This window comes from Paenibacillus sp. FSL K6-1330, assembly GCF_037976825.1.
In the GTDB taxonomy this organism is placed as follows: domain Bacteria; phylum Bacillota; class Bacilli; order Paenibacillales; family Paenibacillaceae; genus Paenibacillus_AQ.
On record NZ_CP150269.1, the window covers coordinates 2,689,558 to 2,747,228 of the forward strand.

The following is a 57,671-nucleotide window of genomic DNA, read 5'->3' on the forward strand; positions in this document are numbered from 1 at the left end:
AGCAGCATATGAGCCTTCTGGATACGTACGGAGATAAGGTCATAGGGCCTGTCAAGCGGAAATATCAAGAATTGTACGGGGAATTCAGCAAAGTGGAGCGAGAGCTCAAGGACCTGCAGGAGACCAGCCAGAAGGCGTATCAAATGCTCGATATGTATCGGTTCCAGCTGGAGGAGATTGCAGCGGCGGAGCTAAAATCCGGTGAGGACGAGGAATTGTCCGAGGAAAGAACCAAGCTGTCCCACAGCGAGAAGATGATGGATTCCGTTGCCGGAGCATACGACCTATTGTACGGATCCTCGGGATTGGAATCCGTCAGCCGTGCCCTATCCAAATTGGAGGATGTGTCAGGTTACGATGAGAAGGGTTTAAAGCCGCTTGTTGAGCAGCTGCAATCCGCTTATTATCAGTTGGAGGATGCCGTTTTCCAGCTAAGGGATTACCGCGACAGCATTGAATTTAATCCGGAACGTCTGAACGACATTGAGCTTCGTTTAGATATGATCTCCGGATTGCGCCGAAAATATGGGGATAATGTTGAACAAATTTTGGAATACTACGTGAGAATTCAGCAGGAAACCGATATGCTGGAGAATAAGGACGAATTTATCCAAGCATTGGAACAGCGTCGTGACGAGTTGTTAAGCGTGCTGTTGGTTAGTGCTAAAGAGCTTAGTATTGCCCGCAAGCAGTGTGCGCAAGATTTAGCACGGCAAGTGGAGGGAGAACTGAAGGATCTGCAAATGGAGCGCACCTCCCTTGAGGTTCGTATGGAGCTACAGCTGGATCCTAACGGTTACGAATATGAAGGACATAAAGTAAGGTTGACCAGACAGGGGATGGATACGGCAGAATTCCTCATATCCGCCAATCCGGGTGAGCCTCTGCGTCCCCTTGCCAAAATTGCTTCGGGTGGAGAAATGTCCAGAATTATGCTGGCGATGAAGAGTATATTTGCCCGTCATGATCAAATACCGGTCTTAATCTTTGATGAAGTCGACACAGGTGTCAGTGGAAGGGCTGCCCAATCGATTGCGGAGAAGCTGTTTTTGCTGGCCAAAACCTGTCAGGTGTTCTCCATTACGCATTTGCCGCAGGTTGCATGCATGGCAGATCATCAGTATTTAATCGAGAAGAAGCTGGAAGCCTCCAGAACGATGACGCAAGTAGAAAACCTGAATGAAGAGGGGCGTGTAAAAGAGCTTGCACGGATGCTTGGCGGAGTCGAGATCACCGAAAAAACACTTCATCATGCCCAAGAAATGCTCAATCTGGCGGCAGCGCAAAAGGCTTCCAGAAAGGCTCTGGGTCAATGATTGACAGTAATAAATCCATAAGGGCAGGGTAACTTAAAGGTACGCAATTGGCGACCACCTTTTCGTCAAGCGAAAGAAGAAAAAGGGAGCGTGACAGCCATTGAAGCCCAACCTCAGGAGAAAACTGCTCGGTTTCGTTCTTGCTTTCCTTCTTTGTTTCATTGGAACTGCTGATCCTGTCCAGTCTTTTGCTTCATTGCCTAATGAGCTGAGATTGATTTCCGGTCAGCAGTCCCGTCTTGATGTTGCCATGCCTGTTCAAGCCCTCGCTTCAGTTGATCGTCCGGATGTCCTGCAGCTCAACGGCTCCCGCGAGTCAAAACTTCAAGTATCGCTAAAGTATCCACTTCAGCTGAATCCCCAGCAAAGCGGAAATGCCGAAGTTACCCTGAAATTATTTGGTAAAATTCCTCTGAAGACAGTTCATGTGAAGGTGATCCCCGAGCTCAAGGTGATTCCTGGAGGTCAGACCATCGGCGTCAAAGTGAAATCCTCTGGTATACTGGTCGTTGGACATCATCTGGTACGCGTTCAAAACGGTGCTAAAGTATCCCCTGGAGAAGCGGCCGGTCTGAAGGTTGGCGATCTGCTGACCACGATGGAAGGAAAGCCGCTTAATGATGTAACAAAGGTTGCTGATATCGTCGAGAAGGCCGGTAAAGCCAATAAGCCATTGGATATCTCCTTCAAGCGGGGCGGCAAAGAAATGACAACCAAGCTGAGCCCGGCATATGATGAAGAAGATCAAAGCTGGCGCCTTGGTCTGTATATCCGTGATTCTGCAGCAGGTGTAGGCACTTTAACTTTCTACGCACCTCACCAGAAAGTCTACGGGGCTTTGGGCCATGTCATTACCGATATGAATACTCAAACACCCATTGATGTTGGAAGCGGCCAGATTGTTCAGTCCAACGTTACATCCATTAGCCGAAGTGAAGAAGGCGAGCCGGGAGAAAAACGGGCAACCTTCACAAAAGACGGCAAGATTTTGGGCAATGTTGAGCGCAATACCCATTTTGGCATCTTCGGTAAAATGAATAATCTTCCTGAGCATGGTTTGTATCAGGAGCCAATTCCGATAGCCTTATCTCATGAGGTCAAGGAAGGACCGGCAGAGATTTTAACGGTCGTTGAAGGACAAGAGGTTGAACGATTTACAGTGGATATCGTTCATGTATCTAAACAGGATGCTCCCGCAACGAAAGGGCTTGTACTCCGTATTACCGATCCAAGACTGCTTAAGAAGACAGGCGGGATTGTACAAGGCATGAGCGGTAGTCCAATCGTTCAAGATGGCAAGCTGATTGGAGCGGTTACGCACGTTTTTGTAAATGATCCTAAATCGGGGTATGGATGCTTTATTGAATGGATGCTTCAGGACTCCGGCGTACTACAATCTACAGAATCAACTCCTCAAAATCTTAAGGCGGGTTAATGCCTTGAGATTTTTTGTCGTAAAATAACGAAATAGAGATTAATTTGAAACAAAATATTTAATTATAAATCAACTTCAAAAAAAAATAAAGAAAAATAATTTTCGACAGAAGGAATTTAAATCACTATGTCGAAAACTTTATACACAAGAAAAATATTCTAAAATAACAACTGATCTGATAAAGGAGGAGCACGAATTGCAAAAGATCGAAGTATTATTGGCAGACGACAACCGTGAGTTTACAAACCTGCTTGGTGAATATATTTCGGATCAACAAGATATGGTGGTATCCGGAATCGCTTATAATGGCGAAGAAGTACTGAGTATGATTGAGGAAACGGGAAAAGTACCGGATGTGCTGATCCTTGACATTATTATGCCTCATTTGGACGGCCTTGGCGTACTTGAACGATTACGCGATATGAATTTGTCTCCGCAGCCGAAAGTCATTATGCTTACGGCATTTGGTCAGGAAAATATTACGCAGCGAGCTGTACAATTAGGTGCTTCCTATTATATTTTGAAACCGTTTGATATGGAGGTGCTCGCCAGCCGCATTCGTCAACTTGTTGGCTCGTCCAGCAGCATTTCTTCAGGCGCGTCATTTACAAGTATGAAATCCAATGTGGTTCCTATGGGCAAAGGCAAAAATTTGGACGCGAATATCACTTCGATTATCCATGAAATAGGTGTTCCTGCTCATATCAAGGGCTACCAATATTTGCGTGAAGCCATTACCATGGTATACAACAATATCGAAATTCTTGGGGCGATCACCAAGACTTTGTATCCAGCGATCGCAGAGAAATTCAAAACAACGCCTTCTCGTGTGGAACGTGCAATCCGTCATGCTATCGAAGTAGCCTGGACTCGCGGAAACATCGATTCCATTAGCCATCTGTTCGGCTACACCATCAACATCAGCAAATCCAAGCCAACCAACAGCGAGTTTATCGCGATGGTCGCTGATAAGCTGAGAATTGAGCATAAGGTGTCTTGAAAGGGTAAGGATGAGGAAGGGATTTAGGGTAATGTAAGTGGTTGCCCTAAATGTCTACCTGCGCGGAACATTGAAATCACTCCTTTATTGGTTGCGATGTCGTAATCTGTGAAGGAGTGATTTTATTGTTTGGTCATGGACTTTCAACAACAAAAACAAACCAGCCGTTAATCCGGCTGGTTTGTTTTCATTGTGCGCCCGGCATGGGCGATAACTTGGCGGTGAAAGTCCGCTACAGGCTTGGCAGTAGGAACTGTTAGCCAAAGGCAAGGGTGTCGGTCGTGAGGCCGAATCTGAAGGAAGCCGGAGGCAAACCCTCGGTCTGACGAACAGAAATCACATAGAAGGCATGATGGGACGGACGAGCTTGCAATGCAAAGTAAAGTCCAATACTGCCCGAATTCCATCATGTAGATGTGGCAGATGGATGAGGGGAAGGTTATCGCTCTTACCCGGGGAGATCTCACAGACGTGGAGTAGGAAAAAAAAAAAAAAAAAAAAAAAAAAAAAAAAAAAATCCGAAAGACGGAGTAAAGCTCACTGTGAGAAGTCAGCAGAAGCCATACTACCGGGAAGTTTTTTTTTTCGGGAAGGGCTGAACAATCGTAAGTCTTGAGTACATACAGGAAGGAGAGCCGGTGCAATGAAAGCAGAATACCGAAAGGGCTGCCTGCAAAGGGATAGTGTGGAACACGAAGAGTATGCAGGAGCGCAGAGCATCGACACTCGGGAGAGTAGAGAAAGGGACGGTGCAATCGACTTGCTGGAAAGGATACTGAGCAGGGACAACCTGAACAAGGCCTACAAGCAGGTCAAGCGCAATCACGGAGCACCGGGAATCGACGGAATGACGGTCGAGGCGGCATTGCCGTGGCTGCGGGAAAACAGAGACGAACTCTTGCAAAGCATCCGGGAGGGTCGATATAAGCCGAGCCCGGTACGACGCAAGGAAATCCCCAAACCAGATGGAAGCGGAGTAAGAAAGCTCGGCATTCCCACGGTCGTGGATCGCATCATCCAGCAAGCCATCGCCCAGCAGTTGCAACCGCGGTTTGAGCCGCTTTTCTCGGATGGAAGCTACGGCTACCGCCCAGGGCGGAGCGCGCAGCAGGCGATCCGAAAAGTGAAAGCTTATGCGGAGCAGGGATGGGGCCACGCAGTAGAAATTGACCTCTCGAAGTACTTCGACACGCTGAACCATGAGCTGTTGATGAACCTCCTGCGCAAACAAATCGAGGACAAGCGCGTAACCAACCTGATTAAAAGGTACCTGAAAAGCGGAGTCATGGAAAACGGGGTGCGCCGCGAAACAGAAGAAGGCTCTCCTCAGGGTGGCCCTTTGTCGCCATTATTGGCGAACATCTATCTGAACGAATTCGATCAGGAGATGAAAAGCCGGGGCGTGAAGGTCATTCGCTATGCAGATGACATTGTGGTGCTGGCGAGAAGCAAGCGGGCAGCGACGCGGCTACTGGAATCCTGCCGGACGTATCTGGAGAACAAGCTGAGGCTCAAGATGAATACGCAGAAAAGCAAGGTAGTTAGCGTAGTGGCACAGAAGCATTTCAAATTCCTCGGTTTTGCTTTGGGGAAGAACGGAAGCGGCGTGTATATCCGCGTACATCGACAATCCCTGGCAAAGGCAAAGAGGAAGCTGAAAGAGCTAACGAGCCGGAGTCAAGGCAGGAATGCGAGGCAGGTGATGGAGAACGTAAAGGTCTACATTCGGGGATGGATCGGTTATTTCTATGTAGCCGACATGAAGCGAATCCTGCAAAGCTGGAATGAATGGCTGCGAAGGCGGATGCGCATGTATATCTGGAAGCAATGGAAGAGGCCAAGAACGAAGGTACAGAACCTGCGGAAGCTGGGGGTGCCGGAGTGGCAGGCCTACCCATGGGGAAACACCCGACTGGGTTACTGGCGCATTGCCGGAAGCGCGATACTGCAACGCTCTGTTACAAACGAAAAGCTCGCACAGGCAGGGTATTATGACTTCCCTGCTCAGTACGAGCGTCTACGTCAATTGCACTTAAACGGTTGAACCGCCGTATACCGAACGGTACGTACGGTGGTGTGAGAGGTCGGCTACTCAACTAATGGGTAGCCTCCTACTCGATTCGGTAACTTTACCCGGTAAACGTCCTTCGATGTTACGTACCTTCGATTGCCTCACAGATAATACATTTTGAACTGGATATCCTGCTCATGGTTTCCGAACTTCTTCCCGAATAAGGTGGCGCCTCCAACGTGTCTTGCATCTTCCTTCACTTCAATTCGGAAGGTCCAGCGATCACAGGTTGCATCCAAATCATCTACAGATACAGCAGAGAGCGGGTCTCCATCGATATACGTACCGTGGCTCGTAATTCGTATCGTCTTTAGCAGTCCATATTGGTTGATGTTGTGCGGCCACCATGCAGGCGTATATTTCCCCCGCGTATCTGCAAAATCCCCCGGGCTTGTCCAGGTGCCAAGTTCGACCCCGTTTAAGGAGAAGGTAATGTCGGAAGGCCAGACATCATTGGAAAAAGGAAATTCTGAGGAAATCTCTAAACTGATTTCGAACTGCTGCAGCTTTTCATCCTTTTGAAGGAAGTTAGCGATGTTGTATTGGATAAAGCCCTCGGTAAACCACAGGATTTCTGCATCCACTCGCTTGGGATCCATGAAGTATTTGGGTTCGTCTACCCGCCCGATAAATTCCTTCTCGGTCGCAAGGCCGCAGGTAGGCTTCAAGTCATAGTCCGTGTAATGTCCGATCGGCACGGAAGCCTCATATGAAGCAAAGGAATGAAAGATTTTTTTCGGGAAGTTGATTTCGATATGATCCACCTTCAGGATCGAAATTTTCTGTTGGCCCGATTTCCCCGGTACTTTTTCTGTGCGGATAATGCCTGCATCTTCGAGTTTTTTAATATGTTTTGTCACAATCGGACTGCTGATTTGAAGTTCTTGGGCCAAATCTTTGATATTCATTTTGTTTTTGGAGAGCAGCTGAATAATCTTGATTCGAACTTCGCTGGCCAAAGCCTCGTAAACCACAAGCGATGACTTGTCTATTTCCAATTGCATATGACCACTTCTTTCAACAAGTTTTTTCGTTCAAAATTCATTAACTAATATGCATCATACCACATGCTTTATTAACCTGCATATAAATCTCACCATTTAATGCAACAAAATTTCAATATCATGATTAACATATACGTTAATTAAATAAAATATTATCGATTAAGATTTATATTAATGTTATTGACACCGTTTTCAAAACGAGTGTATACTGAACCAAAGTTAATCGTTTACATCATCCAGGCAGGTGAATGATTAACCAAATGATTAGTAATAGGAGGAGAGTTTGTTGAAGAAAAAAATGGGGGTTTCACTGATACTTGTATTGTTAGCGGTAGCGGTATTAGGGGGATGTGGCAACGGGGATAAGAACACCATTACCTTTTGGACGCCTTTGACGGGTGATGACGGGGCTTACATGGATCAACTTGTGAAGGATTACAACGCCACCAATCCCGAGTACAAAGTGAAACATGTGATTACCTCGGATATGTATACAAAAATATCAACTGTTCTTAATTCAGGCAAAGGCGTTCCTGATTTGTCCATTATTCATGCGGATCGCGTTCCAAGCTTCGTGAAGCAAGGTGTGTTGGAGCCGATGACGGCAGTCATGCAAGCACAACCAGAATTGAAAGCGGATAACTATTTGCCGCAGGCCTGGGCAACCGGAAACGTAGAGGGCACCCAATATACAGTACCGCTTGATATTCACAGCAATGCAATGTATTACAATAAAAACTTGCTCAAAAAATACAATGTTGAAAGCTTCCTGGATGATGATGTCGTGACCATTGATGAAATTTTGTCGCTGCAAGGCAAGTTGGATGAAGGCGATTACGTGATCAATGACGCTCTCTTGGGCTGGGTTGTGTTAGCGCAAATCCAGAACCTTGGCGGCGACATTCAACAAAATGGCAAGCCGGCCGTGAACACAGAAGCCATGAAGCAAGCGTTTACGGAGATTAAGAAAATATCGGATGCGGGCTTGATGACCCCATTTGGTGAGGACGGCTATCTGATGTTCCAAGCTGGAAACGTTTTATTTTCCACAGACGGCACATGGAGCTCGACGGCACACGCAACAGTGGATGGATTGGACTTCGGCGTAACCAACATTTATTCGACGAGTGCAGACAAGTATACGAACCGAGCCTCTTCGCACTTATTCTCCATGCTGAAGAACGATAAGAGAACGGACGAAAAAGAGCAAGCCATTGGTCAGTTCCTGGAATTCATCCGCCAAAACTCGATTGAGTGGGCAAAAGCGGGACAGATCGTAGCGAGTAAACAAGTCATTGAGAGCCCGGAGTACAATAACTATATTCAGTCATTCTTTACCTCCAACGAAAAAGAAATTGAATCCTTGTACATTTACACCTACGAGTACTATCCATACGTAGCGGAGGCTGTAGATACATACGCAGCGGACATCGTACGGGGCAATGTTGACATCGACGAAACCCTGGCGATGATGCAGAAATTTGTAGAGGATAAAATCGCGGAAGGAAGCAGTGCCGCAAAGTAAATGACAGCAGAGCAGATTGAAAAAAAGAAAAATGTCCTTGCTTTCATGACACTTTTCTTTTCCAAAGGAGAAATGAAAGGATATGAATAAGAAGTCGTTGACGCCTTATTTCTTTGTAGGTCCCCATCTGATACTTTTTATCGTATTTATTCTATTGCCAACCCTATACGGGATCTATGCTTCCTTTACGCAGTGGAATCTGATCAATGACCCTGTGTGGGTTGGGTTGGCCAACTATAAAACGATTCTGTTTGACTCGGAGTCCACCTTCTACACCCAATTTATGAACGGATTAAAAAACACGCTGATCTTTGTTGTTCTAAGTGTACCTATATTAATCATCATTCCGTTAATGATTGCCGTATCGCTGGAACACAAAAAAGTGAAGATGAAAAATGTCATCCAGTCCATTCTCTATATTCCCGGACTCATTTCGATCTCCGCAGCGGCACTGATCTGGTCTTTAATCTTCAATAAGCAGCTTGGGATCACGAATAATATCTTCGGCTCTGAAACAGTCTGGGCAGCCAACCAGCCCTATGCCTGGCTGATCATTATTGTCATTACGGTGTGGGGCGGAGTCGGTGGGAACATGATTATCTACCGGGCTTCCATCAGCGGGGTATCCAAGGATTTGTATGAATCGGCCGAGATGGATGGAGCGGGGCCTGTCCGCAGATTTTCAAGCATTACGCTGCCTTCCATTCGTTTTCCGCTGATCTATACCTTTGTTATGACGACAGCCGGAGCCTTTAACGTATTCGGTCAGCCATTAATGATGACGGACGGAGGACCTAGACAGAGCACAACCGTGTTGATGATGTACATCCGGCAGTTAGCCTTCGGTCACGGGGAATCGATTGCCGGCATGGCTTCCGCGATGGCAGTTTTGCTCGGACTGGTCATTCTCGTCATTTCAGCCCTTCAGTATTATGTGATGAACCGAAACGCGTCCTAGCGGCACGTTCAGCTGCAAACAACGGAAACGATAAAAGGTAGGTGTACTGTGCAATGTCGAACCCGGTAGTACATGAAGTAAACACGGATTCCAAGCTTGGTCGCTCGGGTCCGAAGAAGGTTTCATCCAACATAAGCGTGTCCAAATATATAGCTTACGCATTTCTGATCCTCCTGTGTGTGATATGGGCAATTCCGGTCATATTTGGCATCACCACATCTTTTCGGTCCCAGGCGGAGGTGGTTTCCAGCGGTTTCCGACTGCTGCCCGATAACTGGATTTTCGATAATTATGTCACGATCCTGCAAAACACGTCGACCGCGCCCATCCTGCACTGGTTGATGAACTCCGTATTTATTGCAACGATGCATACGCTGCTCGTGATCGTTGTCATTTCCATTACCGGTTACGGATACTCGCGCATGAACTTTAAAGGAAGGGATACCTTATTCTTTACCTTGCTTGGGATTTCCTTCTTTCCCGGGGTAGTGAATCTGATTCCATCTTATAAAATCATTGATGCACTGGGATGGGTGAATACATCTTGGGCGATGATCATTCCAGGTTTGGCCGGGATGGGGAACATTTTTTTGGTCAGACAATTCATGATGGGCGTTCCCAAGGATCTGGATGAATCGGCGCGTGTTGATGGCGCGGGAGATTTTAGAATCTATTCCTCTATTATTTTGCCACTCATGAAACCTGTATTGATTGTATGCGGATTGTTTTCATTTACGGGTTCCTGGAATGATTTCCTCTGGCCCGTTATCGTGTATACCGATGTAGAGAAGATGCCCGTCACAGCAGGACTGCTGTTGTTACAGGACATTTACGGCAATTACCGCATGATCGGACAATTGATGGGTTCTGCGATTCTGGCCATTATTCCGACGCTGCTGTTGTTCCTGTTTGCCCAGAAATATTTTGTCCAGTCGATCAACTTAAACGCAGGCATCAAAGGATAGCAAGAAGATTGGATTCATAGAAACAAGTAAAAATAGAAAGCTAGCGGAAGTCAAACTATAAGGTATAGGAGTCGTCACCATGTCTGAATTAAATATAAAAAATCCCCTGATCGAACAGCGGGCAGATCCGTGGATCTATAAACATACCGATGGTTATTATTATTTTACCGGTTCCGTGCCGGAATACGATCGGATTGAGCTTAGACGCTCGCAAACGATACAAGGACTCGCGGATGCCCACGGAATTACGATCTGGCGCAAGCATGAGTCAGGCCTGATGAGTGCCAACATATGGGCACCCGAGATTCATTATATGGATGGAAAATGGTATGTATATTACGCAGCTGCCCATACTTCAGAAACGAGAGGCGGATTGTTCGATCATCGGATGTTTGTATTGGAGAACGTTTCGGCAAACCCGCTTGAAGGGGAATGGGTGGAGAAGGGGCAAGTGATCACGAAATGGGAATCTTTCGCCCTGGACGCAACAACGTTTGAGCATAAAGGCAAACGGTATTATGTATGGGCACAGAAAGATCCGGGCATTCCAGGCAATTCCAATCTGTACATCTCATTGATGGAGAATCCCTGGACCTTAACAGGGGAACAGGTATGCATATCGATTCCCGAGTACGACTGGGAGAAGATCGGGTATCTTGTAAATGAAGGGGCCGCCGTTCTTAAACGCAACGGGCGCATATTCATGACTTATTCCGCGAGCGCCACAGACCACAACTATGCGATGGGGCTGCTGACAGCCGATGAGGACAGTGATTTGCTGAATCCGAGCTCCTGGGTTAAATCGCCTGTACCCGTATTTAAGACATCTGAAGCCAATGGCCAATATGGGCCGGGGCACAACAGCTTCACAATTTCCGAGGACGGCTCGCAGGACATACTGGTGTACCATGCAAGAAGTTACAAGGAGATCGTGGGAGATCCACTATATGATCCGAACCGCCACACGCGCGTACAGGTCATCGGGTGGAACGAAGACGGAACACCGAATTTCGGGGTGCCGAGAGCGGATCATGAACCGGTCTCCAAGCCATGATGCCGACTTTGTAATTGGGGTTATAGACCGGATGGATTTGCAAACATCAGACCGACTGAGCTTAATAGCTTGGTCGGTTTTTTACATTTTAGGAGGTAAGGAGCATAATATAAAGTAGGAAAAAAGAAGGAGTCTTCGATATGGATGGAGAAAAAAGGACAGATCGATTTATGAGATGGTTAAGGATGTATTAAGCGTAGTTCTATTAACATATTCTTATTTCCTGGTAAGGAGGAATTATAAATGGCAAAGATATTAGTATTGGGCGGTACCCGCTTTTTCGGTAAAAGGCTGGTTAACCGGCTGCTGGCTAAAGGCGATGCCGTTACGATTTTGACGCGTGGACATCACCAGGATTCATTCGGAGGTGCTGTTGCGCGGCTTACCGTGGATCGGAAGGACCCGGAATGCTTAAAACAGGCAGTGGGAAGCCAGGACTTTGATATCGTATATGATAATATATGTTATACTCCGGAAGAAGCGGGACAAGCTGCAGACATCTTTGCCGGACGAATTGGACAATACGTGCTGACCTCCACGTTATCGGTATATGATTTTGCGGATCATCCGGTGAGGGAAGAGGAGTTTGATCCCTACAGATACCCTGTTATGACGAACGAAAGCAGGGACTACAGCTATAAGGAAGGCAAGCGCCAGGCAGAGGCAGTATTATTCGGTCGCCATAATCTGAATGTTACGGCTGTCCGGTTGCCGATTGTGCTGGGACCGGATGATTACACGCGAAGACTGCTTTTTCATATTGAGCATGCAGCGCAAGGAGAAGCGATTGGATTGCCTGATCCAGACGCACAAATCTCGTTTGTGCATGCCGAGGAAGCAGCGGAGTTTCTGGAATGGGCAGGTCAAGTGCAATTGGAAGGTCCGGTAAATGCTTGCTCCAGCGGAACGATTTCGGTCCGGGAAATGATGAACTTGATTCAGCAGGAAATTGGTAGCTCGGCACCCCTGCAGTCTTCAGCAGCACCTGATCACATGTCTCCGTTTGGAATTCCGGGAGATTGGACGATGGATCATGGCAAAGCGGCAGCTGCCGGGTTTAAATTCTGGGATTTGCACGACTGGATGCCGAAATTGATTGCGGAATTGTCCGCCGATTTAAAGGTTCGCTAGCGAAAGTGGCAGGATTGTTATCATTTGAAGAAAGATAAGAGGGAAGTGCCCTGAAAGGAAGATCAGCATGAGCGACAAGATGGAAGCATGGAAAGAGCGTATTCGAGAGGTAGAATCCAAGGGAGACTTATCACCGGAAGCCCTAACGTTAATCCATGCGATGTATGAAGAGCTGGAAGCTTTGACGAAGCAAAATTTCAATCTGCGGAAAACCGCACTGAAAGCGACGTCCAGAGAAACAAGAATGTCGAGTAAACTGAAGGACGCACTGATGGAATAAACGGCGGAGTCCAGAACATATGATAAACACCGGGGAGGGCTCCCCGGTGTTTTTTTGGAAGATATCATAAAGTGTAAACATACGAAGCATGGGCTTCCTGATATCGCAAGAAAAATGACAGCTAACGGCAGTCTGTCTTCTTTGAAGTACGTCGATAGACATTTTTCTTATGAGTTAGTTTTTAGATGGTGTTCCTGACTTTGGCGCCTGGCGCTTCTTTTTGAATCTTGGTCCAACGTAATTTCGCTTGCGGTCCCGGAAAAGAATCCAGCCGCCCAAGAATCCGATACCGATGACAAACAGCGCCAACCCGCCTAGAAAAGGTAGCCAACCGAAAGTGGGGTTTGCCACACTGTCATCCCCATGAACGGAAATATATAGAAAAACCGCATCTTTCATCATTAAGAAACCCATCATTGCCATAAAACCCGGGATAACCAAAATCAAGATGGCAATAAAGCGGGAAATTAACATTTTCATAGAAGATTCCTTCCTGCGACTGATGTAATGAACTACCGTTTATCATACCTTTTTCATAGGGTAATGTCTATTTCGATTATGGGTGATGATTTTGTAATCCCAAAAAAAGAGAGTACAATGAAAGGGTATAATTGGACTTATTATGGAGGTGCCGTTTGTGGCGATAACATGTGATGTAGCAATTCTTGGCGGGGGAACCGGTGGATATGTTGCGGCCATCCGTGCAGCCCAGCTCGGTAAAAATGTGGTCATCATCGAGCAGGACAAACTGGGGGGAACCTGCTTGCACCGCGGCTGTATTCCGAGCAAATCATTGCTTCGGAGTGCCGAGCTGTATGCGGAAATGAAGGATAGCGAGAGCTATGGAATCGAGACGGACGGGGTCCGGCTATCGTTTGACAAAGTGCAGAAGCGCAAAGACGGTATCGTCGATAAGCTGCACCAGGGCGTTCAATATTTGATGCGCAAAAATAAAATTACCGTCGTGCAGGGCAAAGGGAGAGTTATCGGCCCGTCCATCTTCTCTCCACGCAGCGGGGCCGTAGCGGTTGAGCTTCCGGATGGCGAGATGGAAACGGTGGTTCCCACTCATCTGATCATCGCGACCGGCTCGCGTCCGCGTCACTTACCGGGGCTTGAGCCTGACGGCATACATATACTAACAAGCGATCATGCGCTTCAGTTGGATGAGCTTCCTACATCCATCATCATCGTAGGCGGTGGCGTAATCGGCGTGGAATGGGCTTCGATGCTGAATGATTTTGGCGTTCAGGTCACAATTGTAGAAGCTTCGTCCCATCTGCTGCCAGCAGAAGACGAGGAGATTGGACGTGAGCTGACAAAGATGCTCACCGCCAGAGGCGTAGAGGTGATCACCAACGTATCACTTCAAACCGACAACTGTGAGATTCGGAATCAAAGTGTGTCCATCACGATCGAGCAAAAGGACGATACAAGAACATTGTCAGCGGACAAACTGCTCCTCTCTGTCGGAAGAATTGGCAATACTGAAAATATCGGGCTTGAAAATACCGACGTTCGGGTTGCAAATGGCGTCATTGTGGTAAATGCCAATATGCAAACAACGGAGCCCCATATTTACGCAATCGGCGATTGCATCGGGGGTCTTCAGCTTGCTCATGCGGCAAGCCACGAAGGGATTGCAGCCGTGAACCATCTGGCAGGCGAGAAGACGGAAGCCTACCGCAGCGAATGGATTCCACGCTGTATCTATACCCGTCAGGAGGTAGCCAGCGTCGGACTGACGGAGAAGCAGGCCAAAGAACGCGGATATGAGATCAGAATCGGAAAATTCCCGTTCTCGGCGATTGGCAAATCGTTGATCCACGGAACGAAGGAGGGGTTCGTGAAGGTCATTGCCGATCAGAAGACGCAGGATATTCTGGGCGTGCATATGATTGGACCGCATGTAACCGAGCTGATCGGCGAAGCGGCACTGGCACAAGTACTGGATGCAACTCCATGGGAAGTGGGAGCGGCAGTACATGCCCATCCATCATTATCCGAAATCATCGGCGAAGCGATGCTTGCGGTGGATGGACGAGCCATCGGTTTGTAGGGATAAGAACATCCTTTTGTGGAATCCCTCATTTCTTTTTGCCGAGAAAGGGATTATAATAACATTAAGCCAAGTCTTAGTACCAGGTTTTAATACTTGATCAAACACGCCCTTTAACCTCATGTTATGAGGCCGATGATCAAGCCTGAACTCATGGCTCACATAAAGGAGGGATCTCCATGAAAGAACATGAAACGGTTACGGCAAACAACAATAGGCATGAGCAGCTTGGACTGACCGACGGACAAGTGCTAGACATGTACAAATATATGGTGCTGGCGCGAAAATTCGATGAGCGCAACCTGCTGCTGCAGCGTGCGGGCAAAATTAATTTTCACGTATCCGGTATCGGGCAGGAAGCATGTCAGGTTGCTGCTGCTTTTGCCCTTGACCGGGAGAAGGATTACTTTTTACCCTATTACCGCGACTATGGATTTGTATTGACAGTGGGCATGACGCCTCGCGAACTGATGCTGTCGGCTTTTGCCAAGGCCGAGGATCCGAATAGCGGCGGACGGCAGATGCCGGGGCACTTTGGTAGTAAACGACTGCGAATTGTGACCGGCTCCAGCCCTGTAACAACACAGCTTCCGCATGCAGTGGGTATCGCGCTGGCGGCGAAGATGCAGAAGAAGGACTTTGTATCGTTTGTTACGTTTGGCGAAGGCTCGAGCAATCAGGGGGATTTTCATGAGGGCTGCAACTTTGCGGGCGTTCACAAGCTACCTGTCATTATCATGTGCGAGAATAACCAATATGCCATTTCGGTGCCGCTTCATAAACAGATTAGCGGGAAGGTAAGCGACCGCGCTCTGGGGTATGGATTCCCGGGCATTCGAGTAGACGGCAACGATGCGCTTGAGGTGTATGCGGCCGTGAAGGAAGCGCGTGAACGTGCGATTCGCGGAGAAGGCCCGACGCTGATCGAATCCATGATGTACCGTTTGTCTCCGCATTCCACATCGGATAACGATTTGGCGTACCGGACAAAAGAAGAGGTCGAAGAGAACTGGAAGAAAGACGGCGTCGCCCGCTTTAAGAATTATTTGGTCGACTGCGGGCTCTGGGACGAAGCACGCGATCAGGATTTGATCGCACAATTAAACCTGGAGATCAAAGAAGCGACGGAATCTGCAGACTTGGCTCCATTTCCGAAGCCAGAAGATACGCTTCTTCACGTATATGCCGATGACGAAGGGAGCGTGTAAAGGATGGCAGTAATGGAATATATCGATGCAATTCGTCTGGCCATGAAGGAAGAGATGGAGCGTGACGAGTCCGTATTTGTGTTAGGCGAGGACGTAGGCGTCAAAGGCGGCGTATTTACAACCACCAAGGGTTTGATGGATCAGTTCGGAGAAATGAGGGTGCTCGATACCCCGCTCGCGGAGTCCGCGATTGCCGGTGTGGCTATCGGCGCAGCCATGTATGGCATGAAGCCGATTGCCGAGATGCAATATTCGGACTTCATGTTCCCGGCAACCAATCAGATTATTAGCGAAGCAGCGAAAATCCGCTATCGTTCCAATAACGATTGGAGTTGTCCTGTCGTCATTCGTGCACCGATTGGCGGCGGAATATTCGGGGGGTTGTACCATTCGCAGTGCCCGGAATCGGTGTTCTTCGGAACGCCGGGACTCAAAATCGTTGCGCCGTACTCGGCCTATGATGCGAAGGGGCTGCTGAAAGCCGCGATACGCGACCCGGATCCGGTATTGTTCTTTGAGAACAAGAAATGCTACAAGCTGATTACTGGCGATGTACCGGACGATGATTACGTTGTACCGATCGGCAAGGCGAATCTGCTGCGCGAAGGATCGGATATTACGGTGATCAGCTACAGCATGCCGCTGCACTTTGTGATGCAGGCTGCTGAAGAGCTAGAGAAGGAAGAAGGCATTAGCGCGCATGTACTGGATCTGCGTACCATACAGCCGCTTGATCGGGAAGCGATAATTGAAGCGGCCCGTGCAACGGGTAAAGTGCTGATCGTTCATGAAGATAATAAAACCGGCGGCGTCGGCGGGGAAGTATCCGCGATTATTGCGGAGCACTGCCTCTATGACCTGGATGCCCCGATCATGCGCTTGTGCGGTCCGGATGTACCGGCAATGCCAATCAGTCCGCCGATGGAGAAATTCTTCATGCTTAACAAGGACAAAGTCAAAGAATCCATGCGTCAATTGGCGCTTTATTAAGAACAGGGAGTGTGAGCATGTCCGAAAATCAGAAATTGACCGATGTTACGATGCCTCAGCTAGCGGAATCCCTTGTTTCGGCGACCATTGCCAAGTGGCTGAAGAAGCCGGGGGATGCCATCGAGCAGTACGAACCGATCTGTGAAGTCATTACCGACAAAGTCAATGCCGAGATTCCATCCACCCTGGACGGCGTCATGGGAGAGATTCTTGCCCAGGAGGGCCAGACCGTCAATGTTGGCGAGATCATTTGCCGGATCTCTGTGGCTTCTGGTCAAGGTGGAACTCCTTCGCCACAGCCAGCAGCAAGTGCTCCCGTGAGTCAGCATCAGGGAAACGGCAGCGAAGAGGGTTCGATGCGTTTCCGGTATTCGCCTGCTGTGCAGACGCTGGCAGCCGAGCATCAGATTGACCTTTCACAAGTACAGGGATCAGGCATGGGCGGCAGAATCACCCGTAAGGACGTACTGGCTTATATTGAAAAGGGAGGAGCAGCCCAAGGCCAAGGCGCTCCTGCCGGAGCAGCACCTGCCCAGAGCGCCCAAGCGCCGAAGGAAACGGTACAGCCGAGTGGGACTTCGCCGTTTCAGGGGCTGCAGCATCAGATGCCTGCCGAACCGTCGCCTCCTCTCGGTACAGCCATTCCGAATGTGCGTCATTCCGGGCTGCATTTGACAGAATCGCCTAAACTTCCGACCATTGAAGTGGAAGGGATGGAAGGCGGAAGATCCGAATACTTTATTGATGTTACGCCGATGCGTAATGCGATCGCCAGAAACATGCGTCAAAGCGTTACGGAAATTCCGCACGCATGGACGATGATTGAGGTCGACGTGACCAACATCGTATTGCTGCGTAATCAGTTGAAGGACGAGTTCAAGCGCAAGGAAGGGGTTAATCTGACCTACCTGGCCTTTTTGCTGAAAGCCGTTGTGAACGCGATTAAAGATTATCCGATCATGAATTCGTTCTGGGCCGTAGATAAAATCGTGGTGAAGCGCGATATCAATCTTTCCCTGGCCGTCGGAACAGAGGATTCTGTGCTGACGCCGGTCATCCACCGTGCCGACCAGAAGAATATTGCCGGCTTGGCTAGAGAGATCGAGGAGCTTGCACGCAAGACCCGTGAAGGCAAGCTGAAGTTAGACGACATGCAGGGCGGTACCTTTACGGTTAACAATACGGGATCCTTCGGTTCGATTCTGTCCTATCCGATCATCAACTATCCGCAGGCTGCGATTCTGACGTTTGAATCGATTGTTAAAAAGCCGGTGGTCATCAATGACATGATCGCGGTCCGTTCGATGGCGAATCTGTGTTTATCCCTTGATCATCGGATTTTGGACGGGGTAATCTGCGGAAGATTCCTGCAGCGGGTTAAAGATAACCTGGAAGGTTATACCCTGGATACGAAGCTTTATTAATTTTCGTATATGATCTGCGGACTGATTCTTCGGAAGAAGGTTCGCAGACGTCATTCATACCGAAGTCAATCGCAGGAGCATTCATTGGTTAGTGGGAACCCTATGAAAGAAGGCGTTAGCACATGAACAAACCGTTAGATGTATCGTACACGCCGATTGTAGATTATGGCATGGCTTGGGAGCTTCAGAAAAAACATGTTTCCGCCATCGATCAGGGAGAGCAGCACGAGCGATTAATGCTCCTCCAACATCCTCCGACCTATACCATGGGGTCACAGCGTCATCCGGAGCACTTGCTCTTAAGTAAAGAGGAATTGGAAAAACAGGGCATCGGCCTGTTTGAAATCGATCGTGGCGGAGACATTACATATCATGGTCCAGGGCAGCTTGTCGGGTATCCGCTGTTACTGCTGGATGGCGGCAAAAATTTGAATCTGCACGGATTTCTGCGCGATGTGGAGCAGGTCATCATCGAATACCTGGCATCATACAACATCGAAGCCGGCCGCAAACCCGAATACACCGGGGTATGGGTAGGAGATTTGAAGATTTGCGCCATCGGCGTTAAATTCAATAAAGGCCGCCAGCATCGCGGATTTGTGACGAGTCATGGTTTTGCGTTTAATATTAAATCCGGAATCGCAGACGCGGGTTTCGCAGGCATCATTCCTTGTGGTATACAGGAATACGGTGTAACTTCATTGGAGGACTGCACGGGGCGGATTTTTGAAGTAGAGGAAGTAGCCCGGGAGATCGTGCCTTTCTTCACCCGGGTATTTCCATATGAGGCTCGTTGGTTGTAACTTTAGGCGTTCGTAAATGCAAGAGTATCAGCGAAAGAACAATGGCTCAAGGATAACCAGCAGTGTTGATCCGACCATAGCAACCAGCATGAGATAGATAACAATTCGAAACCACTTTTTACGTTGCATTGTGTAACTCCTTTGAAATAGGTTTAATGATGAACATACATGCAGCAGCATCATTTAATTGAGATAGATATAAACATTGTATCGTATCTGCGAAAGAGAGGGAAGTCCAGTGATCTCAGAAGAGCGTATCATCCAAGAGTTTATGGAATTGGTTCAGGTCGATAGCGAAACCAAGCATGAAGAGGAGATCTCCAACGTTCTCAAACATAAATTTTCCAGTCTTGGTTTTGATGTCATCGAAGATGATGCCAAGGAAAAGACAGGACACGGAGCAGGGAACCTGATTATTACCTGGAAAGCAGACGAGTTGGCTCAGCAAGCGCCAAAGCTGCTATTTACCTGTCATATGGATACCGTAACGCCTGGTAAAGGCATTAAGCCGACGCTAGGTGATGACGGCTGGATTCGAAGTGACGGAACGACCATCCTTGGTGCGGATGACAAAGCGGGCATCGCGGCATTGCTGGAAGGTATTCGGGTCATCCAGGAAAATAACATCCCTCATGGACAAGTCCAATTTGTCATTACGGTAGGTGAGGAGTCGGGTCTGGTGGGAGCTCGGGCGCTTGACCCTGATGTTTTGGATGCGGATCTCGGTTTTGCCCTGGATTCCAATGGTGAATTAGGATCGATCGCAGTGGCCGCACCGACCCAAGCGAAAATCAAAATGATCATCAAAGGCAAGTCAGCTCATGCCGGAGTGAATCCGGAGGATGGCATCAGTGCCATCCAGGTCGCTTCTAAAGCGATAGCCAAAATGAAGCTGGGACGCATCGACAAAGAAACCACGGCAAATATCGGGAAGTTCCAGGGCGGGGGCGCAACCAACATCGTCTGTGACCATGTTCAGATTGATGCTGAAGCACGCAGTATCGTTCAAGAGAAAGTGGATAAGCAAGTGAACGATATGCGTGAGGCGCTCGAAACCACCGTTCGTGAGTACAACGCCAATTGTGAGTTTATTAGCGAAATCGTATACCCTGCCTTCAGTTTTAACGAACATGATGAGGTTGTTCAGCTTGCGCAGCGGGCCATCGGCGGCTTGGGCTTGCCAACCCGCACGTTCCGGTCCGGAGGCGGTAGTGACGCCAACATTTTTAACGGCCTTGGAATCCCAACCGTCAATTTGGCAATTGGATATCAAGACATTCATACCACGAAAGAGCGTATTCAAGCTTCTGATTTGATCAAGGCTGCCCAGATCGTGGTGGGGATCATTCAGGAAACGGCCAAGGCTTAGTTGATCATTAGATCATATGAAAATGCATAAAGCCCGCAGCGGACGTTTTACATCCGCTGCGGGCTTTTAGATTTATTATTAATTCAAGGATGACAAGGGCGAGTGGTTCTCCCGTCTTTTTTGGGCAGGCGACCAGGTGGTATGCCAGTTCGTGTTCTCGACCACATGCAATGCGGCATTGATGTTGTCCAGGTATTGTTCGATCTCTTTCCTCGCCGTCGCTGAGGCATATTGCTCCTCAAGGCGGGCAGAGAGGGAGATCAAGGCTGATTGTAAATAACAAGCGGCTTCGCCGAATCGTATCTCTGTACGCCCGGGGTAAGTCAGTCTAAGCTGCTCGAGCAGAGATGCAGCCTCATCATATCTCCCTTGATCATATAAATTTTCCGCGGCTATAAAGCATACTTTCAGACTGTGGCTGTCTTGCTCTTGAAACGGCAGCGCTTCCAATTGGTTTAATTTTGAAATCGCGAGTCCTCTGTAGCCTTCATCATAAAGAAAACAGATCAGAGCATAATAAGCATGGTCGCCGCTATTGGTTAGCAGATGTTCGGCTATGGAAATCATATTAAGTGATACGGCAGCGCGTGCTAATTCTAAAGTTTCCGACATGGCGATAAATCGGTCAGGGATTGAATTGTTTAAGTTCCACTCGCAGAGCTGCCTGATTCTGGCTAGCTGAGCCCCTTCAGATGTTCTTGGACGAGGCAGTTCGCGCAGGTGGTGTGTCAAATCGCGAAGGTAGCTATCGATGAACTGCATGGCGTCAGATACTTGACCTGTCATGACGAGGCAAGTCACATATTGGATGCAGGTATCTGGATATAAACTCCCCTGTTTAGCAAAACAATGGGCAGCATGTGGATAAGCTCCGATGTAGAATAGTGACCTGCCAACCATGATGTTGGAGGATGGAAAGTTCCTCGTTTCGTCCAGGAGCCGTTCACCAATCGTTTGATCCGAAATCCCCTGCATGTGCAGGAGTGCGGCCCATTGATTCAGCGCCTCTTGGACGTAGGTACCGGAATGCTGTACGACGGTTCTGAAAGCTTCCTCCGATTTGCCGAAGGAGCGCATCCGCATGCTCAATAACCCGTATTCGAGCCAGCTTAGATCAACTTCTTTCCATCCCGAGCTCGCCTTATCGGTTGGAGTGGATTGTGCAGCTTCCTTGAAGCTCTTTAGCGCCTTCTCAAGATACCCGCGTCTTTTGTACCATTTTCCGCGCTCATATTCAGTTGAAGGTGGATTAGTAATTGGTTCGGTTTCAATAATAGGTATATGTCGCATGTCGAAGCCTCCCAATGATATAACACCCGTATAGGTGTAAAGGTCATGGTTCATATTCGAAAAAAATAGAAATAAGTCGAAAAACAAGTCCAAAGACCTAATTTCACATCCTGTTTTCGTAAATATTTTTAGAAGAGTTAGAAATAATATCCATAATCTTCGTTTCCGAGCCCCATTGCTGTTGCCACTGTTTCAGCATGATCCGTATCTGCCAGGCCTGTCCTACCATATGTATTGAATGATCCCCTTTGTAGCTTTTCATGGGCAGTTCCTTCTTTCTTGGAAATTTTGATATAATACACCTTATGCAATAGCATGGTCAGTCATGCCGTTTTTAAACAAAGGAGGTCATTTTGTGAGCGATATCGGCAGTAAGACCCGAGAAGCCTCGGATAATTTGCTGGAAGAAACCACACTATCTACCCAATCGATTTTTGAAGGGAAGATTATTTCACTGCAGGTCGATACGGTGAAGCTGCCAAATGGGCAGACCGCGAAACGTGAAGTTGTCAGACATCCTGGTGCAGTAGCAGTGCTCGCCTTAAAAGGCGACAAAATGTTGGCCGTAAATCAATTTCGACAGCCGCTTGGGCGCTGTGAGGTTGAAATTCCTGCAGGCAAGCTGGAGCGGGGAGAAGATCCGCTGGAAGCCGCGAAGCGCGAACTACAGGAAGAAACGGGTTATACGTGCGGTTCCATTCGTAAGCTGCACTCCTTTTATACATCTCCGGGGTTTGCGGATGAGATCATTCACTTATATTTGGCAGAGGATCTGGTCAGCGGCGACATGAACCCGGACGAGGATGAATTTATAGAGATGATGGAAATCTCGCTGGAAGAGACGTATTCACTCATACAAGAAGAGAGAATCAGCGATGCCAAGACCATTCTCGCCGTTTATGCTTGGAATATGTATAGCCTGACAGGAAAGATCTGATATGCTGCAGCCTGAAAAGAACATGTCAACCGGGCAGAAGCTTCAGTCCTATTACTGCGACATGCATATTCACATAGGGCGGACAAGCAGCGGACAAGCTGTGAAAATTAGCGCAAGTAACAATTTGACCTTTGAAAATATAGCCGTGGAGGCCTCGGAACGGAAAGGCATCCAAATGATTGGCATCATCGATTGCCATTCTCCTTCGGTACAGCACGATATTCTGCAGTGTTTGGACAGCGGCGTCATGCAGGAGATAGATGGAGGCGGAATTGCTTATCAGGATACGGTGATCCTGCTTGGAAGCGAGATTGAAATTCGCGAAAGCGGCCGTGGTGCAGCCCATGTACTGGCCTATTTCCCTGACCTGAACACCATTCAGGAGTTCACGGCCTGGATGGCAAAATATATGAAGAACGTGCAGCTTAGTTCGCAGCGTATCTATGTCAGCCCCCGTGAGCTGCAGCAGGAGATACTAGACCGCGGCGGGCTGTTGATACCCGCCCATGTCTTTACGCCTCATAAAGGACTGTACGGCAACATGGCGGATCGAATGAGCGAAGTGCTGGACCTGAACGGTATTGCGGGTATAGAGCTTGGGCTCAGTGCCGACTCCTCGATGGCAGGGCGGATAAGCGAACTGGACGCCTACTCCTTTCTGACCAATTCGGATGCGCATTCGCTTGGGAAAATCGGCAGGGAATACAACCGAATCGATATGGCAAAGCCTTCATTTTCTGAATTTCGCCAGGCCCTTGGAACAAGTAACGGTAGACGAATCAGCGCGAACTACGGGCTTAATCCCAGACTCGGAAAATACCATCGTTCTTACTGCAGCGGCTGCGACAGCATACTGGATGAAGGCAGCGATATACATGAATTGGTGCGATGTCCATTCTGCGGCAGTACCAAGCTGGTACAGGGCGTGTTTGATCGAATTCTGAACATCGCGGACCGCAAAGAGCCCGTTGTACAGGAAAGCCGACCGGCATATCACTATCAGGTTCCGCTAGAGTTCATTCCGGGCCTGGGCAAATCGGCGATGGCGAAGCTGCTGGGGGCTTTCGGTACCGAAATGAAAATCCTTCACCAGGCTACGGAAGCGGAGCTTGCCGCTGTTGCGGGAGAGGGGCTTGCTGCAAGCATTGTGATGGCCCGAAACGGTACATTGTCCTTATCGGATGGCGGCGGAGGCTCTTACGGAAAGGTTCTCCGGTAAATCAATCAACTCTTTCAATCGTAGGTCATACAAGGAGGGTGATGGTCATAGAGTAGAGTAGAGACACAGAAAGGAGACTCTATTCTATGCAATCATTCCGCCAAGCCTTTAAGGATCAGACCATGCTCTATGTATTCGTAGGCGTCTTGTTTTTAGTTGGGGTGCTGTTTGGAGCGTTAATGGTCAATGCACTTTCATTAGAGCAGCAGCAAGAAATGGCCCGATATTTAAACCACTTTTTTGTAAACGTGCAGGATGGTGGAGAAACCATGAGTCAGTCTTCTTACTGGAGCATCGCAGCCCTTCATCTGAAATGGATTGGTTTGATATGGATTCTGGGATTATCCGTCATCGGGCTTCCGGGAATATTGATATTGGACTTCTTAAAAGGAGTGCTTATTGGGTTTACGGTCGGTTACTTGGTCGGACAGTATTCTTGGAAAGGCCTGCTGTTCGCCCTGGTGTCGATTGCACCGCAAAATTTGCTCATCATCCCCGTGCTCATGATGTGCAGTGTAGCGGCGATAACCTTCTCTCTATACATCATCAGGGACCGATTTATTATGAATCGGGGCGGGAGCATGGTAAAGCCCTTTGCTTCGTATGCGATGCTGACCTTTTTCATGGTCCTGTTAACGCTCGGAGTCGCTTCATTTGAAACCTGGGTAACCCCGGCCATGATGCGCTGGGTCACGCCAATGTTGCTATAATCCGCGAATTTTTCCATAAAGCAAAACCGTTTGACTTTGTTTGTCAAATCCCCCTATAATGAAGGAAGTGAACAATAACGTGCAGTGATTTCCAAGGGGGAGGGAAACGATGGAAGCGCGGATCGACAAAATTAAGCAGCAGCTACAATCCCAAGGATACAAATTAACGCCCCAACGGGAAGCCACGGTAAGCGTATTGTTGGAAAATGAAGACGACCACCTTAGCGCAGAGGATGTATTTATGCTCGTGAAAGAGAAGGCTCCGGAGATCGGTCTGGCAACCGTGTACCGTACCCTAGAGCTGCTCAGTGAGCTTCATGTTGTCGAGAAGATAAATTTTGGCGATGGTGTCGCCCGTTATGACTTGCGGACGGATACTTCGAAGCATCACCATCATCATTTGATATGTACTCAATGTGGAAGCATGGATGAAATACGCGAGGATTGGCTCGGTCCATTGGAAGAGCGGTTAGAGCGAGAGTTCAACTTTACCGTTCATGACCATCGGCTTGATTTCCATGGTATATGCTACCGTTGCAAAGAGAAGGGCAAGAATGACCAGGACAAATCATAAATTTATATCATGCAACAAACCGCAGTGATGACCATCACGGCAAGCCCTCTACGGCGGTAAGCCGGGAGGGTTTTTTAGATGGTAACCTAATATAGATGGAACATGCACGAATCCGTATCGTTCACGCAAGAACAATCTAGCTTTTTACATCAACGTACGTCGAGAAGACGTTTTTTTTATTCTATCCCAATACCACTCAAGTCCAATGACTAAAGAACGATCAGCGAAAAGCCGTCATAATCCTGCAGCTTGTATCATAGGCTTTACGTGAAGTGATCCTGTAATACCCACTTTCACTTGGTGATCATTGCAAAGATGAAAGAGAGGCGCTGCCAGTGATTATATCGATCCGAAAAATAGGCTCATTGATCCGATTTATTACGATGTTTGCCGTTCTGACGATGTTTTTTTACTTCGTGCTGGGATGGGTGGGAGATTGGCTGACCCCAATGGATCCTTACCGTGCACCTTCCGGTCAAGCGGTTAAGGCTTTTCAGCCTGAAAGCACCATGGACTCCCGATATTCGCCGGCGGAACGTCTGCGATTGTACTACTGGTATGGGGAGTGATTGTGCTTGTAAAGGGCACACGGGAATAGGAGCAAAAAGATTATGAAACAATATCTGGACGAATATGTAACCTATCTGGAAGACGTGAAGGGACTATCCCGAAGTACGATTGAATCATACCGGGCCGACTTACAAGCCTTCATGGCTTTTGCCGCGGAAAGAGACGTTATCCATCCGCAGGAAGTTACACGAACAATGCTTGGATTATACATGGGCAGACTGAGGCAGCAGGGCAAGGCGGCGTCGAGCCTGCTTCGCTGCACGGCGTCCTTGCGTTCCTTTTTTCAATATTTGGTGCGTCAAGCCGTTATAGGATTAGATCCGACCCAGTTGCTAGAAAATCCGAAGCCGGAACGGAAGCCGCCTAAGTCGCTAACCGTTGAGCAGGTGGACAAGCTGCTGTCGGCCCCGGATTCCGGAACCCCTCAGGGGGCCCGGGACAAAGCGATGCTGGAGCTGCTGTATGCTTCAGGCATCAAGGTGTCGGAACTGGTGAACTTGAGCACGCATGACATCAACATGGATATGCGCTTCCTGCGCTGTGCCGTTTCCGGAGGGAAGGAGCGAATTCTTCCGATTACCCAGATCGCAGCCGAGAGCGTGGCTTTTTATATGCAAGATATGCGGGACAAGCTGATTCGAGATGCTGATGAGGATGCATTATTCCTGAATTCACTCGGTACGCGCTTGACACGGCAGGGATTTTGGAAAATTATTAAAAAGTATGGCAAGCTGGCCGAAATCGATGAGGAGATCACGCCGCATACCCTTCGTCATTCGTTTGCCATTCATTTGCTGCAGAATGGTGCCGACTTACGTTCGGTTCAAGAGATGCTGGGTCACTCGGCATTATCCACCACCGGCATATATCAATCCACCAAGAAAAGCATGAAGGAAGTATACGATCATTATCACCCGAGATCTTAGTCGGGACCTACTCTACTAGGATCTACAACTTATTCTCAGTTAGGAGAGGTATGAACATGAGTTCAATTCATCAACAAAGCATTAAGGAAGCAGCGGCATACATACGCGGGCAGAAGGGTGTCGAGCCCGAGGTCGGCCTGATTTTAGGTTCAGGACTCGGCGTGCTGGCCGAACTGATTGAGAATCCGGTCTCGATCCCGTACACGGACATTCCTCATTTTCCCGTATCGACTGTAGAAGGCCATGAAGGAGAATTGCTGCTGGGCACCATTCACAATCGACCTGTCGTTCTGATGAAGGGCCGGTTCCATATGTATGAAGGCTATGGTCCGGAAGTGACTGCTTTCCCGGTGCGCGTCATGAAAGAGCTGGGTGTGAAGAGTCTGCTCGTTACCAATGCGGCCGGCGGCATCAACACGTCCTTCGAGCCGGGTGATCTCATGCTGATCTCCGATCATCTGAACATGACAGGAACCAACCCGTTAATCGGGCCGAATGATCCGGATCTGGGCGTGCGATTCCCGGATATGTCCCAGGCTTACAGCCGTCAGCTTCGCCAATTGGCAAAAGAAGTTGCCGTGGGTCAAGGCGTTGCGCTGAGGGAAGGCGTCTATGCAGGTCTGCTTGGACCAACCTATGAGACACCTGCCGAGATCGTCATGCTGCGTACGCTAGGTGCGGATGCGGTTGGTATGTCCACCGTGTCTGAGGTCATTGTGGCCAGACATGCCGGCCTTGAAGTGCTGGGCATCTCTTGCATCAGCAACATGGCAGCCGGCATATTGGATCAACCGCTATCCCATGACGAGGTTATGGAGACAGCGGAGAAGGTCCGGGAGAAATTCCTTGCGCTTGTCATGGCCATTATCCCAAAAATGTAACATCATTCTAGTACGGGGGAGCTGTCTCATAAGTAGGTTTGCTCACTTGACGGACGGTTCGTCCGATTAAAAATGTGTCAAATAAAGAAATGGCGGTGCTCAGGATGTTATCTCCTTGCACCGCCATTTCTTGCTTTTTGGTCCGTTGCCTCTTGCTTGAGCAGATTATGGCCAAGCGAAAGCCATCCGACCTCTAGGCTCACTTTCGTCAGTCCTCGAAGCAGAAATCGCCGGAATCCCCGGTTATTCATCAACTGCCCAAACACACTCTCCGGTTCGACCATTCGCCGCACCGACAACGCATAGCCTTCCTCACTTCGAAGTTTCTCTCTCACTTGCTGCTTGTAACGAAGATACCTGAGACTTACGCTGATTTTCCCGGTTCCCTTGAGCTTTCGTGCAAGCAGCTTTGAATGAACACCCTTCGCAACTCACGCTTCGGTAGTGTCGCTTCCGTATTTCATATCCGCTTACCATCCGTTTCCTTACTTTCATAGCGAAACCGGAGCTTTCGCCCAGCCGCACACGTCCATGTATCTTCTGCTTCGTCGTACTGCCAGTTGTCTAGCTTGCTGATATCTTGTTGCCACTTCGGTTGACCGATTCATTGACGATGCGAACAAGATGATAAGGAGGAATGTCATCCTCCAAGTCCATTGGCAGATAAAGTTGGTCCATGGTATATTGAATGTACAAAGAAATCGTTCCTTTCGTAGATGGTGGGTCGCACTTCCATTTTACCAAGAAACGGTTTCTTTTCGTATGTCTAGAGTATGTTTTCGCACAACGTAGCGGAGAGGACGAAACGATTCCGGACAAGTGAGAGCGGTCGCCTTTGCCCCCGAATTTCATCCTTGCCTAGTACCATTTCAAGAAATTTGGGGGCAACAGTTATCATGAACGAGACAGACTCCCCGTAATTGCAACATCTTAGGTTAATTTTGGGAATAATGGTGTAGTAGAAGCTAAACCAAAACCAAAATCAGAGCTAAATTGCAAAGGAGAGTCTGTACTATGAAGGATACCATAAAATACGTAGGCTTAGACGTGTCGAAGGAAAATATTGCTGTATCTGTAGCTGATCCAGGAAGAGAAGGCGCTCGGTATTTGGGCACGATTCCTCATACCGAGTATCACATCTTGAAAGTATTGAGGAAGTTAGGCCAACCCAATGAATTAAGCGTTTGTTACGAGGCAGGTCCAACAGGATATCCTTTAGTTCGTTTGCTAACTGCACATGGATATGACTGCATTGTTATCGCCCCATCACTTATGCCTAGTCGTCCAGGAGAACGGGTAAAACGGATCGTAGGGATTCGATGCGTCTGGCACAATTACTTCGAGCAGGTGAATTAACACGTGTGCATGTACCTACTCCAGAGGAAGAAGCGCTTCGTGATTTGGTACGAATGCGTGAAGATGTTAAGGAAGACCGAGCTCGAATCCGGCAGCGGATCGGGAAGTTTCTCCTTCGTCATCAGATTGCACCTAAAGAGCCACTTCGCCGCTGGACGGCTAAATACCGGTTATGGTTAGGACGTATTCCATTCGAGTCCGCTTCTCAACGTTTGGTTCTGCAGGAAATGCTGCATCAGATGGATGAAAATGAAGAACGTCTGAAGCGTTTGGAAGCAGCCATTCACGAAGAAGCCACGGAAGGGCACCACGCCCCCTTAATACAAGCCCTTCAAACCTTACGTGGAGTAGCTGAAACGACAGCAACAGGAATCGTAGCGGAAGTGTGTTCATTTACCCGGTTTGGTAATGCGAAGGCTTTCATGGGGTACACAGGTTTGGTGCCGAGGGAATACTCAAGTGGCCAAAGCCGATGGCAGGGAAACATTACGAAATCGGGGAATACGCACCTTCGTCGTTTATTGGTCGAATCCGCTTGGAGTTACCGCTATAAACCTGCGCTACAAGGAGAGTTAAAGAAACGTCAACAAGGAAAATCTCCTGAAATTCAGGCCATATCCTGGAAGGCACAGCATCGACTACATCGAAAATACACGAAAATGCTGTCAAAGGGTAAGCCTAGTGGCAAAGCAGTTGTGGCCGTGGCGCGTGAACTAAGTGGATTTATTTGGTCGATTGCCCGAGAACTTGAAGAGAAAAGGATAAATAGGTGATCACCATTCCTATTGGAATCTAGTCGTATTGTGAGAATGGTTGATTCAAGGTGATCCCGTTCCCCAAAAAAACAGGTGGAAGATGAAAAACTGAGTTAGAAGGCAAAGGGAAAAGCCGTAAGAGAGAATCCACGTCCATCGCTATGTGCCATCCCTCCAAAGGAAACGACGCACGACAACAGTTCGTGGTGCACTCTCTGCAGACGGAGAGAAAACATGCGGTATACAAAACCCGCGGATATCAGACTGCTCACCGTTGATAGCTTTTGCCTTCTAGTTCAGTTTTTACACCCTCTCTTGTATAAAGGGGATTGGGAAAACAAGGGAGTTACAAACTGCTATTTGACAGGTCTCGTTCATATCAGCGATGGGAGGATCGATTCGTACACGGAGCGTCTCCTCACAGAAAAAGGGGGCATTCCGCCAGATCTAAGATCTTTTGGGACACCCCCTTTTTGCTTAAGATTCTAGAATGTATAGGTTTTCAGCGAAGCTATTTGCATTTATATGTTTTTGGGGCCCTCGCAAAGTATTTGGAATAAGTATCGAAGCATAGGCTCCACTTTGTTGGGGTATGGTATTGGGGTCCCCGCAAAGTATTTGGAATAAGCATCGAAGCATAGGCTCCACTTTGTGGGGCTATTCTGCGTTCCCTTAAGTTCAGGGCGATAATATTTCCTTGAAAACTGGAATAATTTGTTTTCATCCTGACGACAATGAATATCAGACCCGTTTCTTTTCGGGATGCTATTACGAATGTCAGGAGGGGATGGAAGTGAAAAAAGCGTTAATAGCTGGATTTCTGGTTCTATTTGTAGGGTTGTCCAGTGTAGCTGTACCAAGTTATGCAGAAAATAGCAAACCCGGCGAAGGATCATCTCAAGAGGAACTGGCACCAGGTGCTCGTTCTGCTATATTGCTGGATGCGGATACCGGAACCATTATTTACGAGAAAAACAGCCATGATAAGCTGCCTCCGGCGAGCATCACCAAGATCATGACGATGTTGCTTACGATGGAGGCCATCGACGAAGGACAATTGCAGTGGACGGATAAGGTGCGTACCAGCGAATATGCGGCCTCCATGGGCGGATCCCAGATCTTTCTTGAGCCTGGTGAAGAAATGACGGTGGATGAGATGCTCAAAGGCATTGCCATGGCATCAGGCAATGATGCTTCCGTCGCAGTGGCGGAGAAAATTGCCGGCTCGGAGGAAGCCTTTGTGAAGCTGATGAATGAGAAAGCAGCCGAGCTGGGAATGAAGGATACACATTTTGTGAACTGCAACGGCCTTCCTGCTGAGAATCATTATACTTCGGCCCACGACATTGCGGTCATGAGCCGGGAGCTGCTGAAATACGACCAGATCACCAAATATACGGGCGCCTATCAAGATTATTTGCGTAAAGATTCGGACAAACCGTTCTGGCTGGTCAATACGAACAAGCTGGTTCGATTCTACACTGGTGCTGACGGATTGAAAACCGGATACACGTCAGAGGCCAAATTCTGTTTATCGGCAACGGCCAAACGGGACGGACTGCGCGCTGTTGCTGTTGTGATGGGAGCTCTGGATACGAAGACGCGGAATAATGAAGTATCTCGCATGTTTGACTATGCCTTTTCCCAGTATTCGATGCATTCCATCTATAAACCGGGTGAAGTGTTAGGTATCGTGAAGGTCCAGAAGGGAACCGTGCCCGAGATCTCGATTCAAGCGGATAAAGATTACAGCGTGCTGGTTAAGAAGGGCGTAAAGAGTCCGGATATCCGTCATGAAATTCAGATGGAACCGAATTTGAAGGCGCCGGTAGCCGCCGGACAAGTTGTCGGCAAGCTAACCGTCTATCAAGGTGAACGCGTGGTGAAGGAGTTCGAGCTGACATCTCCTGTCGAGGTGAAGAAGGCCGGGTTCTGGAAGCTGTTCAAGCGGACAACCGGCAAGTTGTTTCATGTAGATTCATAGGAGTTTTCTTCTAGTTTTGTCGGGATGCAGGAATGTCTTTTTCAAATGTAGAAATCTTTGTTCATGTCAGGGAGGAGAGTGAGCAAACATGAATCTGCATGTTGATATGGAGCATCACAGGCATGTACTGATCGTCCGACTGTCCGGGGAACTGGATCATCATACGGCCGATCATGTCCGGATGCAGCTGGATGAAGCTATTCAGAGACGTCAAACAGAGCACTTGGTACTGAGCTTAAAGGACTTGGACTTTATGGACAGCTCAGGACTTGGGGTCATCCTGGGACGCTATAAATTCATCAAGCAAAAGGGCGGAAAGATGGCGGTATGCGATGTCAAGCCGCAGGTTTACCGCTTGCTTGAAATGTCGGGGCTGTTCAAGATCATGCCGATATATGAGAACGAGGGCACGGCACTCTCGGGTTTGGAGGTAGTGTCATGAGTGAAGGAAAAGCACAGCATAATTTTATGACTCTGCAGTTTGCCGCAAAGTCGGAAAACGAATCCTTTGCCCGTGTCGCCGTGGCTGCGTTCATCTCCCAGATGGATCCCAACATGGATGAGCTGAGTGATCTCAAAACGGTGGTCTCCGAAGCGGTCACAAACAGCATTATCCACGGGTACGATAGTGATTCGGAAGGGATTGTCAGGATTGAAGCCTCCATAGACGGGGATATGATTACGCTGTGCATTGAAGATTCCGGCCACGGGATCGAAGACTTGGAAATGGCCAAGCAGCCGCTCTATACATCAAAGCCAGAGCTGGAGCGATCCGGTATGGGATTCACCATCATGGAAAATTTCATGGACGAATTTGAAGTGGTCAGCGAACCAGGCAACGGTACGTCGATCAAAATGAAAAAGAGGATCGAATCTAAGAAAGCTTTATATAATTAGGGGTTGGACAAATGGATGCCGATGTGAAGAAAACTTCGCAGACTTATTTGGACGACGCGGAGGTCAAACGACTCATTGCACTTAGCCAAAGCGGGGATAATGTCGCCCGGGACACGCTCGTCAACTGTAATATTCGTCTTGTCTGGTCTGTCGTTCAGCGGTTTATGAACCGGGGGTATGAGCCTGATGATCTGTTTCAGATCGGCTGTATCGGTCTCCTCAAATCCGTGGACAAGTTCGATCTCAGTTATGACGTAAAGTTCTCGACCTATGCCGTACCGATGATCATCGGAGAAATTCAGCGTTTCTTAAGAGATGACGGGACCCTCAAGGTCAGCCGATCGCTTAAGGAAATGGCCAACAAAGTCAGGAAGAAGCGGGACGAGCTGTCCAAGCAGCTCGATCGTCTTCCAACGGTGAAAGAGGTTGCCGAAGAGCTTGGGGTAACCCCCGAGGAAGTGGTGTTTGCCCAGGAGGCGAATAAACCGCCAACCTCGATTCATGAGACCGTATTTGAAAATGACGGGGATCCCATAACGCTAATGGATCAGATAGCTGATGAATCGCAAGAACGATGGTTCGACAAGCTGGCCTTGAATGAAGCAATAGGTGGCTTGACCGAACGGGAGCGGCTCATTGTTTATCTGCGGTATTACCGGGATCAGACGCAGTCGGAAGTTGCCAGCCGGCTGGGCATATCCCAGGTGCAGGTATCGCGACTTGAGAAAAAAATATTGCAGAGCATACGGAACGAGATCGCGCAGTAGCGGGCCTCAGCCGTTATTCGAAAGTCTGCTCAAACTTAACGCCGCCCTTAGGGACGGCGTTTTTTCATTTTTTAGTAAACCTTTTGGTCGTTTGGCGGATAAGAAAGTATGGTAAATCCGAGTAGAAACGAGAGAGATTTCCCATACTAACGGTAATCTAGCAGTAAAGGAGTGTTTCGGATGAAGGTTAATCCCACTCCGACGGTGTTTCTGCAGCTAAGGAGCCGCATACGGTTACCAAGAGACCAGACCGTCAAACTAGGTGATGTCGCCTTCATTGTCTGCGAACCCGAATGGGAGAGACGGCTTAGAGCCCTGCCGCTTACGCAGCCGAAGGATATCGATGGCAACCGCCTTGTCATGGATCTGATTCAAATCATCCCGAAGATTCAAGCCTTGATTCCGGGTGCCCATATCGAACCGATGGGAAACCATCATACCCTGGTGGAGCTTGTCGGTCCAGAGAGCAAGCGATCAAAATTGTGGTTCCCGCTCATTTGGCTGCTCTTGTTTTTCGGTTCGGCTCTGACCATTATGAATTTCCATGCCGACGTCAACATGCTCGAGGTACAGATCCGAATCGTCGAAATGGTGACGGGGAAAAGAGACGAGCATCCCTATTTGTTCCAGATTGCATACTCGCTGGGGCTCGGATTCGGCATGACGGTGTTCTTCAATCATTTGTTCAAGAAAAAATGGAATGAAGAACCGACACCGCTTGAGGTGGAAATGTACCTCTATCAGGAAAATCTGGATCAGTTCGTGGTCGCCGAAGAATATCGGAAAATGAACGCCGGAGCCGATACGACAGGTAAGGAACCATGATGTTGTCCATTCTGCAAGGGATATTCACCTGTGTTCTTGGCGTAGCTGGGGGCATCGCCGTCGGCGGGGGAGTCATTGCGCTCATCATCGTGCTGGACATCATCCCGAGATTGTCCCAACTGACGGCAACTTATAGCCGGGTCCATTGGTATGAAGGGGCTTTAATAGCGGGATCTTTTATCGGCACGGTGGCCGATTTCTGGAGATGGTCCGTTCCATTGGGACCGGTTGTGAGTACCGTGATCGGATTGATGTGCGGGATTTTCATCGGCATGCTGGCAGCGGCATTGACGGAAGTATTGAACGTATTGCCGATTCTGGCCAAGCGGCTCCGGTTGACGGGGTATTTGTTTGGTCTTCTTATGGCGATGGTGGCAGGCAAGGTGGCGGGCTCTCTGTTCGACTGGTTTGTTTACAACAAGTGATAGTTATGGCTAGGAGGTAGGTTATGGACGAGAAAACAACACATAACGGCGAACTGGAAACCGATATTCCGATCATTCCCCCATCGGAGATCAAAGCGTTGGAGGAAAAAGAGCTGAGGGAGAAGAGGGAGGCCGAAACCTCCGACAGTACCGAGGAATCCGTCATCTACTGGCAGCAAACGGACCATGTTCCCGCGAAGCTGAGTGAACTGAAAAAAGTGCTTAAGGAAGTTATCGGTCTTGGGGTTTCTTTTGATGTGATATTCCGTGAAATGAACTTTGCCGGCAGAAATGCGGGGCTTCTCTTCTTAAACGGCTTCACGAATGATGTCGTGGTGACGGATATATTGACAAGGCTGACGTACCTGACACCAGAGGATGTGAGCAACCAGGCACTTACCGAGATGATGACCCGCTATATTCCCCATGTCCAAGTGGAGCGGGATACAAGACTCAGCAAAGTGATTAACGAAGTGCTCTCCGGTATATGTGCGCTGTTCATTGAGGATGCGCATTCCGCCATCTTGTTGGATACCCGGAAATATCCTGTGCGCGGGCTCGAAGAGCCTGCGGTGGAACGCGTTGTTCGCGGCGCAAGGGACGGGTTTACGGAGACGCTCGTTACCAACGTGAACCTGGTGCGAAGACGGGTTCGCGATCCGGGACTGCACATAGAGGTCATGAAGGTCGGAAGACGGACGAGAACGGACGTATGCCTGGTTTTCATTGATGACATCGCGGACCGTACCCAAGTTGAGGCGATTCGCAGCAAAATCCAGGAAGTGGATTTAGAGGGGCTTCCTCTCGGTGATAAGCAGCTCGAAGAAGCAATTGTGAACAAAGGCTGGCACCCTTTTCCGCTGGTCAGATATTCGGAACGGCCGGATGTTGTATCCTCCCATCTGCTTGAAGGCCGAATTGTTATCATGGTAGATACTTCGCCGAGCGTAATGATCATGCCAACCACATTCCTGGATCTCTGCCAGCATGCCGAGGAGAATCGTCAGACCCCGTTTATGGGAACGTACCTGCGCTGGATACGTTTTATAGGCATTTTTGCATCCATGTTCCTGCTCCCGCTGTGGATGCTGCTGGTTGTCCATCCTGAACTGAAACCACCGGGACTTGATATCATCGGTCCGCATGAGAATTCTAAAATTCCGATTATCCTGCAGTTTCTGATTGTTGAATTCGGCGTGGATTTGCTCCGCTTGGCTGCCGTGCATACGCCGACACCGTTAGCGTCGGCGATGGGTTTGATCGCTGCGATTTTGATCGGCGATATTGCTGTTAAGACCGGATTGTTTGTTAACGAGGTCGTCCTGTATATGGCGGTGGCGTCCATTGGGATGTACGCGACCCCGAGTTATGAGCTGGGACTTGCCAACCGGATGGTCAGGCTGCTCCTTCTGCTTGCAACAGCCCTGTTCGCGGTCAAGGGCTTTGTCATCGGGACGACGCTTCTGATTCTGCTCCTGACGACCCACCGTTCCTACAACTCGTCTTACTTGTGGCCGTTTATACCATTTAGTGCAAAAGCGATGGGCGAAATTTTGTTCCGCAAACCGCTGCTTCTGTCAAGAAGACGCCCGGCTATCAACAAAACGCGTGACAACACCAAAATGGGCCCTGAAATGAATCCGAGAGGCGAGCATTAACAATAACACAAATGTTGTGTTGAAAAATCCATTTTGATTACCTTCCGTTGTCTGCTATACTGTGAACAATTATTCGATTACCCTAATTTTGAATCAATGGATCGGAGGAATTGTAAGCATGTTTTTACACGGTACTAGCAAGATTAACGATCAGGGGCATTTGGAAATCGGCGGGTGTGACACATCCGATTTAAAAGCTCAATATGGAACACCACTATATATTGTAGACGAGCAGTCGGTCCGTAATCGCTGCCGGGAATACATTGAGGCCTTCAAGGCGTCCGGTTTGAAGTTCCAAGTCGCGTATGCCAGTAAGGCGTTTTGCGTGATGGCTATGTGTCAATTGGCTGATCAGGAAGGGATGTCGCTTGACGTTGTTTCCGACGGAGAGCTGTACACCGCACTAGAGGCCGGGTTTCCGGCGGAACGGATTCATTTCCACGGAAATAATAAAACGCCGGATGAGATTGAGATGGCGCTGGATGCGGAAATCGGCTGTTTCGTTGTCGATAACGTAGTTGAACTGCATATGCTGCAAGCGATTGCTGCCGAGAAGAACCAGAAGGTCAACATTTTGCTTCGTGTGACACCGGGAGTTGAGGCACATACGCATGAGTATATCTCAACAGGCCAAACGGATTCGAAATTTGGCTTCGATATCGGCAACGGCTCAGCTTATGAAGCGGTGAAGCTTGCCGAGGCTCAAGCGAATATTCATTTGATGGGCATTCATTCCCATATCGGCTCCCAGATTTTTGAGGTAGAAGGGTTTCAGATGGCTGTTTCACGCGTTGCAGAATTTGCAGCCAAAGTCAAGGCGGGACTCGGCATTACGTTCGAGGTTGTAAATCTTGGCGGCGGATTTGGAATCCGATATGTGGACGGGGACACTCCGCTTCATGTATCCGACTACGTAAAAGCGATTACGGATGCGGTGAAGACCCACTTCGCCGGCATTGACAACACGCTCCCTGAAATATGGGTCGAACCAGGCCGGAGTATTGTTGGTGACGCAGGCACCACCCTCTACACAGTGGGCACAAGCAAGGATATTCCCGGGGTCCGTAAATACGTTGCCGTAGACGGCGGAATGACGGACAACCCGCGTCCGGCGCTGTACGAATCGAAATATGAAGCGCTGCTCGCGAACCGGGCGAATGAGAAGCCGGAAGAAACGGTATCCATTGCCGGCAAGTGCTGTGAGAGCGGAGACATGCTCATCTGGGATCTGGAGCTTCCGAAGGTGGCAACAGGCGATTTGCTGGCCGTATCCTGCACAGGCGCATACAACTATTCCATGGCTAGCAACTACAACCGGATCCGTAAACCTGCGGTTGTATTCGTGAAGGACGGACAGAGCAAGCTGGTGGTACGCCGCGAGTCGCTTGCGGACATCATCAGCCACGACGTAGTGCCGGCAAGTGTAACGAAAGAAACCGTAACGAGCTAAACGGATGTTTGTTTTACGGCTCTAATATCCTAGAGGGCCCGCCAATGCCACCGGCTGCGGTCAGGGCTCTTTGGCATGCCTTGGACTTGATATGGAATGTGCAAACGGGGACAAGATCATTTTGCTTCGAGGCTCAATTCATAGTAAACTATAGAATGCATTGTAAAAAAATCGATTGAAGCGTTCTAATAACGGAAGGAGATAACACATATGGCTAAAAAAGCGAAGATCACATTGGAGAACGGCAAAGAGGTAGTGCTGGATCTGTTTGAGAATGATGCACCGAACACGGTAGCTAATTTTGAGAAATTGGCAAACTCCGGGTTTTATAACGGTCTTGTATTCCACCGCGTAATCCCTGGGTTCGTGGCTCAAGGCGGTTGCCCACAGGGAACGGGAACAGGCGGTCCTGGCTATACAATCAACTGCGAGATCAACCCTAACAAGCATGAGCGTGGCAGCTTGGCCATGGCGCATGCTGGCCGCAACACGGGCGGAAGCCAGTTCTATGTATGCTACGAGCCGCAGCCGCATTTGGACGGACAACATACGGTGTTCGGTAAAGTCGTTGAGGGCATGGAGTACGTGGATGCATTCAAAGGCCGTGACAAAATGGAAAAAGTAGAAGTATACGAAGCATAAAAATAGCTTCTGTACAGGACAGGCTCACTCTTAAGGGTGAGCCTGTTTTTATTGTTATTCCGGGGAGGGATTACGCAGGGTCAGGAAATAATTCACGAAGCTCTTCCGGAACAGGCCGACTTTTACGAGTATGCACATCCATCGCCACACTGGTAACGGCGGCATCGGCGCAAAGCTCTTCCTGTTCGTTGTAAATCTTCTGAATCAGCACATAACTTGTACGACCCATAGAATGCGGTTCGGTCACGATGGTCAGCCGTTCGCCTTGGCCGCACTCCTTGCGGTAGTTGATGTTGATATTGACGGTAACGGTCTGGACGCCAAGCCGTTTCAGCATATCATATTGAAGACCTCCTGCTTCATACCATTCCTCACGGCCCCACTCCAGATATTCCAGGTATTTGGCGTTGTTTACATGTCCGTTCACGTCGATTTCCGTTGGACGGACGATAATGTCCAGCGAAGTTTTCATCGCAGCTCGCTCCTTTTTAACTGTATCTAGTTCCCGTGTTTATCCTACTAAACTGTTCTCTCTATGGGAAGTATTCTCCTTCTGCAGTCAATACACATATTGGCAAATAAAGTTATGAACTATAAAATAGTTAGTTGTTTTTTCTTGCAATTATTAAAAGGTGGTGATAAGATTCTTCATAAGATCAAACAATTTCATATGTTTTATCCTTCGGGGCAGGGTGAAATTCCCTACCGGCGGTGATGAACGCAGTGATTGAGCTTTTGAAAGCAGATGGCTGCGTCTTAGTCCGTGACCCGGATATGCGTGTGTTGTTACACACCGTATGCGGTGGACCTGGTGAAAATCCGGGACCGACAGTATAGTCTGGATGGGAGAAGGAGTGAGAGACACATAAGCAACATGTGTTATTTGTGTCTACGCACACAACGTGATATGCGTTATGTGCAGGTTTTCACATGCAATTCAAACCTGTGCTTGCGATGATTGGATGTCGCCGGTTACGGATTTGGGTCGTTTGTTATAGGCAAAACCTGCATTTATGACGGTTATTTAGTGTGTCAATGATTAACTTCCATCAAACCCTGTTAAGGATTCCCCGAATCTTTGGCAGGGCTTTTTTATGTGAACATTGGGAAAGGGGCATGTTTACCATGGATATCGTCAACGATGAATTCTATATGTCACTTGCGCTGGACCTAGCTGAACGTGCTCAGGGTCAAACCGGGATAAATCCGGTTGTCGGCTGTGTCGTTGTTAAGGATGGTGCGCTTGCAGGGGTGGGAACGCATTTGGAGCGCGGAACACCGCACGCTGAGGTTCATGCCCTAAATATGGCTGGCAGCAAAGCTGCGGGCAGTACGGTGTATGTGACACTGGAGCCCTGCAGTCACTATGGTACGACGCCGCCCTGCAGCGAGAGGCTGATTGCCGAGGGTGTTCAGCGAGTGGTTGTTGCTTGCGAGGACCCTAATCCTCTGGTTGCGGGCAAAGGGATTCAAATGCTGCGCGCAGCGGGAATCCGGGTTGAGACCGGTGTCCTTAAGGAACGTGCGCTTCGCTTGAACGAAACCTTCATTAAGTTCATTACGACGGGTCTGCCCTTCGTAACGTTAAAGACGGCCAGCACGCTGGACGGCAAAATCGCTTCGAAAACCGGCGATAGCAAGTGGATATCCAATGAAGAATCAAGAGAGCTTGTGCATACGCTGCGTCATCGCCATCAAGGCATCATGGTTGGCGTGTCAACAGTTATCGCGGATAATCCGAGCCTGACAACGAGACTTGGTGTGAAAGGTTTGCATCCGATTAGGATCATCGTGGATTCCAGCCTGCGAATCCCGCCCGACAGCCATGTCGTGACAGACGGATCGGCGCCAACGTGGATCTTGACGACGGAGAAGGCCGATGAGTCGAAGCGGATCGGGCTGGAAGAGCTGGGCGTTCAGGTCATCCCCTGCGGGCCAGGTCCACGTGTGGATCTGAAGGCTGGGCTGGCGAAGCTGGGACAGAAGGGGATTGCCTCCATTTTGCTGGAAGGTGGCGGTACTCTAAATGGCTCGATGCTGGAACAGAAGCTGGTGGATCGGCTCATCCAGTTTATCGCCCCTAAGATTATCGGAGGGTATGATGCACCTGGAAATTACATGTTCAGCGGGTATGAACAGATGGACCAAGCGATTATGCTGACAGGACTTGAGACGGAAAGACTGGGCGACAATATTTATGTCACCGGGATTCCGGTCTGGAAATAAGGAGAAAGAAAGGAGGGAAGCCTGTGTTTACTGGATTGGTTGAGGAGATCGGCGAAATGAGGCGTATCGGACGGAAAGGCGAAGCCATGCTGCTGAGCATTTCCGCTAGCCGGATCATGAATGATTTAAAGCTGGGGGACAGCGTATCCGTTAATGGCGTCTGCTTGACAGCCACAACGATTGACAAAGGAATATTTACGGTCGATGTGATGCCGGAAACCTACAGAAATACGAACCTTAAGGAACTGCAGCCAGGCGGAAAGGTGAATCTGGAACGGGCAATGGCGGCCGGAGGTCGATTTGGAGGCCATATCGTTCAGGGGCATGTGGATGGCGTCGGCGTCATTCGGAATGTGCAGGCAGATCAGAATGCCGTAGTATACGAGATTGCGCCCGCGAGTGGGGATGTATTCAAATATATCATTCCGAAGGGCTCCGTCACACTGGATGGAATCAGCTTGACCGTTGTCAAAACAACAGATTCCTCCTTTACGGTATCCATCATCCCCCACACGCTGGCGGAGACGGTGCTGGCATATAAAAAAGCAGGCGATACGATTAATATCGAATGCGACATTTTAGGAAAATATGTAGATCACCTGCTGCATTACGGCTCAGAGAGGGCCGGGAGCAGAGGCGGGACAAAACCGGGAATCAGCAGGGATTATCTTGCAGAGCATGGATTTGCCTAAGCCGAGTGCTTCACATAGAGTCTCCATGAGAAGAAGGAGGAGTAGCGATGGATGAGCGCTTTTCATTTCATACAATCGAAGAGGCGTTAACCGATTTGAAGGAAGGCAAGGTCGTCATTGTCGTAGACGATGAAGACCGTGAGAATGAGGGCGATTTTATCGCATTAGCTGATATGGCAACTCCGGAGGTCATTAATTTTATGATCACCGAAGGCAGAGGGCTGGTATGTTTGCCCATGACGCAGGCCAGAGCTCAGGAGCTCGACCTCAAACCGATGGTTACCCAAAATACGGATTATCATGGAACGGCCTTTACGGTCTCCATTGATCATAAGGATACCACGACAGGCATCTCGGCCTATGAGCGGTCCATCACCGTCAAAGGTATCTTGGATTCGAATGCATCTGCATCCGATTTCCGAAGACCGGGTCATATGTTCCCACTGATCGCAAAAGATGGAGGCGTCCTGCGCCGGGCAGGGCATACGGAGGCCGCTGTCGATCTTGCCAGATTGAGCGGGTCCTATCCGGCCGGCGTCATCTGCGAGGTAATCAAGGAAGACGGTACAATGGCACGGCTGCCGGACCTTGTGGAGATTGCGAAGAAGCATGATCTGAAGCTGATCAGCATCAAGGATCTGATTCATTACCGCAATGAAAAAGAAAAGCTGGTCCAGCGAGAGGTAGCTGTGCGGATGCCGACCGATTTCGGCGTGTTTCAAGCGGTTGCCTACACCAACGACGTGGACAATAAAGAGCATGTAGCTTTGGTAAAAGGGGAGATCGATGGGAATGAGCCTGTCCTCGTACGCGTGCATTCCGAGTGCCTGACAGGAGATGTGTTCCACTCCCATCGCTGCGATTGCGGTCCCCAATTCGAGGCGGCCCTCCGCCAAATCGATGAAGCGGGCAGAGGCGTTCTTCTCTACATGCGCCAGGAGGGGCGGGGCATCGGCTTAATCAACAAACTGAAAGCCTACAAGCTCCAGGAGGAGGGACTCGACACGGTAGACGCCAACCTGAAGCTCGGCTTTGCGGCAGATCTGCGTGATTACGGCATCGGAGCCCAGATCCTGAAGGATTTGGGGATCAGAAAAATTCGCTTGCTGACAAACAATCCACGCAAAATCAAAGGCCTCGAAGGATACGGCTTGGAGGTGGTCGAGCGCGTTCCGATCCAAATGCCGGAGAACGAGGATAACACGGGCTACCTGCATACCAAGCAAGCCAAGCTCGGGCATATGCTGAAATTCAACGATATTGAGCAGAACGAGAGCACCAATTAATCACCACATCACAAAAGGTCAATCATGTGGGGAGGTTTGCCTCATGGAACGACCCAGCGAAGAGGACGGAATGCTGCTGGAGAAGCGGTAGCGGTCGCCTTTAATCCTGATTTCTTCCCTCCAGAAAATAGATCATGAAATCAGGAGTTAACAGCGATCGGAAGCAGCAGCCGTCAGCGCAGCGGACAACCACATCGATGTTATCCCAAATCCCATGTTTGACCTTATATAAACTCCAAACCGAAAGGAAGTTTTCTATTATGGCAACTATATTTGAAGGTAAATTAGTATCCGAGGGATTAAAGTACGGTATCGTCGTAGGTCGTTTCAACGAGTTCATCACCAGCAAGCTGCTGAGCGGCGCACTGGACGCATTGAAGCGACACGGCGCACAGGAGAACGAAGTGGATGTCGCGTGGGTGCCGGGAGCGTTTGAAATCCCGCTCATCGCCCAAAAAATGGCAGAAAGCGGCAAATACGATGCAATCATCACCTTGGGAACCGTCATTCGCGGCTCTACCACGCACTATGATTATGTGTGCAACGAAGTGGCCAAGGGGGTATCCGCAATTAACCTGAAGACCGGTGTACCAACGATTTTCGGTGTCGTCACGACGGAGAATATCGAACAAGCCGTGGAGCGTGCGGGAACGAAGGCTGGCAATAAAGGTTGGGATTCCGCGATGGCAGCCATCGAGATGGCGAACTTGACGAAAAGCCTAAAATAGTGCTTATTTAATGTAGTGCTCTTTTTTAGAGCACTGCATTTTATTTTTTGGCGGGAGGATTCACCGTGACCGTATTATACAAGCTGGAAACGTTTGAAGGACCGCTCGATCTGCTGCTGCATTTGATTGATAAAGCGGAAATCGACATCCAGGATATTCCCGTCAGCGAGATTACCGAACAATACATGGCCTATTTGCACAACATGCAGGAGCTGGAGCTGGAGATTACGAGTGAGTTTCTGGTGATGGCTGCAACGCTGCTGTCTATAAAAAGCAAGTTATTGCTTCCGAAGCCTCCGGTTATCGAGATGGACGAGTTTGATTTTTATGAAGAAGATGACATGGATCCGAGAGCAGAGCTTATTGCCAAGCTGATCGAATACCGCAAGTACAAAGGCATCGCCCGCCATTTGCATGAGAAGGAATGGGAACGCAGTTTAATTTATTCCAAGGAAGCCGAAGACCTCACGCCTTACATGCCGGAAGTGGAAGAGAATCCGGTGCAGGGATTACATATTTCGGATTTGATCGCTGCTTTTCAAAAAGCATTAAGCAAAGCAGTCAAACGCACATCGTATGCCCGCATTCAGCGGGATGAAATATCGGTTAAGGACCGGATTCGTCAGGTCATGGATGCCCTGGAGGAGGTTGGGCCGGGAGGCAGGATCCTGTTCTCCAAGCTGCTTCACGAAGAGATGGTACGGCATGAAATCGTGGTAACCTTCCTGGCCATTTTGGAGCTGATGAAAATGAAGCAAATTTTGTGCTACCAAGAGAAGTTGTTTGAAGATATCGTCATGGAGTGGAGAGGGGAAGGACGCATTGATGGATTATCCGAAGCTGAAATCGATTATTGAGGGGCTTCTGTTCCTGTCGGGAGAAGAGGGCTTGTCGGTTAGGCAAATTGCTGAGATCACTGAGCAGTCGGATGGCCTGGTTGGCGAAGCGCTTGAGGACATGAAGGAAGAATGGGAGCGTTACGAGCGGGGGATTCAGATCGTACAGATTGCGGGGAACTACAAAATCGCTACGCTGGCCGAACATGCTCCATATTTTGAGCGCCTGGCGTATTCGCCTTCCCGTTCTTCCTTGTCACAAGCCGCACTCGAAACACTCTCCATCGTTGCCTATCGTCAACCGATTACGCGTGTAGAGATTGAAGACATCCGCGGCGTCAAGGCCGAACGGGCGATCCATACGCTGGTAAGCAAAGGACTGATCGAGGAAGTCGGACGGGCCGAGGCGATTGGCAGACCGATTTTGTATGGAACAACCAAGTCTTTCCTGGAATATTTCGGACTTGCCAATATCAAGGATTTGCCGGAGCCGTCGCAATTTGAGGATAATGATAACTTGGAAGAGGAAACGCAGCTGTTGTTCGATAAGCTTGACGGTCGTCAACTTACGTTTGATGATGTAGAGGAAAGTTAGCCATTATACAACACAATAGGCTGTAATAGAATCCTGGGCGTGGAGAAATCCACCGTCTGGGATTTTTTAATGTCACTTGCGAAAATTTGAAATCAGGGACTTGGAATCGTTTCGCATCATTTGGGGGCACTTTTGCCATACTAAGCCAAGCGGATTACATTTTACTAAGTACGTTTTGGGGGTTACTTCGTGAGGGTATGGATCTTTCTGGCGGTCGGTTTGGTCGTTCTCCTCATCGTATTGCTGGTCGTTGTGCTGAGCTCCAAGGTAACGATTAAGCTGGATGTGGTTCTAAGAAAAGATGAATATAAATTGTTGGCGGAAATTAAAATGATCTTCGGATTGATTACGCGGAAATATGAGGTCCCCTTTCACCTGGCAAACGGTGGGATCGAGTTTAAGAAGGAAACCGTTCCTGTAGAGCAGGGGATTCCCCTCCATTCAAAAGAGCAGGAGGATCCTTCAAGCAGAACTATTCGATACAGGGACTATGCGCGGGTATTGTGGTCTACAAAAGGTTTCAAAAAATGGACGAGACAGACGATGGCGGCCGTTCATCTCATGGATGTGCGCTGGTCAACCCGGATTGCGCTTGAGCATGCGGCCGATACAGCGGTAGCGACCGGGCTGCTGCATGGCATCAAGCATACGCTTTTGGGATGGATGTCGTATCGCCTGATCATGGAAGAGATACCCCAAATCGATGTGGTGCCAATCTTTAACGGTCCTCCGCAAATTTCCACAGAGCTAAACTGCATAGCGAAAATCTCCTGCGGAAAAGCTATGTATGCTGGACTGGTACTTATAGTTCGCGTGTTAAAGGTGAAAGGAGGAATTAGATCATGGCAGAACACCCTATTCAAGGCTTGATGCAAACGGCTATGGAAAACATCAAGGGAATGGTGGACGTTAATACGATTGTAGGCGACCCGGTGAATACGCCTGACGGCAGCGTTATCCTGCCAATCAGTAAAGTGGCTTTTGGTTTCGCTGCCGGCGGTAGCGACTACAACGTTGAGGCGGGGGGCACCCACTCAACTACCACGAACGGGACGCATCACGATCACAGCGCCCTTCCTTTTGGCGGCGGCAGCGGCGGTGGCGTGTCCATTCGGCCGATTGCTTTCCTGGTCGTGGGTAAAGAAGGAGTGCACATCGTGCCGCTCGACAATCAAACCCATCTGTTTGAACGTATTATTGATGCGACACCGTTTTTACTCGATCAAATCCAGTCGATGTTTCAATCAGGCAGCAATGCCGCGAACGACACCACGCCTCCGCCTGCGTACTGATGGAGCAAGCAAATCCCTTTCGTTCACAGCGAAAGGGATTTTTGCTGTGAAGATTAGTGGATTTATAAGCTTTCAGCCGAGGCTAAACTCAAACCGATCATTGCTGGAAAAACTTCACTTTAATGGGGGGCGGTCTTGGTGAAAGTACGTCGACAGACGTTTCTATTGCGAAATGGACATACCTTTAGCGTGAACGACATATACTTGTACAAGATTTCTGAACACCGGAGGATAAGATGATGAAAATGAAATGGACGAACTGCAAGTCTTTGTTATCCATGTTGATGGTCATAAGCTGCTTGCTGGTTACGGCTGTCCCCGTGCATGCAGATCATGAGAATGGCCCCACCAATCATGCGCAGGCAGCTGCACTGATTGATGTCACTTCCGGTAGAGTGCTGTACAGTAAGAACGGGGACGAGCGTTTGAGAATCGCAAGCCTGACCAAGATCATGACAGCCATCGTGGCAATTGAACACGGCAAGCTGGATGATCGCGTCAAGGTCTCCCAAAATGCTTTTGCCAAAGAGGGCTCCTCGATCTTCCTGAAGCTTGGTGAGGAGATGACGCTTGAGAATTTGCTGTACGGCTTAATGCTGCGATCAGGCAACGATGCCGCGACGGCGATTGCCGAACATGTCGGGGGGACGGAAGAAGGCTTTGTGTTGCTGATGAACGAGAAGGCGGCAGGGCTCGGCTTGACGAACTCGCATTTTATGAATCCCCATGGACTGGATCATGATGAACATTACTCTTCTGCTAATGACGTAGCCAAACTGACGGCCTATGCCCTCAAGAACCCTGTCTTTAGCGAGATTGTCAAAACCCCGACCAAGAAAGCGCCCAATCCGAATGAAGCGTGGGACTACAAATGGGATAACAAAAACAAGATGCTTCGTTTCTACGAGGGGGCGGACGGCGTCAAAACCGGTTACACCAAAAAAGCATTCCGCTGCCTGGTGAGCTCTGCCACCCGAAACGGTCAGCAGATTGCGGCGGTCACGCTGAACGACGGCAACGATTGGAATGACCATTCCAAGATGCTGGATTACGGATTTGCCCATTTTCCACTGAAAAAGGTTACGGAGAAAGGGCAGAAGATCCAGGGCTATCCACTCGTCACAGGCAGTTCCTTTACGTATGCGTTCGCGCATGATGAGGAAGCACGCTTGGTGAAGAAACTGGTCCTGCATAAAGCGAGCACACCCGACTTGTCTTTCGGACTACGGGGTCATATTGAACTGCTGCTCGATAATGTCAGCATCGGCAAAATTCCAGTCTATGCGGAAGGAAGCAAGCTTCCTGAAGTCCCTGAGGTCTTGCAGAAGTCAAGAAGCACATCCGGACCACTCGGTTCGTTGTCGCTGTGGCAGTCTGCAGGAGAAGTGCTTAGGCATCTGTTCAGGGCCAAATCATAACTAGCCTTCGCTAAAGAGATCGTGGATTCTCACGGAGCGGGGGCAGCAAACGGGGGCGAAGAGATGATCAATTTGATTTGGATGGGGATGATACTGATCGGCGTTTGCTTTGCGGCAGTGAACGGGAACATCGAAAGTGTTACAAAAGCCGCATTTGACGGAGCCCAGACGGGAGTGACTGTCTCCTTCGGTCTCATCAGCATACTGGTGTTCTGGCTTGGCATGATGCGCCTGGCAGAGGACGCGGGCCTGCTGAAGAAGGTTGCCAAGCTGCTGGGCCCGGTTGTCCGCTTCCTGTTCCCGGATGTACCGAAGAATCATCCCGCTATGGGATATATACTGTCTAACATGAGCGCCAATTTGTTCGGTCTGGGCAATGCGGCAACTCCGATGGGTATCAAAGCGATGCAGGAGCTTCAGAAGTTAAACCCGGATAAGGAAACAGCTTCTCCGGCGATGTGTACGCTGCTTGCACTAAACACGGCCAGCATTACGCTGATACCGACAACGCTAATCGCAATCAGGTTGAATTATGAGTCCGCTAATCCTTCGGAAATCGTCGGTACCACGCTTTTGGCCACTGCGATTGCAACGGCGGCCGCCATAATGGCTGACCGATGGTATCGAAGACGGACGATACGCCGCCAGAAGCCGCCGGGAATCGGTACAAGCCTGAACCCGGATGTGAAGGGGTGATGAGGGTTGCTATCATGGATTAATCTCGTATCCGCTTGGTCTATTCCCATTATTATCGCATTCATTCCGCTTTATGCTTATACGCGCAAAGTACCCGTATATGAATCGTTTGTGGATGGAGCCAAGGACGGCTTCTCCACAGCGATTGGGATTATCCCGCACTTGGTCGGCATGATGGTTGCCATTAGCGTATTTCGGTCTTCCGGTGCGCTTGAGTTTTTTGTGGGTTGGACGGGCCCCTTTCTGCAATCGCTAGGGGTACCGAGCGAGATTTTGCCTTTGGGAATTCTCAGGCCGTTGACGGGCACAGGCTCTCTCGCTTACACGACTGAATTGATTCGGGCATATGGTCCGGATTCCATGATTGGCCGAATTGCTTCGACCATACAAGGAAGTACGGACACGACTTTGTACGTTCTAACCGTCTATTTTGGCGCCGTGGGTATCCGCAATGGCCGGTATGCGCTGAAGGTGGGGCTGTTCTCCGATTTGATCGGTTTTATTGCGGCGATTGCCGTATGTCTGCTGGTGTTCGGATAATTAAGACATGCGGGCTGTCTGAGTAAGACGGAGCGTTTTTTCTATGTAACAGGACGTATGCCTATACCCTCGATTCCATCGCGTCATATACTGCTGCAGTTACAAATTGTAGTAGGGGTGATGCAATGGAATTCGAGGGTTTTGTTATTCATCATACCGTGTGCGAGCGGGAACCGCGGAACTGGGATTTTAAAATCCATCAGGACGGCTCGGTCTCTTCTTCATCCATGCTGGTTCAGCCGGGACAGATTCACATCTGCCTTGAGGGCGACTTCAATATTGGCTACCAGTCCATGTCGCTGGACCAGAAAACACAGCTGTTTACCGCCAGCAAAATCATTTTGGAGCTATCCAGACTCCATGATATTTCCCCGTTATACTTGTTTCCTCACTCCGACACCTGTCCCGGGGCACATTTTCCATGGAACGCGCTTGTGATTTATCCTGTCGATGGTTATCATTAGGAATGAGGTGACCTAACGAACATGGAGAGATTACAGAAAATTATGGCACAGGCCGGAGTCGCTTCCCGCCGCAAGTGCGAGGAATTGATTCTTGAAGGCAAGGTGCAGGTAAACGGAGAGACCGTTACCGAACTCGGCACGAAGGCCGATCCAGCCCAGGATATCATTACGGTTTCAGGCAAACCGATAAAGAATGAGAAAAAGGTATACATTATGCTAAATAAGCCGAAGGGAGTCATTACAAGCGCTTCTGATCCCGAAGGCCGAAAAATTGTATCGGATTATCTCAAGGGCATTAAAGAGCGGGTATATCCGATTGGACGATTGGACTATGATACAGAAGGACTCCTGCTGCTGACCAATGACGGCGAATTTGCCAATCTACTCAGCCACCCTAAATATCATGTACCCAAGACTTATTTGGCTACCGTGAAAGGGGTGCCCCATGGCACCGAACTGGACAAGCTTCGCCAAGGGATTATGCTGGAAGACGGCATGACGTCTCCTGCCGAGGTGGAGTATAAGGATGTGGATCCGGATAATAAACAATCCGTCATATCGATTACCATTCATGAGGGCCGCAACCGTCAAGTGAGAAGGATGTTCGAAGCGATTTCCCATCCGGTAACGCGATTGAAGCGTATATCTTACGGTGATCTGCTGCTGCAAAATTTAAAACGGGGCTTGTACCGCCATTTGACAGCGGATGAAATCAACCAGCTTTTGCAGATGGCGAAAGCCGCTAAGCCGGGCGGGAAACCGAAGAGAAAACGTTAAACCCGACACATAATATTCAAAATGGCGAGCGGCGTTTATGACAAATTTCGTTATAATTGTTCATAGGATGTTCACACCCGTAGTATACGATATGATGAATGTCATAGAAAGGAAGCTGCTGCTTTATGGGCAAATCAAAGAAAAGCGTACAGATTGTGATTCTGCTTGCCATTATCCTGATCGGAGTGTACGCCGTTGCAACCGTTGTATTCGGCTCTGATGAGGTTCCCAAAGTGGGTCAAAAGGCAGCGGATTTTGAACTTCTAGGCATGGATGGCGGCGTACATACCATGAGTGAATACGAGGGTAAGGCCAGGGTGATTAATTTCTGGGGCACCTACTGTCCGCCATGCGTGCGGGAAATGCCAGCTCTACAAGCTCAGTGGGAGAAATGGAGCAGTCAAGGCGTTGAGATCATCGGAATTAATGTGGGAGAGAACAAAATGACCGTTGAGAATTTCGTTGCTCAAACCGGCGTGAAGTTCCCCATACTGATGGATCCGAAACGGAATGCTGTTGCCAGCTATGGGGTTGGGCCCATGCCAACCACCTTTTTTGTTACGGCCTCTGGCAAGATTGACCATATTCGTATAGGCGAACTGGATTTGAACACCCTTGATAAACAAATTGAACAGTTGGTGAATGCGAAATGAGTCAAGGTCCCAAGCCTTTGATCCAGAACACGAAGTGTGATTGTGGACACCAGAATCCAACGGGGACGGTCCTCTGCGAGGCTTGCGGGAAGCCGCTGACCGAGGAAGCGGAGGCCCAGCCGATTCTGGAAATGCGGTATGACGGCGTTGCTCGTCGATCACAGAAAGTAAACCCCGGTATGATCGATAGGGTATGGAATTTCTTTTCTTCGGTAAAAGTAGCAATATATCTGATATTGCTTACGCTGATTGGCTCCTCGCTGGGGACCATCTTTCCGCAGGAAAGTACATTCCTTAATATTGACCCCTCAGTTTATTACAAAGAGGAGTACGGACAGCTGGGGCATATTTATTACTTGCTCGGGCTGTCTCATACATACACGTCATGGTGGTTCGTGCTGCTGCTTGTCATGATCGGCGCATCGCTTGTCATTTGCAGTCTTGACCGGGTCCTGCCGCTGTACAAAGCGCTCAGCAGACAGCGGATTCCGAAGCACATGTCCTTCCTTACCCGCCAGAAGGTGGTATACCAAGGGCATGTTGATGAAGACGGTGCCGACTGGGTTGAACGGGTGAAGCCAATCATTAAGAAGAAGGGTTACCGAGTGCGAACGGATGGCGGAACCCTACTGGCAGAGAAGCAGCGGTTCAGCCGCTGGGGCCCCTATGTTCTTCATATCGGTCTGATTGTTTTCCTGCTTGCAGTTCTTGGACGGAATCTTCCCGGACTGCATATGGACGAGCACATGGCTTTCCCTCAAGATGAACCGGTGCACATCAAGAACACCAGTTACTATTTATTGAACGATGGCTTTAAGGTGGAGTTCTACACCGAGGACGATATGCCTGAGGAATTCAAAGGCAAGAATAAAGTACTGCCGAAGGAGTTCCAAACCCAGGCGATCCTGTATATGTGCGAGGCCAATTGCGACGATTTTGATAAAAAACCTCAGCTCGTGGAATTGACACGCCATAACATCGAGGTGAATCATCCTCTTAATTACAAAGGGTTAAAAGCTTATCAATTCGATTATGATCTGACCCCGATTCTCCGTTCGGTTTCGCCGGTGCTGATTAACAGTAAGAGCGGGAAGGAATACGGCAAAATCACATTGTCGATCGACGATCCTCAAAGAGAGTATCAGGCGGGAGAATATACGTTAACGCTTACACAATCCTTTACCGATTTTGGACTCGGCGATAATGGCAAACCGGTAAACCTGTCACCTAACCCGAATGCGCCTGCATTCTTATTTCTGATTAAGGGACCTGAACTGCCGAAGGAAGGCATTCAATACTTCTACTTCCCTAAACAGATTGATAAGGAACGCTTTAATCAGGAAGCGATCAATGCACAGCTGGCGGGTGGGGAAGCGCTCGTACAACTGGATGTACGGAGCATGGACGATGTGGACTTTTCGGAATCTACGACTTATCTGAATATTCGTGTGGATAAAGCCATGCCGTTCATTTGGATTGGTTGTTTTATCGGTATGCTCGGCCTGATCATGGGCTTTTATTTCACCCATCGCCGGATCTGGCTGCGTATTGATAACCAAACGCTGACCCTTGGCGCACATACGAACAAGAACTGGTTTGGGCTTCGCAAGGAGATCTCCGCGATCCTCAAGCAAATGAATATCGAAGTCGATGAAAAGTCATTGGAGAATAACAGGGGGACTAAGCATGAATCTAATTGATTTTAGTGGCAACGCATTTATCGTTGCTTTTACCTTGTATTGTGCGGCATTTATCATGTATGCACTTGCCGTGATGGGACGACGGTTCCGCAAGCGGGACCCGGAAGCCCATTTGGCTAAATGGGGGAAGATTGCATTTGTTACGGCATCGATCGGTTTGATCGGACATCTGCTGTACTTCTTTACGAGATGGGCGGGCTCTGGACATGTGCCTGTCAGCAACATGTATGAGTTTATGACCTTCTTGTCGATGGCAATCATGATTGCCTTCCTCGTACTTTATTTTATCTACAAAAAATCGCTGCTCGGATTGTTTGCACTGCCGCTGGCTATTCTGATCATGGCGTATGCTGCTGTGTTTCCGCAGGAGGTGCAGCCGCTGATTCCTTCGCTTCAGTCCTATTGGCTGGGGATTCACGTAACCTTGGCTGCGCTGGGCGATGCATTTTTTGCGGTCGGTTTTATCGCCGGCCTGATGCACTTGCTCCGTACCGTTAACTTTAGCGGAACAGACAAAGGCGCGCGCAAGGAACAGCGCTGGCTTGAACTCTGCATGTTTGCCATCGTGATCCTGATTGGATTTATTTTGTCGGTATACAGCTTCCGTGCGAGCGGATATCAGGCTGAATTTAACCAGACTTTGGTTGACCCGAAGACAGAAAATAGTACAATAGTAAAAGTGGAATATAACATGCCACCGCTTGTCGCACCTTATAAAAGCGAAACGGAGAGCATGCAGTCCTTCTTGGGCATGAAATCTCCACTCATGGAAGCTCCGTCCTGGATGCACGGCGTGAACGCTGGACGTAAGCTGAATACGGTGATATGGTCGCTGATCACGGGGTTGATCCTGTACGGATTGCTCCGCCTTATCCTGCGCAAGCCGCTGGCCAAGTTCATTCAGCCTGCCCTTAATAGATTGGATCCGGACGATCTGGATGAAATCAGTTATCGAGCCATTGCGATTGGGTTCCCGGTATTTACACTGGGAGGTCTCATATTCGCCATGATTTGGGCAGAAATTGCCTGGGGCCGGTTCTGGGGCTGGGATCCGAAGGAAGTATGGGCGCTTATTACATGGTTGTTCTACAGCGTGTACCTTCATCTCCGGCTATCGCGCGGCTGGCAGGGTAAATATTCGTCCTGGCTGTCCGTTATCGGCTTTATCGTGGTCATGTTTACGCTGGTCGGCGTCAACTTGATAATCGCGGGTCTGCATTCCTATGCGGGAACCGATTAATGTAAATCGAATAGCAGTGAATGATCAATCAGAAGGGCCCTTTCTTAATCAAGAGGGCCACTTCTGATTTTCCCTATAAAAATGAAGGAGTTGGCTGCCAATGTCAGAGCACGGAAATCGCATACTAGTTGTTGATGATGAAGAACGAATTCGCCGATTGTTAAAAATGTATTTGGAGAAGGAAGGGTATGAAATCGAAGAGGCGGAGGATGGAGAAACTGCTCTTCGCAAAGCAAGTTCCGAAGACTACGGGCTCGTTATTCTGGATGTGATGCTGCCCGGGATGGATGGTGTCGAAGTGTGCACACGTCTCCGTCAGGTAAAATCTACGCCTATTCTCATGCTGACTGCCAAGGGTGAGGAGATCAATCGCGTACAGGGATTTGAAGTGGGGGCCGACGATTATGTTGTGAAGCCGTTCAGTCCGCGCGAGGTGATCTATCGTGTTAAAGCGATTTTACGCCGCTCGTCCGCTACGGCCTATTTGAGCAAGGAACCGAACCCAAGCAACAGCATTGTTTTCCCGCATTTGATCATTGAACATGATGCTCACCGCGTGACGGCCGGAGGGCATGAAATCAGCTTGACGCCGAAGGAGTATGAGCTTCTGCACTACCTAGCCTCGTCCCCGGACAAAGTATTCTCGCGCGAAGAACTGCTTAAGGACGTTTGGAATTATGAATTTTTCGGCGATCTTCGCACCGTCGATACCCACGTAAAGCGGCTGCGCGAGAAGTTAAATAAGGTATCCGCAGAATCCGCAGCGATGATTACGACCGTATGGGGAGTAGGCTACAAGCTGGAGGTACCGAAGTAACGTGAGTTTCTGGAGATCACTCGTCGGCAAGTTGTGGATTACGATAACCTGTTTAGTCGCGTGCGTACTGCTGACGCTCGGATTATTTTTGCTCCCCTATATCGATACCACGTTTGCGAATTCGGATGCCATCAAACGTTTATTTACTTATGTGGCCATTATTGGTTTTTCGATGACCACCTTTTTCGGGTTGTTTCTGTTAACGAAGATTACCCAGCCCATGCAGCAGCTCATTGAGGCAGCCAATGACATCCGAAAAGGGAAGTATGGCACTCGATTAAATTTGGTAACCAGTGATGAGATTGGCGAGCTGGCCAATACGTTCAACCATATGGCAGCAGAGCTGGAAACGAATATCCGCAATTTGAACCATGAGAAGGAGCATCTATCCAGTGTGCTGAGAAGCATGAGTGACGCGGTGATTACTTTTGATAATCATGGTCAGGTCATTTTGGTGAACCCGCCAGGGCAGGAAATCATGAAAACCTGGAAAGGGCTGCAATGGGATGATGAGCTGCAGGGCGGAGGCTGGGCGGCCGATGTCATGCCAAAACCGCTCAGTGAGCTTTATTATGCCACCGTGAACGAAGGAAAAGACCAAAGCGCTGACCTGCATGTGAAGCAGGGAATATGGTCAGCCCATATGGCTCCCTTATATTCGGATGAGGTGATCCGCGGCGCCGTTGTCGTGTTAAGAGATATTACCGAGCAAGTTACGCTGGAGAAGATGCGTACGGATTTCATCGCCAACGTGTCGCATGAAATCCGTACACCGCTGTCCATGATGCAGGGCTACAGTGAAGCGCTGCTTGACGGAATGGCAGCTTCACCGGAAGAGAGCAGAGAATTGATACAGGTAATTCATGAGGAATCGCTTCGTATGGGCCGACTGGTGAAGGATCTGCTTGATTTAACCCGTATGGAAGCGGGGCATGCAGAGCTGTCCCTGCGGAAGATGGATGCAGGTGAATTGTGTGAAAGGGTATATCGGAAGTTTACTGTTCGAGCCAAGGAGCGTGGTATTGATCTTCAGCTTAATAAACTTCACTCGAATCTTCTGCTCGAAGCGGCGGATGAAGATAAGCTAGAACAGGTGCTGACCAATCTGCTGGACAACGCTTTTCGTCATACGCCTTCAGGCAAGCAGATTCGAATCATTGCGGATCGGATTACCGTATCGAACACAGAGGCTCTCCAGGTGAAGATTAGCGACCAAGGCATCGGTATTCCGCCTGAGGATCTGCCTTTTGTTTTTGAGCGATTCTACAAGGCCGATAAAGCGCGTGTGCGGGGGGAGACGGTGGGAACCGGCATAGGCCTCGCCATCGTGAAAAATATCGTGATTGCGCATCATGGTACGATTAACGCAACAAGTGAAGTAGGCGAAGGAACGGTGTTTACGATGATCATTCCAACAAAATCGGCAGAATCTTAGGGAATGTCTCCACAAAAGACAAAACACGCTCACAGGGAGCGTGTTTTTTTGTTGAAATTAAGAGGTTAATCTTGTTCTACGTGGAACAATGATTAACCCCTTATATCTTAAATTGGCCTGAATTTAGCCCAGCGCGATTTGCTGCGCGGTGTTCAGTTCCGGCAGCCCGGTAAGCTTGATCAGAACGTCCTTAGGAACGTCTTTATCCACCGTCAGAAGCATGATGGCTTCCCCGCCGATGACTTTACGTCCAACCTGCATGGAGGCGATGTTGACATCGTTCTCGCCGAGCAGCGTTCCGACACGACCGATAAGGCCCGGTTTGTCGTTATGGGAAATCAGAATCAGATGACCTTCCGGAGAAATATCGACCGGGAATTTATCCAGACGGACAATCCGTTCGCCGTAACCCAGCAGGAGGGTACCTGCAACAATTCGCTCCAAACCGTTTTGCGTTTTAAGCGTAACGGTAACGAGGTTGGTAAAGTCTTTGGTTTTTGGTGTCTGGGACACAACGACGTGCAGATCACGGCTCTTCGCCAAATGCATGGAGTTTACAATATTCACTTCGCTTCCGAGGTGGCGTTCCAGCACTCCCTTCACGATGTATCGGGTCAGGGCTTGCGTATCGACTTCAGCCAGCTCGCCTGCATAGTCAACGTGAATCTCCTTCACCGCGTGTGCGGTGATCTGAGCAGCTACACTGCCCAGTTTCTCGCCGAGCGAGAAGTATGGCTGCAGCTTGTTCATCACGCTAGCCGCTACAAGCGGGAAGTTGACCGCATTCTTAAACGGCTCGTTGCGAAGGATATGGAGCACTTGTTCCGATACATCAATCGCAACGTTCTCCTGAGCCTCAACAGTAGATGCACCCAAATGCGGGGTTACAATAACCTTTGGATGGTTCAGGAACGGATGATCGCTTTCAGGCGGCTCATGTTCAAACACGTCAAATGCGGCTCCGGCAACAATGCCTTCATCGATGGCTTCCACGAGGGCACGCTCGTCAATAATGCCGCCACGGGCGCAGTTCACGATGCGCATGCCGCGCTTCATGACTTCGAATTGCGGTCTTGCGATCATATGGCGGGTTTCCGGCGTAAGCGGAGTATGGACCGTAATGAAGTCTGCGCTGCGGATAATGTTATCTACCGAGGAGAGTGTCACGCCCAGTTTGTCCGCACGCTCTTCCGTCAAGAACGGATCGAAGGCAAGGATGTTCATGCCGAAAGCCTTGGCGCGTTTAGCTACCTCGCTGCCGATCCTTCCCATTCCCATAACGCCCAGCGTTTTGTTGCGCAGCTCAACGCCGAGGAAGGATTTGCGGTCCCAGGATCCGCCTACCGTCTTGGCATAGGCCTGCGGGATGTGGCGGGCGAGGGCGATCATCATGGCAAATGTATGCTCTGCAGTGGTAATCGTGTTACCGTCAGGCGCATTAATAACAACGATCCCGCGTTTCGTAGCGGCTTCAAGATCGATATTGTCAACGCCAACACCAGCACGGCCGACAACCTTGAGATTGGTTCCTGCATTCATAATGCGTTCTGTCACACGTGTCTGACTCCGTACGAGGAGCCCGTCATATTCACCGATAATGGCAGTGAGCTCATCTTCATTAAGCCCCGTTTTTTTGTCTACCTGCACATCGGCGGCATCCATTAATTGCTGGATCCCCAAATCACTGATCGGATCCGATACCAATACTTTAAACATGGTTTCTCTTCCTCCTTAAAATCCTCTATAAATTGCGGTATTGCAATATTGAATAAGGATTACGCTGGGCGTATTCCGTTATACACCAAAGATTCCAATAGA

General features: G+C 49.1%; 61 protein-coding genes and 1 riboswitch (1 of these 62 running past the window's edge). Of the genes, 52 read left to right on the forward strand and 9 right to left on the reverse strand.

The features are described from left to right. The 4 genes from recN to ltrA form a co-directional block, all read left to right on the forward strand. A protein-coding gene (recN, locus tag NYE54_RS12115) for a DNA repair protein RecN (RefSeq protein ID WP_339272111.1) crosses the window boundary here: on the forward strand, nt 1-1,316 show its 3' portion. Its footprint begins 424 nt before the window's first position; the window shows 1,316 of its 1,740 coding nt (coding positions 425-1,740); its start codon lies off the left edge, out of view; its stop codon occupies nt 1,314-1,316. A 100-nt stretch (nt 1,317-1,416) separates the two neighbouring features. Beyond that, nucleotides 1,417-2,751 (forward strand): SpoIVB peptidase, encoded by a 1,335-nt coding sequence (spoIVB, locus tag NYE54_RS12120; protein WP_339272112.1) that lies wholly within the window; start codon nt 1,417-1,419, stop codon nt 2,749-2,751. Between the two features lie 196 nt (nt 2,752-2,947). Further along, complete coding sequence (gene spo0A / locus NYE54_RS12125) at nt 2,948-3,751, forward strand: sporulation transcription factor Spo0A (protein WP_076320894.1); 804 nt, start codon at nt 2,948-2,950, stop codon at nt 3,749-3,751. Between the two features lie 643 nt (nt 3,752-4,394). Beyond that, entirely contained in the window at nt 4,395-5,795 is a 1,401-nt protein-coding gene (gene ltrA / locus NYE54_RS12130; RefSeq protein ID WP_339272113.1) for a group II intron reverse transcriptase/maturase, read from the forward strand. 128 nt (nt 5,796-5,923) lie between these two features. Here ltrA and NYE54_RS12135 read toward each other — a convergent pair whose 3' ends face one another. Continuing rightward, on the reverse strand, nt 5,924-6,826 hold the full coding sequence (locus NYE54_RS12135; protein WP_076320895.1) for an ArsR family transcriptional regulator: 903 nt from the start codon (nt 6,824-6,826) through the stop codon (nt 5,924-5,926). A 283-nt stretch (nt 6,827-7,109) separates the two neighbouring features. Here NYE54_RS12135 and NYE54_RS12140 point away from each other — a divergent pair, with 283 nt between their 5' ends. The 6 genes from NYE54_RS12140 (at nt 7,110) to NYE54_RS12165 (ending at nt 12,739) form a co-directional block, all read left to right on the forward strand. Continuing rightward, complete coding sequence (locus NYE54_RS12140) at nt 7,110-8,351, forward strand: extracellular solute-binding protein (protein WP_339272114.1); 1,242 nt, start codon at nt 7,110-7,112, stop codon at nt 8,349-8,351. A gap of 82 nt (nt 8,352-8,433) precedes the next feature. Then, complete coding sequence (locus NYE54_RS12145; protein WP_213645168.1) at nt 8,434-9,309, forward strand: sugar ABC transporter permease; 876 nt, start codon at nt 8,434-8,436, stop codon at nt 9,307-9,309. A gap of 53 nt (nt 9,310-9,362) precedes the next feature. Beyond that, entirely contained in the window at nt 9,363-10,274 is a 912-nt protein-coding gene (locus tag NYE54_RS12150; protein WP_339272115.1) for a carbohydrate ABC transporter permease, read from the forward strand. Between the two features lie 79 nt (nt 10,275-10,353). After that, nucleotides 10,354-11,328: a family 43 glycosylhydrolase gene (locus NYE54_RS12155; RefSeq protein WP_339272116.1), complete on the forward strand. Its 975-nt coding sequence runs from the start codon at nt 10,354-10,356 to the stop codon at nt 11,326-11,328. A 243-nt stretch (nt 11,329-11,571) separates the two neighbouring features. Beyond that, nucleotides 11,572-12,459, forward strand: a complete 888-nt coding sequence (locus NYE54_RS12160; RefSeq protein WP_339272117.1) for an NAD-dependent epimerase/dehydratase family protein — start codon at nt 11,572-11,574, stop codon at nt 12,457-12,459. Nucleotides 12,460-12,526: 67 nt separating this feature from the next. Beyond that, nucleotides 12,527-12,739, forward strand: a complete 213-nt coding sequence (locus NYE54_RS12165) for a hypothetical protein (protein ID WP_098742967.1) — start codon at nt 12,527-12,529, stop codon at nt 12,737-12,739. A 174-nt stretch (nt 12,740-12,913) separates the two neighbouring features. Here the strand turns inward: NYE54_RS12165 and NYE54_RS12170 are convergent, their stop codons facing one another. Beyond that, entirely contained in the window at nt 12,914-13,219 is a 306-nt protein-coding gene (locus tag NYE54_RS12170) for a DUF2627 domain-containing protein (protein WP_339272118.1), read from the reverse strand. Nucleotides 13,220-13,376: 157 nt separating this feature from the next. On the opposite strand from NYE54_RS12170, the gene lpdA reads away from it, so the two are divergent. The 5 genes from lpdA to lipB all read left to right on the forward strand — a co-directional run bounded on the left by lpdA (nt 13,377) and on the right by lipB (nt 19,223). Then, nucleotides 13,377-14,798: a dihydrolipoyl dehydrogenase gene (gene lpdA, locus NYE54_RS12175; protein ID WP_339272119.1), complete on the forward strand. Its 1,422-nt coding sequence runs from the start codon at nt 13,377-13,379 to the stop codon at nt 14,796-14,798. A gap of 179 nt (nt 14,799-14,977) precedes the next feature. Continuing rightward, complete coding sequence (locus NYE54_RS12180) at nt 14,978-16,006, forward strand: thiamine pyrophosphate-dependent dehydrogenase E1 component subunit alpha (RefSeq protein WP_076320904.1); 1,029 nt, start codon at nt 14,978-14,980, stop codon at nt 16,004-16,006. A 3-nt stretch (nt 16,007-16,009) separates the two neighbouring features. After that, the gene (locus tag NYE54_RS12185) at nt 16,010-16,996 is read left to right on the forward strand and encodes an alpha-ketoacid dehydrogenase subunit beta (protein ID WP_339272120.1); all 987 of its coding nucleotides are present in this window, start codon (nt 16,010-16,012) and stop codon (nt 16,994-16,996) included. A gap of 17 nt (nt 16,997-17,013) precedes the next feature. Further along, nucleotides 17,014-18,420, forward strand: a complete 1,407-nt coding sequence (locus NYE54_RS12190; protein ID WP_339272121.1) for a dihydrolipoamide acetyltransferase family protein — start codon at nt 17,014-17,016, stop codon at nt 18,418-18,420. Nucleotides 18,421-18,542: 122 nt separating this feature from the next. Further along, nucleotides 18,543-19,223 carry a lipoyl(octanoyl) transferase LipB gene (lipB, locus tag NYE54_RS12195; protein ID WP_076320907.1) on the forward strand — a complete coding sequence of 227 codons (681 nt, stop codon included), beginning with the start codon at nt 18,543-18,545 and terminating at the stop codon, nt 19,221-19,223. 27 nt (nt 19,224-19,250) lie between these two features. Here the strand turns inward: lipB and prli42 are convergent, their stop codons facing one another. Continuing rightward, nucleotides 19,251-19,352, reverse strand: coding sequence for a stressosome-associated protein Prli42 (gene prli42, locus NYE54_RS12200; RefSeq protein WP_144023401.1), 102 nt, complete (start codon nt 19,350-19,352; stop codon nt 19,251-19,253). Nucleotides 19,353-19,461: 109 nt separating this feature from the next. Between prli42 and NYE54_RS12205 the strand changes: the two genes are divergently transcribed. Further along, nucleotides 19,462-20,592 carry a tripeptidase T gene (locus tag NYE54_RS12205; RefSeq protein WP_339272122.1) on the forward strand — a complete coding sequence of 377 codons (1,131 nt, stop codon included), beginning with the start codon at nt 19,462-19,464 and terminating at the stop codon, nt 20,590-20,592. Between the two features lie 78 nt (nt 20,593-20,670). On the opposite strand, the gene NYE54_RS12210 is transcribed toward NYE54_RS12205, so the two are convergent. Continuing rightward, on the reverse strand, nt 20,671-21,882 hold the full coding sequence (locus NYE54_RS12210; RefSeq protein WP_339272123.1) for a tetratricopeptide repeat protein: 1,212 nt from the start codon (nt 21,880-21,882) through the stop codon (nt 20,671-20,673). Between the two features lie 103 nt (nt 21,883-21,985). Further along, entirely contained in the window at nt 21,986-22,144 is a 159-nt protein-coding gene (mciZ, locus tag NYE54_RS12215) for a Z-ring formation inhibitor MciZ (RefSeq protein WP_339272124.1), read from the reverse strand. A 93-nt stretch (nt 22,145-22,237) separates the two neighbouring features. On the opposite strand from mciZ, the gene NYE54_RS12220 reads away from it, so the two are divergent. The 7 genes from NYE54_RS12220 (at nt 22,238) to NYE54_RS12250 (ending at nt 27,699) form a co-directional block, all read left to right on the forward strand. After that, nucleotides 22,238-22,819: an NUDIX hydrolase gene (locus NYE54_RS12220; RefSeq protein ID WP_339272125.1), complete on the forward strand. Its 582-nt coding sequence runs from the start codon at nt 22,238-22,240 to the stop codon at nt 22,817-22,819. A 1-nt stretch (nt 22,820) separates the two neighbouring features. Beyond that, entirely contained in the window at nt 22,821-24,038 is a 1,218-nt protein-coding gene (locus tag NYE54_RS12225; RefSeq protein WP_339272126.1) for an endonuclease Q family protein, read from the forward strand. 86 nt (nt 24,039-24,124) lie between these two features. After that, nucleotides 24,125-24,748: a stage II sporulation protein M gene (gene spoIIM, locus NYE54_RS12230; RefSeq protein ID WP_076320913.1), complete on the forward strand. Its 624-nt coding sequence runs from the start codon at nt 24,125-24,127 to the stop codon at nt 24,746-24,748. Nucleotides 24,749-24,857: 109 nt separating this feature from the next. Then, a complete protein-coding gene (locus NYE54_RS12235; RefSeq protein ID WP_006209405.1) occupies nt 24,858-25,322 on the forward strand; it encodes a Fur family transcriptional regulator in 465 nt (154 codons plus the stop codon). 335 nt (nt 25,323-25,657) lie between these two features. Beyond that, on the forward strand, nt 25,658-25,891 hold the full coding sequence (locus NYE54_RS12240; protein ID WP_098742979.1) for a YqzK family protein: 234 nt from the start codon (nt 25,658-25,660) through the stop codon (nt 25,889-25,891). 42 nt (nt 25,892-25,933) lie between these two features. Further along, nucleotides 25,934-26,818 carry a site-specific tyrosine recombinase gene (locus tag NYE54_RS12245; RefSeq protein WP_339272127.1) on the forward strand — a complete coding sequence of 295 codons (885 nt, stop codon included), beginning with the start codon at nt 25,934-25,936 and terminating at the stop codon, nt 26,816-26,818. 56 nt (nt 26,819-26,874) lie between these two features. Continuing rightward, the gene (locus tag NYE54_RS12250; RefSeq protein WP_076320916.1) at nt 26,875-27,699 is read left to right on the forward strand and encodes a purine-nucleoside phosphorylase; all 825 of its coding nucleotides are present in this window, start codon (nt 26,875-26,877) and stop codon (nt 27,697-27,699) included. 107 nt (nt 27,700-27,806) lie between these two features. On the opposite strand, the gene NYE54_RS12255 is transcribed toward NYE54_RS12250, so the two are convergent. Both NYE54_RS12255 and NYE54_RS12260 read right to left on the reverse strand, forming a co-directional pair. After that, nucleotides 27,807-28,034: a transposase gene (locus NYE54_RS12255; protein ID WP_339272128.1), complete on the reverse strand. Its 228-nt coding sequence runs from the start codon at nt 28,032-28,034 to the stop codon at nt 27,807-27,809. Beyond that, nucleotides 28,012-28,194 (reverse strand): transposase, encoded by a 183-nt coding sequence (locus tag NYE54_RS12260; protein ID WP_339273477.1) that lies wholly within the window; start codon nt 28,192-28,194, stop codon nt 28,012-28,014. Before NYE54_RS12260 ends, NYE54_RS12255 begins: the two co-directional genes overlap by 23 nt. Nucleotides 28,195-28,713: 519 nt before the next feature. Here NYE54_RS12260 and NYE54_RS12265 point away from each other — a divergent pair. The 11 genes from NYE54_RS12265 to NYE54_RS12315 all read left to right on the forward strand — a co-directional run bounded on the left by NYE54_RS12265 (nt 28,714) and on the right by NYE54_RS12315 (nt 38,458). After that, nucleotides 28,714-29,055 carry a transposase gene (locus tag NYE54_RS12265; RefSeq protein ID WP_339272090.1) on the forward strand — a complete coding sequence of 114 codons (342 nt, stop codon included), beginning with the start codon at nt 28,714-28,716 and terminating at the stop codon, nt 29,053-29,055. Continuing rightward, nucleotides 29,019-29,828: an IS110 family transposase gene (locus tag NYE54_RS12270; RefSeq protein ID WP_339272089.1), complete on the forward strand. Its 810-nt coding sequence runs from the start codon at nt 29,019-29,021 to the stop codon at nt 29,826-29,828. Before NYE54_RS12265 ends, NYE54_RS12270 begins: the two co-directional genes overlap by 37 nt. A 775-nt stretch (nt 29,829-30,603) precedes the next feature. Then, complete coding sequence (locus NYE54_RS12275; RefSeq protein WP_339272129.1) at nt 30,604-31,794, forward strand: D-alanyl-D-alanine carboxypeptidase family protein; 1,191 nt, start codon at nt 30,604-30,606, stop codon at nt 31,792-31,794. An 88-nt stretch (nt 31,795-31,882) separates the two neighbouring features. Further along, on the forward strand, nt 31,883-32,236 hold the full coding sequence (spoIIAA, locus tag NYE54_RS12280; protein ID WP_076320918.1) for an anti-sigma F factor antagonist: 354 nt from the start codon (nt 31,883-31,885) through the stop codon (nt 32,234-32,236). Next, nucleotides 32,233-32,691, forward strand: a complete 459-nt coding sequence (gene spoIIAB, locus NYE54_RS12285) for an anti-sigma F factor (protein WP_339272130.1) — start codon at nt 32,233-32,235, stop codon at nt 32,689-32,691. The genes spoIIAA and spoIIAB overlap by 4 nt, the downstream gene beginning before the upstream one ends. A gap of 11 nt (nt 32,692-32,702) precedes the next feature. Further along, nucleotides 32,703-33,458 carry an RNA polymerase sporulation sigma factor SigF gene (gene sigF, locus NYE54_RS12290; protein ID WP_006209412.1) on the forward strand — a complete coding sequence of 252 codons (756 nt, stop codon included), beginning with the start codon at nt 32,703-32,705 and terminating at the stop codon, nt 33,456-33,458. A gap of 180 nt (nt 33,459-33,638) precedes the next feature. Beyond that, on the forward strand, nt 33,639-34,283 hold the full coding sequence (locus tag NYE54_RS12295) for a stage V sporulation protein AA (RefSeq protein ID WP_339272131.1): 645 nt from the start codon (nt 33,639-33,641) through the stop codon (nt 34,281-34,283). Then, nucleotides 34,280-34,708, forward strand: a complete 429-nt coding sequence (locus NYE54_RS12300; protein ID WP_339272132.1) for a stage V sporulation protein AB — start codon at nt 34,280-34,282, stop codon at nt 34,706-34,708. The genes NYE54_RS12295 and NYE54_RS12300 overlap by 4 nt, the downstream gene beginning before the upstream one ends. Before the next feature lie 23 nt (nt 34,709-34,731). Continuing rightward, entirely contained in the window at nt 34,732-36,366 is a 1,635-nt protein-coding gene (locus NYE54_RS12305; protein WP_339272133.1) for a spore germination protein, read from the forward strand. A 118-nt stretch (nt 36,367-36,484) separates the two neighbouring features. Then, the gene (gene lysA / locus NYE54_RS12310; RefSeq protein ID WP_339272134.1) at nt 36,485-37,816 is read left to right on the forward strand and encodes a diaminopimelate decarboxylase; all 1,332 of its coding nucleotides are present in this window, start codon (nt 36,485-36,487) and stop codon (nt 37,814-37,816) included. 210 nt (nt 37,817-38,026) lie between these two features. Then, entirely contained in the window at nt 38,027-38,458 is a 432-nt protein-coding gene (locus tag NYE54_RS12315; RefSeq protein ID WP_009595227.1) for a peptidylprolyl isomerase, read from the forward strand. Nucleotides 38,459-38,528: 70 nt separating this feature from the next. On the opposite strand, the gene NYE54_RS12320 is transcribed toward NYE54_RS12315, so the two are convergent. Beyond that, a complete protein-coding gene (locus NYE54_RS12320; RefSeq protein WP_339272135.1) occupies nt 38,529-38,930 on the reverse strand; it encodes an acyl-CoA thioesterase in 402 nt (133 codons plus the stop codon). A gap of 202 nt (nt 38,931-39,132) precedes the next feature. Continuing rightward, a riboswitch (FMN riboswitch) is annotated at nt 39,133-39,316 on the forward strand. 267 nt (nt 39,317-39,583) lie between these two features. Between NYE54_RS12320 and ribD the strand changes: the two genes are divergently transcribed. From ribD to NYE54_RS12410, 18 genes are all read left to right on the forward strand, one after another. Continuing rightward, a complete protein-coding gene (gene ribD / locus NYE54_RS12325) occupies nt 39,584-40,684 on the forward strand; it encodes a bifunctional diaminohydroxyphosphoribosylaminopyrimidine deaminase/5-amino-6-(5-phosphoribosylamino)uracil reductase RibD (protein WP_339272136.1) in 1,101 nt (366 codons plus the stop codon). 23 nt (nt 40,685-40,707) lie between these two features. After that, nucleotides 40,708-41,376, forward strand: coding sequence for a riboflavin synthase (ribE, locus tag NYE54_RS12330; RefSeq protein ID WP_339272137.1), 669 nt, complete (start codon nt 40,708-40,710; stop codon nt 41,374-41,376). Nucleotides 41,377-41,423: 47 nt separating this feature from the next. Then, nucleotides 41,424-42,662 carry a bifunctional 3,4-dihydroxy-2-butanone-4-phosphate synthase/GTP cyclohydrolase II gene (locus tag NYE54_RS12335; protein ID WP_076320927.1) on the forward strand — a complete coding sequence of 413 codons (1,239 nt, stop codon included), beginning with the start codon at nt 41,424-41,426 and terminating at the stop codon, nt 42,660-42,662. Nucleotides 42,663-42,922: 260 nt separating this feature from the next. Next, the gene (gene ribE, locus NYE54_RS12340; protein ID WP_006209422.1) at nt 42,923-43,390 is read left to right on the forward strand and encodes a 6,7-dimethyl-8-ribityllumazine synthase; all 468 of its coding nucleotides are present in this window, start codon (nt 42,923-42,925) and stop codon (nt 43,388-43,390) included. 65 nt (nt 43,391-43,455) lie between these two features. Then, nucleotides 43,456-44,247 (forward strand): segregation/condensation protein A, encoded by a 792-nt coding sequence (locus NYE54_RS12345; protein ID WP_071223898.1) that lies wholly within the window; start codon nt 43,456-43,458, stop codon nt 44,245-44,247. Then, a complete protein-coding gene (gene scpB, locus NYE54_RS12350; RefSeq protein ID WP_076320929.1) occupies nt 44,216-44,821 on the forward strand; it encodes an SMC-Scp complex subunit ScpB in 606 nt (201 codons plus the stop codon). The genes NYE54_RS12345 and scpB overlap by 32 nt, the downstream gene beginning before the upstream one ends. A gap of 189 nt (nt 44,822-45,010) precedes the next feature. After that, on the forward strand, nt 45,011-45,691 hold the full coding sequence (locus tag NYE54_RS12355) for a DUF2953 domain-containing protein (protein WP_339272138.1): 681 nt from the start codon (nt 45,011-45,013) through the stop codon (nt 45,689-45,691). Then, nucleotides 45,664-46,113 carry a GerW family sporulation protein gene (gene ytfJ, locus NYE54_RS12360; RefSeq protein WP_076320931.1) on the forward strand — a complete coding sequence of 150 codons (450 nt, stop codon included), beginning with the start codon at nt 45,664-45,666 and terminating at the stop codon, nt 46,111-46,113. Before NYE54_RS12355 ends, ytfJ begins: the two co-directional genes overlap by 28 nt. A 236-nt stretch (nt 46,114-46,349) precedes the next feature. Then, entirely contained in the window at nt 46,350-47,531 is a 1,182-nt protein-coding gene (locus NYE54_RS12365) for a D-alanyl-D-alanine carboxypeptidase family protein (protein ID WP_339272139.1), read from the forward strand. A gap of 63 nt (nt 47,532-47,594) precedes the next feature. Further along, on the forward strand, nt 47,595-48,227 hold the full coding sequence (locus tag NYE54_RS12370) for a nucleoside recognition domain-containing protein (RefSeq protein ID WP_076320933.1): 633 nt from the start codon (nt 47,595-47,597) through the stop codon (nt 48,225-48,227). 6 nt (nt 48,228-48,233) lie between these two features. Continuing rightward, a complete protein-coding gene (locus NYE54_RS12375; protein ID WP_076320934.1) occupies nt 48,234-48,767 on the forward strand; it encodes a spore maturation protein in 534 nt (177 codons plus the stop codon). A gap of 125 nt (nt 48,768-48,892) precedes the next feature. Then, on the forward strand, nt 48,893-49,231 hold the full coding sequence (locus NYE54_RS12380; RefSeq protein WP_076320935.1) for an N-acetylmuramoyl-L-alanine amidase: 339 nt from the start codon (nt 48,893-48,895) through the stop codon (nt 49,229-49,231). 21 nt (nt 49,232-49,252) lie between these two features. Further along, nucleotides 49,253-50,008 carry a pseudouridine synthase gene (locus tag NYE54_RS12385; protein ID WP_071223906.1) on the forward strand — a complete coding sequence of 252 codons (756 nt, stop codon included), beginning with the start codon at nt 49,253-49,255 and terminating at the stop codon, nt 50,006-50,008. Between the two features lie 125 nt (nt 50,009-50,133). After that, complete coding sequence (locus NYE54_RS12390) at nt 50,134-50,661, forward strand: redoxin domain-containing protein (protein ID WP_076320936.1); 528 nt, start codon at nt 50,134-50,136, stop codon at nt 50,659-50,661. Continuing rightward, nucleotides 50,658-52,361, forward strand: coding sequence for a cytochrome c biogenesis protein ResB (locus NYE54_RS12395; RefSeq protein WP_339272140.1), 1,704 nt, complete (start codon nt 50,658-50,660; stop codon nt 52,359-52,361). The genes NYE54_RS12390 and NYE54_RS12395 overlap by 4 nt, the downstream gene beginning before the upstream one ends. After that, complete coding sequence (gene ccsB / locus NYE54_RS12400) at nt 52,348-53,601, forward strand: c-type cytochrome biogenesis protein CcsB (RefSeq protein WP_076320938.1); 1,254 nt, start codon at nt 52,348-52,350, stop codon at nt 53,599-53,601. Before NYE54_RS12395 ends, ccsB begins: the two co-directional genes overlap by 14 nt. Before the next feature lie 100 nt (nt 53,602-53,701). Beyond that, nucleotides 53,702-54,418 (forward strand): response regulator transcription factor, encoded by a 717-nt coding sequence (locus tag NYE54_RS12405; protein ID WP_009595176.1) that lies wholly within the window; start codon nt 53,702-53,704, stop codon nt 54,416-54,418. Nucleotide 54,419: 1 nt separating this feature from the next. Continuing rightward, nucleotides 54,420-55,853, forward strand: coding sequence for an ATP-binding protein (locus tag NYE54_RS12410; RefSeq protein WP_339272141.1), 1,434 nt, complete (start codon nt 54,420-54,422; stop codon nt 55,851-55,853). Nucleotides 55,854-55,976: 123 nt separating this feature from the next. Here the strand turns inward: NYE54_RS12410 and serA are convergent, their stop codons facing one another. Then, nucleotides 55,977-57,569, reverse strand: a complete 1,593-nt coding sequence (gene serA / locus NYE54_RS12415; RefSeq protein ID WP_076320940.1) for a phosphoglycerate dehydrogenase — start codon at nt 57,567-57,569, stop codon at nt 55,977-55,979. Nucleotides 57,570-57,671: the final 102 nt, after the last annotated feature.

Excerpts from the sequence above, each read along its gene's own strand:
- NYE54_RS12170 (WP_339272118.1), bottom strand. The coding sequence starts at position 13,219 with ATGAAAATGTTAATTTCCCGCTTTATTGCCATCTTGATTTTGGTTATC.
- ribE (WP_006209422.1), top strand. The coding sequence starts at position 42,923 with ATGGCAACTATATTTGAAGGTAAATTAGTATCCGAGGGATTAAAGTAC.
- serA (WP_076320940.1), bottom strand. The coding sequence starts at position 57,569 with ATGTTTAAAGTATTGGTATCGGATCCGATCAGTGATTTGGGGATCCAG.
- NYE54_RS12225 (WP_339272126.1), top strand. The coding sequence starts at position 22,821 with ATGCTGCAGCCTGAAAAGAACATGTCAACCGGGCAGAAGCTTCAGTCC.
- ytfJ (WP_076320931.1), top strand. The coding sequence starts at position 45,664 with ATGGCAGAACACCCTATTCAAGGCTTGATGCAAACGGCTATGGAAAAC.
- NYE54_RS12260 (WP_339273477.1), bottom strand. The coding sequence starts at position 28,194 with ATGAAAGTAAGGAAACGGATGGTAAGCGGATATGAAATACGGAAGCGA.
- NYE54_RS12370 (WP_076320933.1), top strand. The coding sequence starts at position 47,595 with ATGATCAATTTGATTTGGATGGGGATGATACTGATCGGCGTTTGCTTT.
- sigF (WP_006209412.1), top strand. The coding sequence starts at position 32,703 with ATGGATGCCGATGTGAAGAAAACTTCGCAGACTTATTTGGACGACGCG.
- NYE54_RS12150 (WP_339272115.1), top strand. The coding sequence starts at position 9,363 with ATGTCGAACCCGGTAGTACATGAAGTAAACACGGATTCCAAGCTTGGT.
- prli42 (WP_144023401.1), bottom strand. The coding sequence starts at position 19,352 with ATGCAACGTAAAAAGTGGTTTCGAATTGTTATCTATCTCATGCTGGTT.
- NYE54_RS12335 (WP_076320927.1), top strand. The coding sequence starts at position 41,424 with ATGGATGAGCGCTTTTCATTTCATACAATCGAAGAGGCGTTAACCGAT.
- NYE54_RS12180 (WP_076320904.1), top strand. The coding sequence starts at position 14,978 with ATGAAAGAACATGAAACGGTTACGGCAAACAACAATAGGCATGAGCAG.
- NYE54_RS12250 (WP_076320916.1), top strand. The coding sequence starts at position 26,875 with ATGAGTTCAATTCATCAACAAAGCATTAAGGAAGCAGCGGCATACATA.
- NYE54_RS12145 (WP_213645168.1), top strand. The coding sequence starts at position 8,434 with ATGAATAAGAAGTCGTTGACGCCTTATTTCTTTGTAGGTCCCCATCTG.
- NYE54_RS12295 (WP_339272131.1), top strand. The coding sequence starts at position 33,639 with ATGAAGGTTAATCCCACTCCGACGGTGTTTCTGCAGCTAAGGAGCCGC.
- NYE54_RS12315 (WP_009595227.1), top strand. The coding sequence starts at position 38,027 with ATGGCTAAAAAAGCGAAGATCACATTGGAGAACGGCAAAGAGGTAGTG.
- NYE54_RS12385 (WP_071223906.1), top strand. The coding sequence starts at position 49,253 with ATGGAGAGATTACAGAAAATTATGGCACAGGCCGGAGTCGCTTCCCGC.
- NYE54_RS12395 (WP_339272140.1), top strand. The coding sequence starts at position 50,658 with ATGAGTCAAGGTCCCAAGCCTTTGATCCAGAACACGAAGTGTGATTGT.
- NYE54_RS12380 (WP_076320935.1), top strand. The coding sequence starts at position 48,893 with ATGGAATTCGAGGGTTTTGTTATTCATCATACCGTGTGCGAGCGGGAA.
- ltrA (WP_339272113.1), top strand. The coding sequence starts at position 4,395 with ATGAAAGCAGAATACCGAAAGGGCTGCCTGCAAAGGGATAGTGTGGAA.
- NYE54_RS12390 (WP_076320936.1), top strand. The coding sequence starts at position 50,134 with ATGGGCAAATCAAAGAAAAGCGTACAGATTGTGATTCTGCTTGCCATT.
- NYE54_RS12405 (WP_009595176.1), top strand. The coding sequence starts at position 53,702 with ATGTCAGAGCACGGAAATCGCATACTAGTTGTTGATGATGAAGAACGA.
- NYE54_RS12365 (WP_339272139.1), top strand. The coding sequence starts at position 46,350 with ATGATGAAAATGAAATGGACGAACTGCAAGTCTTTGTTATCCATGTTG.
- NYE54_RS12185 (WP_339272120.1), top strand. The coding sequence starts at position 16,010 with ATGGCAGTAATGGAATATATCGATGCAATTCGTCTGGCCATGAAGGAA.
- ccsB (WP_076320938.1), top strand. The coding sequence starts at position 52,348 with ATGAATCTAATTGATTTTAGTGGCAACGCATTTATCGTTGCTTTTACC.
- NYE54_RS12135 (WP_076320895.1), bottom strand. The coding sequence starts at position 6,826 with ATGCAATTGGAAATAGACAAGTCATCGCTTGTGGTTTACGAGGCTTTG.
- NYE54_RS12165 (WP_098742967.1), top strand. The coding sequence starts at position 12,527 with ATGAGCGACAAGATGGAAGCATGGAAAGAGCGTATTCGAGAGGTAGAA.
- NYE54_RS12300 (WP_339272132.1), top strand. The coding sequence starts at position 34,280 with ATGATGTTGTCCATTCTGCAAGGGATATTCACCTGTGTTCTTGGCGTA.
- NYE54_RS12305 (WP_339272133.1), top strand. The coding sequence starts at position 34,732 with ATGGACGAGAAAACAACACATAACGGCGAACTGGAAACCGATATTCCG.
- ribD (WP_339272136.1), top strand. The coding sequence starts at position 39,584 with ATGGATATCGTCAACGATGAATTCTATATGTCACTTGCGCTGGACCTA.
- NYE54_RS12270 (WP_339272089.1), top strand. The coding sequence starts at position 29,019 with ATGCGTCTGGCACAATTACTTCGAGCAGGTGAATTAACACGTGTGCAT.
- lipB (WP_076320907.1), top strand. The coding sequence starts at position 18,543 with ATGAACAAACCGTTAGATGTATCGTACACGCCGATTGTAGATTATGGC.
- mciZ (WP_339272124.1), bottom strand. The coding sequence starts at position 22,144 with ATGAAAAGCTACAAAGGGGATCATTCAATACATATGGTAGGACAGGCC.
- spoIIM (WP_076320913.1), top strand. The coding sequence starts at position 24,125 with ATGCAATCATTCCGCCAAGCCTTTAAGGATCAGACCATGCTCTATGTA.
- NYE54_RS12210 (WP_339272123.1), bottom strand. The coding sequence starts at position 21,882 with ATGCGACATATACCTATTATTGAAACCGAACCAATTACTAATCCACCT.
- spoIIAB (WP_339272130.1), top strand. The coding sequence starts at position 32,233 with ATGAGTGAAGGAAAAGCACAGCATAATTTTATGACTCTGCAGTTTGCC.
- NYE54_RS12235 (WP_006209405.1), top strand. The coding sequence starts at position 24,858 with ATGGAAGCGCGGATCGACAAAATTAAGCAGCAGCTACAATCCCAAGGA.
- NYE54_RS12265 (WP_339272090.1), top strand. The coding sequence starts at position 28,714 with ATGAAGGATACCATAAAATACGTAGGCTTAGACGTGTCGAAGGAAAAT.
- spoIIAA (WP_076320918.1), top strand. The coding sequence starts at position 31,883 with ATGAATCTGCATGTTGATATGGAGCATCACAGGCATGTACTGATCGTC.
- NYE54_RS12160 (WP_339272117.1), top strand. The coding sequence starts at position 11,572 with ATGGCAAAGATATTAGTATTGGGCGGTACCCGCTTTTTCGGTAAAAGG.
- NYE54_RS12245 (WP_339272127.1), top strand. The coding sequence starts at position 25,934 with ATGAAACAATATCTGGACGAATATGTAACCTATCTGGAAGACGTGAAG.
- NYE54_RS12320 (WP_339272135.1), bottom strand. The coding sequence starts at position 38,930 with ATGAAAACTTCGCTGGACATTATCGTCCGTCCAACGGAAATCGACGTG.
- NYE54_RS12190 (WP_339272121.1), top strand. The coding sequence starts at position 17,014 with ATGTCCGAAAATCAGAAATTGACCGATGTTACGATGCCTCAGCTAGCG.
- scpB (WP_076320929.1), top strand. The coding sequence starts at position 44,216 with ATGGATTATCCGAAGCTGAAATCGATTATTGAGGGGCTTCTGTTCCTG.
- NYE54_RS12155 (WP_339272116.1), top strand. The coding sequence starts at position 10,354 with ATGTCTGAATTAAATATAAAAAATCCCCTGATCGAACAGCGGGCAGAT.
- lysA (WP_339272134.1), top strand. The coding sequence starts at position 36,485 with ATGTTTTTACACGGTACTAGCAAGATTAACGATCAGGGGCATTTGGAA.